The 56,269-nt window shown below is 72.6% G+C and carries 52 protein-coding genes and 1 pseudogene (2 of these 53 only partly in view); 16 read left to right on the top strand and 37 right to left on the bottom strand.

Annotation, left to right across the window (positions count from 1 at the left end):
- The 8 genes in view from AB0I21_RS24855 to AB0I21_RS24820 are tightly spaced (at most 15 nt apart) and all read right to left on the bottom strand, a layout consistent with a single transcriptional unit that may run on beyond the window.
- On the bottom strand, positions 1-422 hold the beginning of the coding sequence (locus tag AB0I21_RS24855) for an aromatase/cyclase (protein WP_360564537.1). The gene continues 487 nt to the left of window position 1, outside the view; the window shows 422 of its 909 coding nt (coding positions 1-422); its start codon is at positions 420-422; its stop codon lies off the left edge, out of view.
- Between the two features lie 15 nt (positions 423-437).
- The gene (locus tag AB0I21_RS24850; RefSeq protein ID WP_360564535.1) at positions 438-1,247 is read right to left on the bottom strand and encodes an SDR family NAD(P)-dependent oxidoreductase; all 810 of its coding nucleotides are present in this window, start codon (positions 1,245-1,247) and stop codon (positions 438-440) included.
- Positions 1,244-2,608 carry an acetyl-CoA carboxylase biotin carboxylase subunit gene (locus tag AB0I21_RS24845; RefSeq protein ID WP_360564534.1) on the bottom strand — a complete coding sequence of 455 codons (1,365 nt, stop codon included), beginning with the start codon at positions 2,606-2,608 and terminating at the stop codon, positions 1,244-1,246. The genes AB0I21_RS24850 and AB0I21_RS24845 overlap by 4 nt, the downstream gene beginning before the upstream one ends.
- A gap of 5 nt (positions 2,609-2,613) precedes the next feature.
- Complete coding sequence (locus AB0I21_RS24840; RefSeq protein WP_360564532.1) at positions 2,614-3,096, bottom strand: biotin/lipoyl-containing protein; 483 nt, start codon at positions 3,094-3,096, stop codon at positions 2,614-2,616.
- Positions 3,093-4,733 carry an acetyl-CoA carboxylase carboxyltransferase subunit alpha/beta gene (locus AB0I21_RS24835; RefSeq protein ID WP_360564530.1) on the bottom strand — a complete coding sequence of 547 codons (1,641 nt, stop codon included), beginning with the start codon at positions 4,731-4,733 and terminating at the stop codon, positions 3,093-3,095. Before AB0I21_RS24835 ends, AB0I21_RS24840 begins: the two co-directional genes overlap by 4 nt.
- Positions 4,730-4,993: an acyl carrier protein gene (locus tag AB0I21_RS24830; protein ID WP_344511068.1), complete on the bottom strand. Its 264-nt coding sequence runs from the start codon at positions 4,991-4,993 to the stop codon at positions 4,730-4,732. Before AB0I21_RS24830 ends, AB0I21_RS24835 begins: the two co-directional genes overlap by 4 nt.
- Complete coding sequence (locus AB0I21_RS24825; RefSeq protein ID WP_360564529.1) at positions 4,990-6,261, bottom strand: ketosynthase chain-length factor; 1,272 nt, start codon at positions 6,259-6,261, stop codon at positions 4,990-4,992. Before AB0I21_RS24825 ends, AB0I21_RS24830 begins: the two co-directional genes overlap by 4 nt.
- Entirely contained in the window at positions 6,258-7,499 is a 1,242-nt protein-coding gene (locus tag AB0I21_RS24820; RefSeq protein WP_360564527.1) for a beta-ketoacyl-[acyl-carrier-protein] synthase family protein, read from the bottom strand. Before AB0I21_RS24820 ends, AB0I21_RS24825 begins: the two co-directional genes overlap by 4 nt.
- Positions 7,500-7,687: 188 nt before the next feature.
- On the opposite strand from AB0I21_RS24820, the gene AB0I21_RS24815 reads away from it, so the two are divergent.
- From AB0I21_RS24815 to AB0I21_RS24805, 3 genes are all read left to right on the top strand, one after another.
- Positions 7,688-8,389, top strand: coding sequence for an SDR family NAD(P)-dependent oxidoreductase (locus tag AB0I21_RS24815; protein WP_360564526.1), 702 nt, complete (start codon positions 7,688-7,690; stop codon positions 8,387-8,389).
- Positions 8,390-8,521: 132 nt separating this feature from the next.
- Complete coding sequence (locus AB0I21_RS24810) at positions 8,522-9,136, top strand: TetR/AcrR family transcriptional regulator (RefSeq protein ID WP_360564524.1); 615 nt, start codon at positions 8,522-8,524, stop codon at positions 9,134-9,136.
- Between the two features lie 147 nt (positions 9,137-9,283).
- The gene (locus AB0I21_RS24805; protein ID WP_360564522.1) at positions 9,284-10,138 is read left to right on the top strand and encodes an AfsR/SARP family transcriptional regulator; all 855 of its coding nucleotides are present in this window, start codon (positions 9,284-9,286) and stop codon (positions 10,136-10,138) included.
- On the opposite strand, the gene AB0I21_RS24800 is transcribed toward AB0I21_RS24805, so the two are convergent.
- The 13 genes from AB0I21_RS24800 to AB0I21_RS24740 all read right to left on the bottom strand — a co-directional run bounded on the left by AB0I21_RS24800 (position 10,116) and on the right by AB0I21_RS24740 (position 29,763).
- A complete protein-coding gene (locus tag AB0I21_RS24800; RefSeq protein WP_360564521.1) occupies positions 10,116-11,738 on the bottom strand; it encodes an ABC transporter ATP-binding protein in 1,623 nt (540 codons plus the stop codon). The genes AB0I21_RS24805 and AB0I21_RS24800 overlap by 23 nt on opposite strands.
- Complete coding sequence (locus tag AB0I21_RS24795) at positions 11,735-12,568, bottom strand: ABC transporter permease (protein ID WP_360564519.1); 834 nt, start codon at positions 12,566-12,568, stop codon at positions 11,735-11,737. Before AB0I21_RS24795 ends, AB0I21_RS24800 begins: the two co-directional genes overlap by 4 nt.
- On the bottom strand, positions 12,565-13,509 hold the full coding sequence (locus tag AB0I21_RS24790) for an ABC transporter permease (RefSeq protein ID WP_360564517.1): 945 nt from the start codon (positions 13,507-13,509) through the stop codon (positions 12,565-12,567). The genes AB0I21_RS24795 and AB0I21_RS24790 overlap by 4 nt, the downstream gene beginning before the upstream one ends.
- On the bottom strand, positions 13,494-15,131 hold the full coding sequence (locus tag AB0I21_RS24785; protein ID WP_360564516.1) for an ABC transporter substrate-binding protein: 1,638 nt from the start codon (positions 15,129-15,131) through the stop codon (positions 13,494-13,496). Before AB0I21_RS24785 ends, AB0I21_RS24790 begins: the two co-directional genes overlap by 16 nt.
- 366 nt (positions 15,132-15,497) lie before the next feature.
- Positions 15,498-16,355 (bottom strand): metallophosphoesterase, encoded by an 858-nt coding sequence (locus tag AB0I21_RS24780; RefSeq protein WP_360564514.1) that lies wholly within the window; start codon positions 16,353-16,355, stop codon positions 15,498-15,500.
- A gap of 90 nt (positions 16,356-16,445) precedes the next feature.
- Positions 16,446-17,933 (bottom strand): family 43 glycosylhydrolase, encoded by a 1,488-nt coding sequence (locus AB0I21_RS24775; protein ID WP_360564512.1) that lies wholly within the window; start codon positions 17,931-17,933, stop codon positions 16,446-16,448.
- 10 nt (positions 17,934-17,943) lie between these two features.
- A complete protein-coding gene (locus AB0I21_RS24770; protein ID WP_360564511.1) occupies positions 17,944-20,400 on the bottom strand; it encodes a beta-L-arabinofuranosidase domain-containing protein in 2,457 nt (818 codons plus the stop codon).
- A gap of 74 nt (positions 20,401-20,474) precedes the next feature.
- Positions 20,475-21,257 (bottom strand): carbohydrate ABC transporter permease, encoded by a 783-nt coding sequence (locus AB0I21_RS24765; RefSeq protein ID WP_344511092.1) that lies wholly within the window; start codon positions 21,255-21,257, stop codon positions 20,475-20,477.
- Positions 21,258-21,269: 12 nt separating this feature from the next.
- Positions 21,270-22,196, bottom strand: a complete 927-nt coding sequence (locus AB0I21_RS24760) for a sugar ABC transporter permease (RefSeq protein WP_360564543.1) — start codon at positions 22,194-22,196, stop codon at positions 21,270-21,272.
- 98 nt (positions 22,197-22,294) lie between these two features.
- Positions 22,295-23,566: a sugar ABC transporter substrate-binding protein gene (locus AB0I21_RS24755; protein ID WP_360564509.1), complete on the bottom strand. Its 1,272-nt coding sequence runs from the start codon at positions 23,564-23,566 to the stop codon at positions 22,295-22,297.
- A gap of 38 nt (positions 23,567-23,604) precedes the next feature.
- Entirely contained in the window at positions 23,605-24,609 is a 1,005-nt protein-coding gene (locus AB0I21_RS24750; RefSeq protein ID WP_360564507.1) for a LacI family DNA-binding transcriptional regulator, read from the bottom strand.
- Positions 24,610-24,640: 31 nt separating this feature from the next.
- Complete coding sequence (locus AB0I21_RS24745) at positions 24,641-27,949, bottom strand: discoidin domain-containing protein (protein ID WP_360564505.1); 3,309 nt, start codon at positions 27,947-27,949, stop codon at positions 24,641-24,643.
- Between the two features lie 26 nt (positions 27,950-27,975).
- Positions 27,976-29,763, bottom strand: a complete 1,788-nt coding sequence (locus tag AB0I21_RS24740; RefSeq protein WP_360564504.1) for a beta-L-arabinofuranosidase domain-containing protein — start codon at positions 29,761-29,763, stop codon at positions 27,976-27,978.
- Positions 29,764-29,957: 194 nt separating this feature from the next.
- On the opposite strand from AB0I21_RS24740, the gene AB0I21_RS24735 reads away from it, so the two are divergent.
- Entirely contained in the window at positions 29,958-30,998 is a 1,041-nt protein-coding gene (locus tag AB0I21_RS24735) for a LacI family DNA-binding transcriptional regulator (protein WP_360564502.1), read from the top strand.
- Positions 30,999-31,044: 46 nt separating this feature from the next.
- Here AB0I21_RS24735 and AB0I21_RS24730 read toward each other — a convergent pair whose 3' ends face one another.
- Complete coding sequence (locus AB0I21_RS24730; RefSeq protein ID WP_360564501.1) at positions 31,045-31,413, bottom strand: GntR family transcriptional regulator; 369 nt, start codon at positions 31,411-31,413, stop codon at positions 31,045-31,047.
- Positions 31,410-32,186, bottom strand: a complete 777-nt coding sequence (locus AB0I21_RS24725; protein WP_360564499.1) for a hypothetical protein — start codon at positions 32,184-32,186, stop codon at positions 31,410-31,412. Before AB0I21_RS24725 ends, AB0I21_RS24730 begins: the two co-directional genes overlap by 4 nt.
- 231 nt (positions 32,187-32,417) lie before the next feature.
- Between AB0I21_RS24725 and AB0I21_RS24720 the strand changes: the two genes are divergently transcribed.
- From AB0I21_RS24720 to AB0I21_RS24705, 4 genes are read left to right on the top strand one after another with little or no spacing between them, the layout of a single operon-like run.
- Positions 32,418-33,701, top strand: coding sequence for a sugar ABC transporter substrate-binding protein (locus AB0I21_RS24720; protein WP_360564498.1), 1,284 nt, complete (start codon positions 32,418-32,420; stop codon positions 33,699-33,701).
- A 2-nt stretch (positions 33,702-33,703) separates the two neighbouring features.
- The gene (locus AB0I21_RS24715; protein ID WP_360564496.1) at positions 33,704-34,546 is read left to right on the top strand and encodes a sugar ABC transporter permease; all 843 of its coding nucleotides are present in this window, start codon (positions 33,704-33,706) and stop codon (positions 34,544-34,546) included.
- Positions 34,543-35,334: a carbohydrate ABC transporter permease gene (locus AB0I21_RS24710; protein ID WP_360564494.1), complete on the top strand. Its 792-nt coding sequence runs from the start codon at positions 34,543-34,545 to the stop codon at positions 35,332-35,334. Before AB0I21_RS24715 ends, AB0I21_RS24710 begins: the two co-directional genes overlap by 4 nt.
- Before the next feature lie 17 nt (positions 35,335-35,351).
- A complete protein-coding gene (locus AB0I21_RS24705) occupies positions 35,352-35,681 on the top strand; it encodes a hypothetical protein (RefSeq protein WP_360564492.1) in 330 nt (109 codons plus the stop codon).
- An 8-nt stretch (positions 35,682-35,689) separates the two neighbouring features.
- On the opposite strand, the gene AB0I21_RS24700 is transcribed toward AB0I21_RS24705, so the two are convergent.
- The 3 genes and pseudogenes from AB0I21_RS24700 to AB0I21_RS24690 form a co-directional block, all read right to left on the bottom strand.
- Positions 35,690-36,226: a hypothetical protein gene (locus AB0I21_RS24700; protein WP_360564549.1), complete on the bottom strand. Its 537-nt coding sequence runs from the start codon at positions 36,224-36,226 to the stop codon at positions 35,690-35,692.
- An 86-nt stretch (positions 36,227-36,312) separates the two neighbouring features.
- Entirely contained in the window at positions 36,313-37,275 is a 963-nt protein-coding gene (locus AB0I21_RS24695; protein ID WP_360564547.1) for a hypothetical protein, read from the bottom strand.
- Positions 37,276-37,573: 298 nt separating this feature from the next.
- A pseudogene (locus AB0I21_RS24690) lies at positions 37,574-37,888 on the bottom strand (Hsp70 family protein); the annotation flags it as partial.
- Here AB0I21_RS24690 and AB0I21_RS24685 point away from each other — a divergent pair.
- The gene (locus AB0I21_RS24685; RefSeq protein ID WP_360564545.1) at positions 37,827-38,108 is read left to right on the top strand and encodes a hypothetical protein; all 282 of its coding nucleotides are present in this window, start codon (positions 37,827-37,829) and stop codon (positions 38,106-38,108) included. The pseudogene AB0I21_RS24690 and the gene AB0I21_RS24685 overlap by 62 nt on opposite strands.
- A 149-nt stretch (positions 38,109-38,257) precedes the next feature.
- Here the strand turns inward: AB0I21_RS24685 and AB0I21_RS24680 are convergent, their stop codons facing one another.
- From AB0I21_RS24680 to AB0I21_RS24665, 4 genes are all read right to left on the bottom strand, one after another.
- Complete coding sequence (locus tag AB0I21_RS24680) at positions 38,258-39,598, bottom strand: ABC transporter substrate-binding protein (RefSeq protein ID WP_360564490.1); 1,341 nt, start codon at positions 39,596-39,598, stop codon at positions 38,258-38,260.
- 191 nt (positions 39,599-39,789) lie between these two features.
- The gene (locus AB0I21_RS24675; protein ID WP_360564489.1) at positions 39,790-40,425 is read right to left on the bottom strand and encodes an SRPBCC family protein; all 636 of its coding nucleotides are present in this window, start codon (positions 40,423-40,425) and stop codon (positions 39,790-39,792) included.
- Positions 40,422-40,769, bottom strand: coding sequence for a metalloregulator ArsR/SmtB family transcription factor (locus tag AB0I21_RS24670; protein ID WP_360564488.1), 348 nt, complete (start codon positions 40,767-40,769; stop codon positions 40,422-40,424). Before AB0I21_RS24670 ends, AB0I21_RS24675 begins: the two co-directional genes overlap by 4 nt.
- Positions 40,770-40,802: 33 nt before the next feature.
- A complete protein-coding gene (locus tag AB0I21_RS24665; protein ID WP_360564486.1) occupies positions 40,803-42,743 on the bottom strand; it encodes a glycogen debranching N-terminal domain-containing protein in 1,941 nt (646 codons plus the stop codon).
- A 122-nt stretch (positions 42,744-42,865) separates the two neighbouring features.
- Between AB0I21_RS24665 and AB0I21_RS24660 the strand changes: the two genes are divergently transcribed.
- The 4 genes from AB0I21_RS24660 to AB0I21_RS24645 are packed head-to-tail and all read left to right on the top strand — an operon-like array spanning position 42,866 to position 47,005.
- Positions 42,866-43,858, top strand: a complete 993-nt coding sequence (locus tag AB0I21_RS24660) for a LacI family DNA-binding transcriptional regulator (RefSeq protein WP_360564484.1) — start codon at positions 42,866-42,868, stop codon at positions 43,856-43,858.
- Positions 43,859-43,887: 29 nt separating this feature from the next.
- Positions 43,888-45,111, top strand: coding sequence for an extracellular solute-binding protein (locus AB0I21_RS24655; protein WP_360564482.1), 1,224 nt, complete (start codon positions 43,888-43,890; stop codon positions 45,109-45,111).
- 48 nt (positions 45,112-45,159) lie between these two features.
- Positions 45,160-46,167 carry a sugar ABC transporter permease gene (locus tag AB0I21_RS24650; RefSeq protein ID WP_360564481.1) on the top strand — a complete coding sequence of 336 codons (1,008 nt, stop codon included), beginning with the start codon at positions 45,160-45,162 and terminating at the stop codon, positions 46,165-46,167.
- A 1-nt stretch (position 46,168) separates the two neighbouring features.
- Positions 46,169-47,005 carry a carbohydrate ABC transporter permease gene (locus tag AB0I21_RS24645; RefSeq protein WP_360564479.1) on the top strand — a complete coding sequence of 279 codons (837 nt, stop codon included), beginning with the start codon at positions 46,169-46,171 and terminating at the stop codon, positions 47,003-47,005.
- 43 nt (positions 47,006-47,048) lie between these two features.
- Here AB0I21_RS24645 and pth2 read toward each other — a convergent pair whose 3' ends face one another.
- The 3 genes from pth2 to AB0I21_RS24630 are packed head-to-tail and all read right to left on the bottom strand — an operon-like array spanning position 47,049 to position 49,530.
- Positions 47,049-47,402 carry a peptidyl-tRNA hydrolase Pth2 gene (gene pth2, locus AB0I21_RS24640; RefSeq protein WP_360564477.1) on the bottom strand — a complete coding sequence of 118 codons (354 nt, stop codon included), beginning with the start codon at positions 47,400-47,402 and terminating at the stop codon, positions 47,049-47,051.
- A gap of 11 nt (positions 47,403-47,413) precedes the next feature.
- Positions 47,414-48,559, bottom strand: a complete 1,146-nt coding sequence (locus AB0I21_RS24635; RefSeq protein ID WP_360564476.1) for a glutamate--cysteine ligase — start codon at positions 48,557-48,559, stop codon at positions 47,414-47,416.
- Positions 48,559-49,530: a class I SAM-dependent methyltransferase gene (locus AB0I21_RS24630; RefSeq protein ID WP_360564474.1), complete on the bottom strand. Its 972-nt coding sequence runs from the start codon at positions 49,528-49,530 to the stop codon at positions 48,559-48,561. Before AB0I21_RS24630 ends, AB0I21_RS24635 begins: the two co-directional genes overlap by 1 nt.
- A gap of 44 nt (positions 49,531-49,574) precedes the next feature.
- On the opposite strand from AB0I21_RS24630, the gene AB0I21_RS24625 reads away from it, so the two are divergent.
- Positions 49,575-50,594, top strand: a complete 1,020-nt coding sequence (locus AB0I21_RS24625) for an iron-containing redox enzyme family protein (protein ID WP_360564472.1) — start codon at positions 49,575-49,577, stop codon at positions 50,592-50,594.
- 60 nt (positions 50,595-50,654) lie between these two features.
- Here AB0I21_RS24625 and AB0I21_RS24620 read toward each other — a convergent pair whose 3' ends face one another.
- On the bottom strand, positions 50,655-50,891 hold the full coding sequence (locus AB0I21_RS24620; protein ID WP_360564471.1) for a CDGSH iron-sulfur domain-containing protein: 237 nt from the start codon (positions 50,889-50,891) through the stop codon (positions 50,655-50,657).
- A 37-nt stretch (positions 50,892-50,928) separates the two neighbouring features.
- Positions 50,929-52,116, bottom strand: coding sequence for a hypothetical protein (locus AB0I21_RS24615; RefSeq protein ID WP_360564469.1), 1,188 nt, complete (start codon positions 52,114-52,116; stop codon positions 50,929-50,931).
- Between the two features lie 686 nt (positions 52,117-52,802).
- On the opposite strand from AB0I21_RS24615, the gene AB0I21_RS24610 reads away from it, so the two are divergent.
- Together AB0I21_RS24610 and AB0I21_RS24605 are read left to right on the top strand one after the other, a co-directional pair.
- Positions 52,803-53,003 (top strand): hypothetical protein, encoded by a 201-nt coding sequence (locus AB0I21_RS24610; protein ID WP_360564467.1) that lies wholly within the window; start codon positions 52,803-52,805, stop codon positions 53,001-53,003.
- Positions 53,004-53,105: 102 nt separating this feature from the next.
- Positions 53,106-54,314, top strand: a complete 1,209-nt coding sequence (locus AB0I21_RS24605; RefSeq protein WP_360564466.1) for a globin domain-containing protein — start codon at positions 53,106-53,108, stop codon at positions 54,312-54,314.
- A 27-nt stretch (positions 54,315-54,341) separates the two neighbouring features.
- Here AB0I21_RS24605 and AB0I21_RS24600 read toward each other — a convergent pair whose 3' ends face one another.
- Positions 54,342-55,088, bottom strand: coding sequence for an SDR family oxidoreductase (locus tag AB0I21_RS24600; RefSeq protein WP_360564465.1), 747 nt, complete (start codon positions 55,086-55,088; stop codon positions 54,342-54,344).
- Positions 55,089-55,097: 9 nt separating this feature from the next.
- Positions 55,098-56,269 carry the 3' portion of an HDOD domain-containing protein gene (locus tag AB0I21_RS24595; protein ID WP_360564463.1) on the bottom strand. The gene runs 94 nt beyond the window's last position, so 1,172 of the gene's 1,266 nt are visible here — the last part of the coding sequence; the start codon falls outside the window, past its right edge; its stop codon occupies positions 55,098-55,100.

Here is a 56,269-nt window from a genome sequence, read left to right as displayed (position 1 = left end):
CCGGCCTCCAGCGCGGCGAGCTCGGCGACGCTGTTGCGTTCGACCGCCTCGGCGATCCACGCCAGGCCCGACGGGTCGTCGTCGATCGCGCGGTAGGTGTGGGTGAGCACGACCCGGCTGTGCCCGTCGGCGGCTTCCTCGACGTGCCACTCGCCGCCCATCGACGCCACCGGCGGCGCCGACACCTCCTGCCGGAACGTGATCCTCCGGGCGACGGGGTCGAGGGTGCGCAGTGAGGTCCACGACTTCACCGCACCGTTCGCGGTCGCCCACAGCTGCAGCCGCTCCTCACCGTCGGACAGCGGGGTCGCCACGGCGTGCACGGTCGGCGGGAACAGCGCCGGCCATCCGGCCGCGTCGGCGAGCAGCGCGTACACCCGGTCCGGCGGCGCGGCGACCGTGATCTCATGGGAGACAGTCATCGTCGGTCCTCGTTCCTAGTAGTTGCCGAGCCCGCCGCAGACGTTGATCGCCTGGGCGGTGATGGGGTCCGCGGCCGGCGTGACGAGGTAGCCGACGAGCGCCGCGACCTCGTCAGGCGTCGAGTACCGCCCGAGCGGGATCTTCGCCTGGAACCGGTCCAGGACGTCGTCCTCGGTGGTCTGCCACGCGGCGGCGTAGCCGGCGCGGACGCGCTGCGCCATCGGCGTCTCGACGTAGCCGGGGCAGACGGCGTTGACGGTCACCCCGGTGCGGGCCAGCTCCAGGCCCAGGGCCTTGGTGAAGCCGATGACGCCGTGCTTGGAGGCGGAGTAGGGCGCGCCGAGCACGACGCCCTGCTTGCCACCGGTGGACGCGATGTTGATGATGCGGCCGCCGGGACGCCCCTCGAGCCCGCCGGCGGTGAGCGCCTCCCGGGTGACATGGAAGACGGCGGTGAGGTTGGTGGCGATGACGTCGTCCCACAGCTCGTCGGCGATGGCGGAGGTGATCCCGCCGCCGCTGCGGCCGGCGTTGTTGACGAGCACGTCGACGGGCCCGAAGCGTTGCACGGCGCCGGCGACGAGGGTGCGGATCTGGCCGGTGTCGCGGACGTCGGCGGCCTGCCCGTCGACGTCGAGGCCCTCGTCGCGCAGTTCCTTCACGGTGAGGGCGACGGCGTCGGCGTCGCGGGCGCACAGGTACACGCGATGGCCGGCTCCGCCGAGGGCACGGGCGACGGCCAGGCCGATCCCGCTGGTGGCCCCGGTGACCAGCGCATGCCGGGGCCCGGCGGGCGCCTTCGGCTTCGCCGCTGTCTCGGTCATGAATCCTCCTGAGTCTCGGGCTGGGACTGCAGCCGGGCGACGAGCCCGGTGTCGTGGGTGCCGGCGCGGAACGACGCGTCGGCGAGGACGTCGCGGAGAAAGCCGGCGGTGGTGTGCACGCCCGGCCCGTCGACCCGGAAGTCGGCGAGGGCCCGCCGGCCGCGCGCGATGGCGGTGTCCCGGTCGGGCGCCCACACGATGAGCTTGGCGAGCAGCGAGTCGTACGCCGACGGGACCCTGTAGCCGGGGTACGCGTGCGTGTCGACCCGCACGAACGGCCCGCCGGGCACGGTGAACGCGTCCAGGCGGCCGGGTGCGGGCGCGAAGTCGCGGGCCGGGTCCTCGGCGTTGACGCGGCACTCGATCGCGACGCCGCGGGGCGCGACGTCGGCCTGGGTGAGGCCGAGCGGCTCCCCCGCGGCGATCCGCAGCTGCTCGGCGACCAGGTCGAGGCCGGTGACCGCCTCGGTGACCGGGTGCTCCACCTGGATGCGGCAGTTCACCTCGAGGAAGAAGAAGTCCCCGGCGTCGTCGAGCAGGAACTCGAAGGTGCCGGCGCCGACGTAGCCGGCCGCGAGCGCGCCGCGGACGCTGGCCTCGCCCATGCGCGCGACGACGTCCCGCGGTACACCGGGCGCCGGCGTCTCCTCGATGAGCTTCTGGTGCCGGCGCTGCACGGAGCAGTCGCGCTCGCCGAGGTGCACCGCGTTGCCGTGGGCGTCGGCGAGGACCTGGATCTCGACGTGGCGGCCGTTGGGCAGGAACCGCTCGACGTAGACCCGGTCGTCGCCGAACAGTGCCTGCGCCTCGGCACGGGTGCGCAGGTAGGCGTCGGCGAGGTCGGCCGCGCACTGCACGACCCGCATGCCGCGCCCGCCGCCACCGGCCGCGGCCTTGATGATGACGGGGTAGCCGACACCGCCGGCGACGGCGGCGGCCCGCGTGACGTCGTCGACCGGCTCGCCCGGCAGCAGCGGCAGGCCCGCCGCCGCCATCAGCGCCCGTGCCGCGGTCTTGTCGCCGAGCGCGGCGATGACCTTCGGTGGCGGGCCGATGAACGTGAACCCCGCCGCCTCGCACGCCTCGGCGAACGACGGATCCTCGGACAGGAACCCGTATCCGGGGTGGATCGCGTCGGCGCCGACCCGTTCGGCGGCGGCGAGCACGGCGGCGTAGTCGAGGTAGCTGCGCCGCGCCGGCCCGGGCCCGATCTGGACGGTCTCGTCGGCGTACCGCACGACCGCCGACTCCCTGTCCACTGTGGAGTGCACGGCGGCGACGCGGATGCCGAGCTCCCGGCAGGTCCGGGCGACCCGCAGCGCGATCTCGCCGCGGTTGGCGACGAGGACGGTCCCGAACATCGCCGTCACCCGCCGTCGAGGGCGAAGAGCGGCTCGCCGTATTCGACCGGCGCACCGTCGGCGACGAGCTCCTCGGCGATCCGGCCGGCGCGCTCGGCGTGGACCGGGATCATCAGCTTCATCGCCTCCACGATGCCGATCTGCTGCCCCTCGGTGACGGTGTCGCCGACCGCGACGAACGGTGCGGCATCGGGCTCCGGCGCCCGGTAGAACACCCCCACCGCCGGCGAGGTCAATGCCGCTCTTGCCGGCGTTTGCGGCGTCGGTACGACGGAACCGACGCTGGGGTCCGCGGTCGGCACGGCGGCCGGGACGGGCGGCACGGCGCCGAACGAGATCTCCACCGCGACGTCACCGACGGACACCCGCACCAGCTCCGGTCGCGCCCCTGCCTCGTTGGCGAGCAGGAGGACGGTCCGCCGGACGGCGTCCAGCACCCCTGCCGCATCCGGCCCGGCGCCGTCCCGGGCCTCCGCCAGGGTCGTCACGCCGCGACCTGGTCGACCGGGGCGCCGAAGCGGCGGAAACGGGCGTGGCGGCCGACGATGAGCCGTGGCACGTTCAGCGGCAGGAGCGACCGCAGCTCGGTGACGAGCGCGGCCCGCAACAGCCGCGCCGCCTCCGCGTGGTCGGTGGCCGCGCCGCCGGGCGGCTCGGGCACGACGCCGTCGACGACGCCGAGGCGCATCAGGTCCGCCGCCCGCAGCCGCAGCGACCTGGCCGCCCGCGGCGCCTGCGCCGGGTCGTTCCACAGGATCGCCGCGCACCCCTCGGGGCTGATGACGGAGTAGACGCCGTTGGCCAGGACGAGCACCCGGTTCGCCAGGGCCAGGGCGAGCGCACCGCCGCTGCCGCCCTCGCCGGTGACGACGGCGACGACGGGCACGGGCAGGCCGGCCATGAGCCGCAGGTTCTCGGCGATCGCGACCGCCTGCCCCTGCTCCTCCGCCTCCGGACCCGGATACGCGCCGGGCGTGTCGACGAGCGTCACCACGGGCAGCCCGAGCTTGGCGGCGAGCCGCATCAGCCGGGCCGCCTTGCGGTAGCCGGCGGGCGTCGGCATGCCGTACCGGCTGCGGGACAGCTCCTTGGCGGTGTGCCCCTTCTGGTGGCCGATGACGACGACCGGGATCCCGTCGAGCCTCGCCAGCGCGCCGATGACGGCCGGGCACTCGCCGGAGATCCGGTCGCCGTGCAGCCGCACGACGTCGGTGAAGATGCGGTCGAGGTAGTCGGCGGTGCTGGGCCGGCCGATGTCCCGCGCCAGCCGCACCGTGTCCCACGCGTCGCGGTCCTCCAGGTGGTCGGCGTCGCGGATCACGACGTCGCCGGCGGGCACCGGATGCGGCGGCCCCTCGCGGCGGCTGCCGACGGCGACGATCCGGGCGATGGTGTCGCGCAGGGTCGCCCGCGGCCGGACGGCGTCGACGAGGCCGTGCTCGAGGAGGAACTCCGCGGTCTGGAAGTCGGCGGGCAGCCGCCGGCCGATGGTCTGCTCGATGACGCGCGGCCCGGCGAACCCGAGCCTGGCCCCCGGCTCGGCGATCGTGACGTCGCACAGCGAGGCGTAGGAGGCGGCGACGCCACCGTACGTGGGGTCGGTGATGAGTGCGACGGTCAGGATCCCGGCCTCGTCGAGCTGCCCGATCGCCTGGCTGGTCTTCGCCATCTGCATGAGCGCGACGGCGCCCTCCTGCATGCGGGCGCCGCCGGACGCGGGCACCAGCAGCAGCGGGCTGCGCTCGGCCAGGGCGGTCTCGGCGGCCCGGGTGACGAGCTCGCCGACGGCTGAGCCGAGGCTGCCGCCGAGGAACCGGAAGTCCATGACGGCCGCGACGACGGCGACACCGCCGATGGTGCCGCGCACGCAGACGACGGCCTCGGCGAGCCCGGACGCGGCGCGCGCCCGATCCACCTTGCCGCCATAGGAGGGGAACCGCAGCGGGTCGGCGTCGGACACCGGCGCGTCGAGCGTGTGCACGCTGCCCGGGTCCAGCAGCTGGGCGATCCGCTCGTGGGCGGTGAGCCGGTGGTGGTGCCCGCATTCGGGGCACACCCCGAGGTTGCGGGCGAGTTTCGGCTCGTACAGCGGGATCCGGCAACCGGCGCACAGGGCGAAACTCACCGCGCACCGGCCCGGGCCTGGTTGACGATGCCGACGAACTCGTCCGGGGTGCGGGCCTGCACGACGGTGTCGTCGGCGAGCCGCACCCGGTAGTCGCGCTCGACCCGCCCGGCGAGCTCCAGCAGCGCCAGGGAGTCGTAGCCGAGGTCCTCGAACGGCACGGCGCCGATGTCGCCGTCGAGCCCGCCGGTCTCGTCCTCGCCGGCGACCTCGCGCAGGAGCTCGCGGACCCCGTCGACGGTCAGTTCTCTGCTGCTCATGCTGCTGCTCCTTGTCGGTGCGCTGCGGTCGGGTGGTGCAGGACGACGGCCGCGTTGAAGCCGCCGTACCCGCGGGCGACGACGAGGGCCGTGCGCAGCCGCGCCGGGCGCGCCGACGTGACCAGGTCCAGGTCGTGGGCGAGGGCCGGGGCGTCGACGTTGACGGTCGGCGGGATGACGCCGTCGCGCAGGGCGAGGGCCGCGGTGGCCACGTCGAGCGCGGCGCCGCCGGAGGCGAGCCGGCCGGTCATCGTCTTCGGCGCGGTCACCGGGGTGCCGCGCGGGCCGAACACGGCGGCGAGCGCGTCGGCCTCGGCCCGGTCCAGGGCGGGCACCCCGGCCGCGTCGGCGAAGACGACGTCGACGTCCGCGGCGGCGGCACCGGCGTCCGCGAGCGCGATCTCGATGGCGCGGCGCAGCGTGCCGGGCCGCCCGCTGTCCTGCGGCGGGTCGAAGGTGGCGGCGTATCCGGCGACGACGGCCAGGGGTGCGGCGCCGCGGGTGGCCGCCGCGGCCGCGTCCTCGACGACGAGGATCGCGCCGCCCTCCCCCGGCACGTAGCCGGCCGCGTCGCGGTGGAACGGGCGGAACGCGGTCGCGGGGTCCTCACCGGTCGCGACCCGGCCGTTGGCGACCTGCGCGATCCAGCCCCACGGGCACAGCGCGCTGTCGACACCGCCGGACAGCACGACCGGGATCCCCTTGCGGATGTGCCGGCGGGCCTGCGCGAGCGCGTCGAGGCCGCCGGCCTGCTCGGTGACGAGGACGCCGCTGGGGCCGCGCAGGCCGTGCCGGATCGAGATCTGGCCGGTGTTCACCGCGTAGAACCAGGCGAACGACTGGTAGGCGCTGACGTGCTCGCCGCCGAGGCTCCACAGCTTCTCCAGCTCCCGCTGGCCGAACTCGAAGCCGCCGGAGGCGCTGGCGGTGACCACCCCGGCCGCGTACGCGGGCAGGGCGGCGGGGTCGAGTCCGGCGTCGGTGAGGGCGAGGTCGGCGGCGACGAGCGCGAGGCGGGTCATGTGGTCGGTCTGCGGCAGCAGCCGGCTCGGCAGGTGCCGGCGCGGCTCGAAGCCGCGGACCTCGCCGGCGAGCCGGGCCGGGTAGCGCTCCGGGTCGAAGCGGGTGATCCGGCCGATGCCGTTGCGCCCGTCGAGGGTCGCCCGCCAGTAGTCCTCGGTGCCGAACCCGTTCGGCGCCACCACCCCGATCCCCGTGATGACTGCGGCCGGCCGCGCGGCGACCGAGTCGTCAACCAGCGCGGTCACGGCCGCACCAGGACCATGGCGCTCTGGAAGCCGCCGAAGCCGCTGCCGACGGACAGGACCGTGTCGGTGCGCTGCTCCCGGGCGTGCAGCGGCACGTAGTCCAGGTCGCACTCGGGGTCGGGCTCGTGCAGGTTGGCGGTCGGCGGGATGACGCCGTGCTCGATCGCGAGGGCGCTCGCGGCGATCTCGATGGAGCCGATCGCGCCGAGCGAGTGCCCGACCATCGACTTGATCGAGCTGACCGGGGTGCGGTACGCGTGCGCGCCGAGGCTGAGCTTCGCCGCCGCGGTCTCGTGCCGGTCGTTCTGCTTGGTGCCGGAGCCGTGCGCGTTGAGGTAGTCCACGGCGGTCGGGTCGAGGCGGGCCTCGTCGAGCGCGACCCGGATCGCCTCGGCCATCTCGACCCCGTCGGGGCGCAGGCCGGTCATGTGGAAGGCGTTGGCGCGCCCGGCGAACCCGGCGATCTCCGCGTACACGCGGGCGCCGCGGGCCCGTGCGGCGGACAGCTCCTCCAAGACGAACACCGCCGAGCCCTCGCCGAGCACGAAGCCGTCGCGGCTGCGGTCGAACGGGCGCGACGCGTGCTCGGGGTCGTCGTTGCGGGCGGTGGTGGCCTTGATGGCGTCGAAGCAGGCGACCGTGATCGGGGAGATCGGTGCGTCGGTCGCGCCGCCGATGACGACGTCGGCGGAGCCCTCGCGGATCAGGTCGGCGGCGTGGCCGAGCGCGTCCAGGCCCGACGTGCAGCCGGTGGAGACGACCGCGGCGGGGCCCTCGGCGCCGGCCGCCCAGGCGACCTCCGCGGCCAGGGAGCTCGGCACCAGGTAGTCGTACAGGTGCGGCACCGCGTACCGGGGGTCGACGTGCCAGTGCCGGCCGGCGTCGCTGACCACGGCGTACTCGCGCTCGAGGCTGGTGGTCGCGCCGACGGCGCTGCCGATGACGGTCGCGGTCCGGCCGGGGTCGCGGGCGTCGAAGTCGAGACCGCTGTCGGTGAGCGCCTCGCGGGCCGCGACGACGGCGAACTGCGCCGCCCGGTCCATGCGGCGGATCTCCTGCTGGGTCAGTCCGGCGGCCACCGGGTCGAAGTCGCACTCGGCGGCGACCCGGGAGCGGAACGCCCCGGCGTCGAACGCGGTGATGGTCCGGGTCGCGGTCTGCCCGCTGGTGAGCAGCGCCCAGAACGCCTTGGTGCCGACCCCTCCGGGGGCGACCACGCCGATGCCGGTGATCGCCACCCGGCGCCGGTCTTGCGCCGCATGCGCCCCGCCATGTGCGGCGCCGGCTCCCGGGCGCCGGTCTCGCCTCGCATCTGCCATGCCGAGAACGTTGACAGCGGCCGATGGAGCGGCGACCACGACCGGCCTGGAGGCGGGCTCCAGGTGTTGTGTAGCACCCGTGGACGGGGGCTGCGGAGGCTGTCCGCATGAGTCTGGACGGGCGGGTGGCGGTGGTGACCGGGGGTACCCGGGGCATCGGCAGGACGATCGCGGCGGCGTTCGCGGCGCGGGGCGCCAAGGTGGTGGCCGCGGCGCGGTCCGCGGAGCCGCCGGACGAGCGGGTCGACGTGACGGACCCGGGCTCGGTCCGGGACCTCTTCGACCGGGTCGAGGCGCGGTTCGGCCGCGTCGACATCGTCGTGGCGAACGCCGGGGTGAGCCGCCCCGGGCCGGTCGCCGGGCAGGCGCCGGACGCGTTCGCGGACGTGCTCACCACGAACGTGGCCGGCACGTTCCACACCGTGCAGGCGGCCGTCCCGGCGCTGCGGCGGGCCGGCGGCGGCCGGATCCTGACGCTGTCGTCGGCGCTCGCCACCCGGGCGACTCCGGGGGCGGCGGCCTACAGCGCGTCGAAGGCGGCGATCGAGGCGCTCACCCGCACCGCGGCGGTGGAGCTGGCGCCGCACGGCATCACGGTGAACTGCCTGTCCCCGGGGATCATCGCGGAGGGCATGGGTGAGCAGCTCATCGGCAACGCGGCGGTGTGGGCGAGGTACGGGCCGCGGCTCGCCGCGGGGCGGCCGGGCACCGGCGAGGAGGTCGCGGCGGTCGCGGTGTTCCTGGCCGGCGCGGGCGCGGGCTACGTCAACGGCAGCGTCGTGGACGTGCACGGCGGTCTGGACTGGTAGCGGTATGGACTGTACCGTCTAGTATGATCGACGGGCAGCGACGGAGGGGTGATACGCGTGGCGGGTTCGAGCTCGACGATGACACCCTCCGAGGTCGCGCCCCGCGGACTGCCCGGCAAGCGCACCGCCATCATGCGGGCGGCGACCCGGATCTTCATCACCGCCGGCTATGAGCGGGCCAATCTCGACACGATCGCGGCCGAGGCGGGCGTGTCGAAGCAGACCATCTACAACCACTTCGGCGACAAGGAGCGGCTGTTCGTCGCGGTGGTCGACGAGGCGCGCACCGGCGCCGACCGTGACACCGAGCTCGACGAGTCGCTGCTGACCGACCCGGCCGCGCTGGAGCAGGACCTGCTGCGGCTCGGCCGGCAGTTCCTCGCCGCGACGCTCGACCCCGAGGTGTCAGCGCTGCGCCGGCTGATCATCGCCGAGGTCTCGCACCACCCGCAGCTGCACCGCTCCTGCGGCGCGGACGAGCCACAGTCGGGGCCGAAGCTGCTGGGCTGGCTGATTCAGCGGGTGGCCGTGCTGACCGCCCAGGGCGTGCTGAGCGCGGACCGTCCGGACCGCGCGGCGGCGCATTTCGTGTCCCAGCTCACCTATGAGGGACAGCAGCGGTCGAAATATGGCACGCTCGCGTTGGCGCCCTGGGAAATCGACGAGATCTGCGCCGACGCCACCGATCTTTTTCTCCGCGCGTATCGGGTTGCACCTGTTCAGGGGCGTTCTAAGAGTCGCCGATAGCGTCGGATTTCCTACCTTGACCGTAGTATTTACCTACGATACGCTTCAATGTAAGCGGTAATTCCGCAGCGACGACCGCGCCCAATCCCTGCAATGACGCAAGCGGCGAAGTCGGACCAAAATCCTATTAATCCGATAGGAGACGCAGTGAAACTGGGAGTTCTTGGCCCGCTCCTCCTGTGCGCCGACGGGGCGATTCAGGTGCCGACCGCACCGAAGCAGCGGCAACTGCTCGCGCTGCTGCTGCTCAACGCCAACCAGGTGGTGCCGGTGAGTCAGTGCATCGAGGAGCTGTGGGAGTACAACCCGCCGGCGAGCGCCGTGTCGACGCTGCACACCTACATCATGCAGCTGCGCCGCATCCTGCGGCTGGGCAACGAGCGGGACGCCACCTGCGCCGGCCGCCTCGTGACCCGCGACCGCGGCTACCTGTTCGTGTCGCGGCAGGGCGAGCTGGACGTCGACGCGTTCGAGGACCGGCTCCGCGACAGCCGGCAGGCGCTCAGCGACGGCGACGACCCGGCGGCCGCGGCGGCGCTGCGCGACGCGCTCGCCGTCTGGCGCGGCCCGGCGCTCGTGGACGTGCAGCCCGGCCCGGTGCTGCGCACGTGGCTGGCCAGCCTGGAGGAGAGCCGGCTGTCCACCATCGAGCGGCGCATCGAGGTCGACCTGCGCCTGGGCCGGCACCAGGAGCTGATCGGCGAGCTCAGCGCCCTGGTCGAGCGGCACCCCGTCCACGAGAACCTGCACGCGCACCTGATGCTGGCGCTGTACCGCTCCGGCCGCCAGGTGCACGCGTTAGAGGTCTTCACGCGGCTGCGGACGGTCCTGTCCGACGAACTGGGCCTGGAGCCGTCGCCGGCGCTGCGCCGCCTGCACCAGGCCGTGCTCTCCTTCGACCCGGCGCTCGACGCGCCGCCGGTGCACGTGCCGTCGCGCTTCTCCATCGACCTGGACCTCGGCCGGATCCGCCGCGTGCTCAGCGAGCCGTGCCGGGTGTGACGACCTCCAGCCGGGGCACCGCGTCCAGCAGCTGCCGGGTGTACGGATGCCGTGGCGCGGCGAACACGGTGTCGACCGGCCCGTGCTCGACGATCTCGCCGGCGCGCATGACGGCGACGTGGTCGCTGAGGTGGTGCACCACCCCGAGGTCGTGCGAGATGAACAGCATCGCCACCCCGAGCTCCGCCCGCAGGTCGGTGAGCAGGTCCAGGACCTGTGCCTGGATCGACACGTCGAGGGCGGACACGGGCTCGTCGCAGACCAGCAGCGCCGGCCCTGGCGCGAGGGCGCGGGCGATGGCGACCCGCTGCCGCTGCCCGCCGGACAGCTCGACCGGCCGCCGGTCGAGCACCGCGGCGCCGAGCCCGACCTGGTCCAGCAGTTGCAGGACGCGTCGGCGCCGGTCGCGCCGGGGATGGCCGATGACGCCGAGCGGCTCGGCGACGATGCGCTCGACCGGGTGCCGCGGGTCGAACGAGCTCAGCGGGTCCTGGAAGACGACGCCGATCCTGCGCCGCAGCGGCCGCCGGTCCCGCTCCCGCAGCGCGCTCCACGGACGCCCCTCGAGGAGCACCTCGCCGCCGTCCGGCGCCAGGAGCCCGAGCGCGACCCGGGCGACGGTGCTCTTGCCCGACCCCGACTCGCCGACGAGGCCGAGGATCTCGCCGGCGCGCAGGGTCGCCGACACGTCCCGCACGGCGTCCCGGGAGCCACCACCCGGCAGGCGGAACCGCTTCGTGACGCCGCGGAGCTCGAGGACGGGCTCCCCCGGTACCGACGCCGCCGACGCCACCCGAGCGGCCTGACCGCCGGAGAGCCTGGTGCCGCGGGGGTGCGCGCCGGGGACCGCGGCGAGCAGCTGGCGGGTGTAGGGGTGCCGCGGGTCGCCGAGCACCTGCGCCGTCGGGCCCGACTCGACGATCACGCCGTCACGCATCACCGCGGTGCGGTCCGCGAGACCGGCGACGACGGCGAGGTCGTGGCTGATCAGCAGCAGCGCGGTGCCGGTCGCCTTGCGCTCGGCGAGCAGGGCGAGGATCTGCGCCTGGACGGTGACGTCGAGCGCGGTGGTCGGCTCGTCGGCGACGAGCAGCGACGGCCCGGCCGCGATCGCCGAGGCGATGAGGGCCCGCTGCCGCAGCCCGCCGGACAGCTCGTGCGGGTGCTGCCGGGCGCGCTGCTCCGGCTCCGGCACGCCGACCTCGTGCAGCAGCTCCAGCACGCTTCCCCGGCGGTCCTTGACGTCCTGGCGCAGTGCCTCGGCGATCTCGGCGCCGACGGTGCGCAGCGGGTCGAGCGAGACGAGCGCGTCCTGCAGCACGAGACCGATCCCCCGGCCGCGGACCTCCCGCCAGCCGCGGGGCCCCAGATTCCGCAGGTCCCGCCCGGCGAATTCGAGCCGCCCGGCCTCGACGTGCGCGCCCGGTCCGGTGAGTCCGACGAGGGTGCGGGCGGTGACGCTCTTGCCCGATCCTGACTCGCCGACGACCGCCAGGCACTCCCCCGCCTCGACCTGGAACGACACGCCCCGCACGGCCCCGATCCGCTCGCGTCCACTGTGGAACGTCACCCGCAGGTCGTCCACTCGCAACAGTGTCATCGGAGCCCTTCGAATCGTCGTTGCCAGCGGCGGCCGAGGACGGTCACCGCGACGACCGTCACGGTGATGGCCAGGCCGGGGAAGACGCCCACCCACCAGGCGGTGGACAGGAAGTCACGGCCGTCGGCGAGCATCGCGCCCCATTCCGGGGTCGGCTGGCGCGGGCCGAGGCCGAGGAAGCTCAGCGACGAGCCGATGATGATCGCGCTGCCGGTGCCGAGCGTGGCCAGGACCAGCACCGGGCCGAGCGAGTTGGGCAGCACGTGCCGCCAGACGAGGCCGATCGGGCGGACGCCGACGGCGACGGCGCTGGTGACGTAGTCGGCGCGGCGCACCGACAGCGCCTGCCCGCGGATCATGCGCGCGTACCCCGGGACCGCCGCGAACGCGATCGCGACGAGCTCGCTGACCGGGCCGGGTCCGAGCACCGCGATGACCAGCAGGGCGAGCAGGATGCCGGGCAGCGCGAGCAGCACGTCGACGGCGCGCATGAGCACCTCGTCGACCAGCCGCCCGCCGAGCGCCGACAGCAGCCCGAGCAGCGTGCCGGCCACGACGGCCAGGGCGGTCGCGGCGACGCCGGTGACGAGCGAGATGCGGGCGCCGTGGACGATCCGCGCGTAGACGTCCCGGCCGAGCTGGTCGGTGCCGAGCCAGTGCGTGCCGTCCGGCGGCCGCAGCGCGATGAGCGGGTCGACCTCGTCGGGCCCCGCGGCCAGGCGGTCCGGCACGAGCACCGCGACGAGCAGCGCCGCGAGGATCACGCCGGCGGCGACGACGCCCGCCGCCGGCACCCTCGGGACGCGCCGGGTCGTGTCCACCATGGTCATGGCGTCGCCTCCCGCAGGCGCGGGTCGATGATCCGGTACAGGCCGTCGACGAGCGTGCTCACCACCACGAACACCACCGCGACGAACAGCACCATCGCGATGACGACCGGGAAGTCGCGGCTGCTGATGGCGGCGAGCGTGACCCGCCCGAGGCCCGGGCGGGCGAACACTGTCTCGACGAGCACGGCGCCGCCGAGCAGGTGCCCGACGAGCCAGCCCGACAGGGTCACCGCCGGGCTCAGCCCGTGCCGCAGCACGTGCCTTGCCCGCACGCCGAGCTCGCCGACGCCCCTGGCCCGCACCGACACCACGAACGGCTGCCGCAGCGCCCCCTCCATCCCGTCGCGCAGCACCTGGGTGAGGATCGCGCCGACGGGGACGGCGAGGGTGACGGCGGGCAGGATCAGCGCCGCCGGGCCCTGGTCGACGCCGACCGGGACCAGCCGCAGCCGGAACGCGAACACCGACAGCAGCAGCAGCCCGAGCCAGAAGCTCGGCGTGGACACCGCGACCAGCTCGACCGCCTGCGCGACGCCGCGGGCGACCCGCCACCGGCCGGCGGTGAGCGTGGCGACGAGCACCGCGCCCGCGAAGGCGAGGAGCGTCGCGGCGAGCGCCAGCTGCACGGTCGGCCACACCTGCTCGCCGATGATCGTCGACACCGGTTGCTGCAGCTGATACGAGCGGCCGAGGTCACCGCTCGCGAGCCGGGCCAGGTAGTGCCCGTACCGCGCCGGCAGCGGCAGGTCGAGGCCCATCTCGTGCCGGATCAGCGCCATCGTCTGCGGCGTGGCCGGCGCGCTGCCCACCAGGGCGCGCGCCGGGTCACCGGGGATGAGCTCCATCGCGAGGAAGGTGACGGTGGCGGCGCCGAGGAGCACGCCGAGCCCACCGGCGAGCCGGCGCAGCAGCCACCGCACCCTGCTCACTTCGTCAGCCACACGTCGTAGAGCAGCGGGAACGAGGCCGGGTCCGACCGCAGGCCGTGCACCTTCGTCGACGCCGCGAGCAGGTACGCGGGCACGTAGACGGGGAACGCGGCGGCGTGCTCCTGCACCCACAGCTGGGTGCGGCTGTAGGCGTCCTTGCGCTTGGCGTCGTCGGCGGTCGCGGCGGCGCCGTTCACGAGCGCGTCGACGGTCGCGTCGTTGACCCACGAGATGTTCTGGCCGGTGAGCGGCTTGCTGGTGGAGGCGAAGAAGATGCGCAGCAGGTCGGGGTCGGCGCGGGTCCAGCTCTCGTCGAAGATGTCGTACTGGGCCTTCGCGACCAGCCCGAACAGCTCGGCGGTCTGCACGCTGGTCCGCACGACCTCGATGCCGATCTTCTTCTGCGCCGCCTGCACCGCCTGGGCGAACGTGCCCCGCTGCTGGACGGCGGCCTGTTGCTGCGTGTACGGCCAGACCACGGCGAGCCGTTTGCCGTTCTTCGTGCGGTACCCGTCCGCGTCGCGGGTGGTCCAGCCGGCCTCGTCGAGGAGCTTGTTCGCGGCCGCCTCGTCGTACTTCGTCTTCTGCTCCAGCGACGGCTCGTAGTACTTCGTGTTGGGCGACAGGACGCCCCACGCCCGCTTGTACTGTCCGAAGTAGACGCTCTTGACCAGGGTGTCGACGTCGAGCGCCTGCTGGAACGCCTTGCGGACCTTCTCGTCGTCGAACGGCGCCCGCGACGTGTTCGGGTACAGCGTGTAGACGGCCCCCTGCGCGTCGGTGCGGACGAGTTGGAGCGCGGTGTTCGCCTGCACCGCCGCGACGTTGGGCACCGGCACGGCGCTGATCCCCTGGACCTCACCGCTGGTGAGCGTGCCGAGCCGGGTGGCGCTCTCGGACAGGAACCGGATGACGACCTTGTCCAGGTGCGCGGGCCCGGTGTGCTTCGCGTTCGGCGGCGCCGAGGTGTAGGTCGCGCTGCGCGTCAGCGTCACGTTCTGCTGCCGGGTGTGGCTGGTGAACACGAACGGCCCCGACCCGACGACGTGCTCGCACAGCGCCCCCGCGTAGTCGGTGAACGCCTTCGGCGACTGGATGCCGAGGTACGCGGTGCTCGCCGCCTGCAGGAACGGCTGGAACGGCGCGCTGAACCGCACCTCCGCGGTGTGCTCGTCGACGACGGTGGTGCCGGTGTACGGCCCGATCAGCGTGCTCGCATACTGCGACTTGGTCTCCTTGGCCACGATCCGGTCGAAGTTCGCCTTCACCGCCGCCGCGTCGAACTTCGTCCCGTCGTGGAACGTGACGTCGGTCCGCAGGTCGAACGTGTAGGTCTTGAGGTCGTCGGAGACCTTCCACGACTTCGCCAGCCACGGTTTGAAACTGCCGTCGGCGTCCTGCACCACGAGCGAGTCCACGACCCCGCGGGTGATGAACGCGGTGGCGTCGGCGAGACTGACGTGCGGGTCGAGGCAGCTGGGCTCGGAGTCGATCGCGTAGTTGAACGTCCCACCCGCGACCGGCGCCCCCTCCCCTGCGGCGCCCTCACCGGACGCGGGCGTGGACCCGCACCCGGCGACGGCTAAGAGACTGAGCGCGGTGGCGGCGGCCACCAGAGTACGGAGCTGTCGCATATCGGAAGGTCCTGTCGTCGATGCCAGCGGGGGACGCGATGTCGCCCAGCGTGATCGAACCGGGTAGATCTTCCGCACAGTTCCGCTACAGTCCGCGTGGAGCCTCACTGGAGGAGCCTCCCAGCCGCCGCGGTACCGCCGCTGCATCGACCACCGTCAAGCTCCGTGGCATGGACTTTCTCCGTCGTCTCGGCGCCTACCTCCTACGCGCCATCGTCGACCTCGGCCACGACATCAGCCCCGTCCCCCTCCCCCGAAGGGAAGACCTCGACGACGCACCGTGACCACCGCCCGTCCCGCTCCCCGGGGACCGGGACGACGCTTTCGTGACCGCGGCCGGGCGGCCACCTACGGCGTCGCTGGGCTTCAGATGCGATGGACCGGCCGGGCGCCGGGGTGCAGTCGCCGCAGGCCGTCGCGGGCGACCTCGGCGGCGCTGGCCGCCGGCCGGGCCAGATCCCATTCCAGGTACACCTTGTCGCCGTCGTAGCAGCCGAAGCTGCTGGAGACGCACAACAGCGGCTCGTGCTCGATCCAGTGCCCCTCCCGCACGATGTCGTGGCCGAACACCGCCACCTTGCACCCGTCGTGCAGGGCACGAAGGAACGCGAAGCCCCGCTCGGCGGGCGTGGTCCGGGCCCACAGCAGCGCCCCGAGCGGCCCGGTCGACGCCATGTCGGTCAGGGACACCGATTCGTACCCGGTCAGCGCCAGGTCGTCGAGGTCACGCGGCCCGGAGATCTGCGCGTGCGGCGCGGCGTGCGTGAAGGCGATGCCCGCGCCCGGCGCGACGGCCGCGAGCGGCCAGCCCGCCATCCACCGCCGGACCGGGGCGAACCCGCCCGGGGCGTACTGCCGCTCCAGATGGGCCGCCTCGTCGGGGTGGAACTTGGCCAGTGGTGGGCCGCCCAGATGCGCGTGCTCATGGTTGCCCAGCAGGAAGTGGACCTGTTGCGGGTAGGCCTCCCGGAGTTCACGGGCTTCGGCGAGCAGCCGCGGCGTCTGGTCGACATAGAAGTCGCCGAGATACTCCGGCCACGCCTGCGGGGCGATCGCCGGACCATGCACAAGATCGCCACAGAACACCAGGTGCGGCCGCGGCCCCGGAGTGTCCACGAGGGCCCTGAACCGGGCCACGATCGCATGGAAGTCCGCGAGGTTACCGTGCAGGTCGGTGACGGCAAGCAACCTGCCCACCGCCGGCAACGTCACCACCCGTGCCATCCGCCCACGATGGCACACCGACCACCCCCAGTCCACCGTCGGCGCGGGACGGGCGGGAGTTGGTCCCGCCCGTCCCGCGGGCGCGGGGGGTCAGGAGGCGGGTTCGCCTGAGGGGACGGGGAGTTGGGTGCCCAGGGCGACCGGGACGCCGAAGTTGGGGGTGCCGTCGGCGTTCCAGGTGAACTTCTGGGCGCGGGTGCTGCGGTTCATGTCGCAGCCGCCGCTGGTGGAGCTGTTGGCGTGGTAGACGATCCAGTCCTCGGTGCCGTCGGGGGACTTGAAGAAGCCGTTGTGGCCCGGGGCGTAGACCGAGTTGGCGTTGGAGCGCTGGAAGACCGGGTTCGGGGACTTCACCCACGACGACGAGTTGAGCGGGTCGCCGCCGTTCCAGGTGAGCATGCCGAGCTTGTAGTCGGGGGTGGAGCAGTGGCTGGCGGAGTAGATGATGAAGGTCTTGCCGCCGTGGGTGATGACCTCGGCGCCCTCGTTGACGGCGCCGCCGACCGTCTCCCAGCTGTAGGTCGGCGTGGAGAGGATGCGGCGGGTGCCGCTGGCCGTCCACGGGTTCGACAGCGGGCGGATGAACATCGGCTGCGAGCCGTTGTAGAACGTGCCGAGCAGGTAGAGCTGGCCGTTGAGCTGCAGGATGCTCGGGTCGAGCTCCCACGTGTTGTCAGCGGTCGGGTCGAGCAGGTCGGCCTTGAACGTGTACGGGCCCATGGGGTCGAGGCCCGCGCTTTCGAGGACGTGGATGCGCTGCGTGCCGAGGTTGTACGGCTCGGCGCCGGCGGTGTAGTAGAAGTACCAGCGCTGCCCGTTGGGGCCGTTCAGCAGGTGGAACTCGGGCGCCCACATGGTGCCGGCGCCGTTGGGGCGGGTGAGGTTGAAGATGACGGTCTCCGGCGCGGTGGCCAGGCCGCCGAGCGTGCGGCTCTTCCGCATCGTGATCGTGCGGTTCCACGTCGTGGACGCCAGGTAGTAGTAGCCGCTGTAGTACGTGAGCCACGGGTCCGGGCCCTGCGGGTCGAGCGGGTTGGTGAAGGTGCGCGTGGTCGTCGTGCCGCCGTTGTACGTCGGCAGCCGCCACACCTGAGTGGTGGCAGTGGAGCAGGTCAGCTGCACCAGACCGGCGGACGCCGGCGCGACGCACTTGCCGGACTGGACGCTGACGAGGTTGAACGTGTTCGTGGCGCCGGAGACGGTGACCGCCTGCAGCCGGAACTGCTGGTTGGTCTGGCCGTTGCAGGTGTACTGGATGATCGTCGCGTTGTCCGCGGTGGAGCGGCCGGTCACGTCGACGCAGGAGCCGGAGGTGAGCGTGTTGACGGTGTAGGTGCCGGTCGCGTTCGCCACCGGGACGAAGGTGAAGTTCTGGCTGGTGGCGCCGTTGCAGGCGGCCTGCACGAGCTGCAGGACGTTGGTGGGTGCGCCGCCGGGGACGTTGGCGCACTGCCCGCTGGACTGGTTGACGACGGTGCTGGCGAAGGTGACCGGCGCGGCGGCGGCCACGCCCGGCCAGTTGAGCACGGAGACGGTCGTCGCCGCGAGCACGGCGAGCACGACTGGTCGATGCAACATCAGAAACCTCTCAGGTTCCGTTGGCGGCGAAGCCGGCGACCTCGGCGGCGGTCAGCGCGCGGCTGTAGATGCGGAGACTGTCGACGGCGCCGTCGAGGTACGGGTCGGCGTACTGGGATCGGCCGACCCAGTTCTGCGTGGTGGCGCCGAGGCTCGACGGGCTGAGCGTCAGCCCGGTGTTGCGGGCCACCTCCGCGCCGTTGACGTACAGCACGCCGAGGTTGCCCTCGCGGGTGACGGCGACGTGCGTCCAGGCGCCGGCCGGCAGCGCGGACGGGGCGTCGATGCGCTGCTCGCCGCCGGCACCGGTGGCCGTGATCGCGAACCGCGCGGTCCCGGAGCCCGACCTGGCGACGAGGAACATGTTGACGCCCGTGCCGCTGCCGAAGTCGAAGACGCGGGCCCAGCTGGCGAGCGTGTCGACGCGGACCCACAGGGCGACAGCGAAGTTCGTGGCGCCGGCCAGGATCCCCGACGGCAGCGCCACGAATCCGTTGGTGCCGTTGAGGTTGACGGCGCTGCCGGTGCGGCCCGTCACGTAGGTGCCGTTGGTGACCGTGGCGGTGCGGCCGTTGCCGGTGGCGTCGGTGCCGTTGCCCTCGAACTGGTAGTGCGCGACGAACTGCGGCAGCGGCGGGTTGGTGTTGACCGACCAGTAGACGCTGTAGCGCTGGCCGTGCACCTTGTAGAACGGCTGGAGGGTGACCCCGCCGGCGGTGTACTGCAACGGGGTCGCCGTCGCGGTGAGCGTGGCCGGGTTGAGTACGGGTAGTGCGCTGAGATTGTTGGTGCCGAACAGCCCGCCGAGGACGATCGGACCGACCTTCACCGCCTGCACGCTGCTGTTGTCGTTGGCGGACTCGCGGGTCAGCGCCATCGGCAGGGTCACGTCGATGACGTCGCCGGAGGCCCAGGTACGGGCGATCGTGGCGAACGAGCCGGGTGCGGGCGCGGCCTGAGCGGCACCGTTCACCCGTACCGACGCCGAGGACGCCCACGACGGGATCCGGACCTTCACGGTGAACGTGCCGGACCCGGTAACTGTGAGCTTGGTCGAGCCGGCCTCCGGGAAGCCGGTCTCCTGCCGGATCGTGACGCCGCGCGCGGACCACGTCAGCACCGACGGGATGAACAGGTTCACGTACAGGGTGCTGGCGCCGTCGTGGAAGTAGATGCTGTCGCCGAACTTGGTGTTGCTCTCCATGCCCGTGCCGTGGCAGCAGACGAAACTGTTGTAGTCGTTGCTGTAGGTCTTGATCCCACCGGCGCGCAACGGCACGTAGTAGCACTGGAAGCCGTGCGCGGAGTTCGGGTCCTGCGAGGCGAGGATGTGGTTGTAGAGCGCCTTCTCGTAGTAGTCGAGGTAGTCCACCCGCGACGGGTCGGTGAAGAACAGCTGCCGGGTCAGCTTCAGCATGTTGTGCGAGTTGCAGCACTCGGCGGTCGTGTCGGACAGCTCGCTGGCGATGCGGTCGGGCGCCTTGAAGTATTCGCCGTTGGAGTTGCCGCCGATCGCGTACGTGTGCCGGCGGGTGACGATGTCCCAGAAGTTGACCGCGATCGTGCGGTAGCGAACGGTCCCGGTCGCGTGGTACTCCCGGATCGCGCCGATGATCTTCGGGATCTGCGTGTTGGCGTGGTAGTTGTTCAGGCTGTCGGTGCCCGCCGCGAGCGGGTCGAAGATCTCGGCGTGGTCGAACTGCTGCGCGGCGGCGAGGTGCGCGGCATCGCCGGTCAGCTGGTAGAGGTTGGTGAGGACCTCGTTCATCCCGCCGAACTCGGTGTCGAGCATGTTCTGCCGCTGGGTCAGGGTCAGCCGGTCGTTGCGGAACTTGACCCACGCCGCCATGCCGGTGAGCACGGTCAGCGCCTGCGCGTTGCCGGCGAGCTGGTGCATGTCCAGCAGGCCGGCCATGAGCTTGTGCAGGGTGTAGTAGGGCGCCCAGACGGACTGCCGCGCCTCGACCCGGTCGATGAAACTTTCCGGGAACGCGCTGAGGTAGCCGGTGTTGTAGCCGGCGGTGGCGGCGCGCGACTGGCACTGGGCGAGGACGGTGACGAGCTGGTCGCCCTTGGTCTTGAAGGCGGTGTTGCCGGTGCTCGCGTACGCCTGGGCGAGGGCGGACAGGATGTGGCCGGTGGAGTGCCCGCGCAGCTCGGTGGTCGGTGACTCCCAGCCGCCGCAGGGGGTGGCGGAGGAGGAGAGCCCGACGTTGAGGCGGAACGTGTGCAGCAGCCGGTCGTTGTCCAGGAACAGCAGGTAGGAGTGGATGCGCCCGGCCGCGGCGGTGAACGGGCTGGTCAGCAGCTGCACCGCGGTGAGCGGGAACGCGTAGGCGGAGACGCCGGTGTCCGGGCGGGCGGCGCCGGCCGCCTCGGAGAACAGGAGCGGGGCGACGGCGGTGGCGGCGCCGGCGACGGCGGTGGTCCGCAGCACGCTGCGGCGGGTCACCGGTGGTGAGGACATGGGTCCCTCCCGAGGGTATGGGGTGTCCGCGGACCGTCCGTCCGTGGACGGTCCGCCGTGGTGCCGAGGAAGCGCTAGCCGCGCAGCGCGCCCGACATGAAGCCCCGGACGTAACTGCGTTGCAGGACGAGGAAGAGCAGCAGGCAGGGCACCGCCATGAACGTCACGCCGGCCTCCAGGGCGGCGTAGTCGATGGCGCCGAACGAGGCGGTGCGCATGTTGACCACGGCGAGCATGACGGTGAACTTGTCCGTGGAGTTGAGCAGGATGAGCGGGGCGAAGAACTCGCTCCACGAGGTGAGGAACGCGAACAGCCCGACGGTGATCAGGCCCGGCCGCACCGCGTGCAGCATGATGCGGGTGAGCGCGCCGAAGCTGGTACACCCGTCGATGAGGGCGGACTCCTCCAGCTCCTTCGGGATCGCCTCGAACGCGTTGCGCATCATGAAGATCGAGAACGGCAGCTGGAACATGATCAGGACGAGGCTGAGCCCGAGCAGGGAGTCCTGCAGGCCGATCCACCCCAGCAGCACGTACAGGGCGATGAGGATGGTCGCGTAGGGCACCATCAGGATCGCGAGGGTGAGCAGGAACAGGGCGTTCTTGCCGGGGAACTGGAACCGGCCGAACGCGTAGCCGCCGAGGGTGGCGACCAGCAGCGTGCCGCCGACGGTCAGCGCCGACACGGTGACGCTGTTGACGATGTGCTCGAAGCGGATGCCGTTGTCCGAGGTGAACAGCCGGCTGTAGTTCTCCAGGCCGAAGCCGGACGGGGTGCGCACCGACGCCCAGGCGCTCCACAGCAGTGGGAACAGGAAGAGGACGGCGAGGGCGGCGGCACTGATCTTGCGCGGCATGAGCACGGGTCCCTACTGCGATCGGCGGCGCAGGACGCCGAGCTGGATGGCGTTGAACACGATGAGCACCCCGAGCAGCACGACCGAGATCGCCGCCGCCGAGCCGAGATCCAGCTCGATGAACGCCTCCCGGTAGATCACCATGACCAGCGACGTGGTGCTGTTGTCGGGGCCGCCGCGGGTGAGGATCCAGAACTGGTCGAAGGCGAGCAGCGAGCCGGTGATCATGAGCGTGAGCACCAGCGCGATCGTCGGGCGCATCAGGGGCACGGTGATCCGCCGGAAGATCTGCCAGCGGGTCGCGCCGTCCAGCCGGGCCGCCTCGTACACGTCCAGCGGGATCGCCTGCAGGCCGGTGAGCAGGATCAGCATGTTGAACCCGGCGAAGCGCCACAGCACGAGCACGACCGCGGAGCCGAGCGCGGAGTTGGGGCTGCCGCTGGTCCACGACACGTACCCGTCGACCAGCCCGACCGTCTCCAGGACCCGGTTGACGGGGCCGATCTCGTCGCTGAGCAGGCCGAGGAACAGCAGCGACGCGCTGGCGAAGCCGACCGCGGCGGGCAGGAAGAACGCGGTGCGCAGCAGCCCGACCCCGCGGCGGCGGTGCTGCACCATGAGCGCCAGGCCGAACGACAGCACGAACAGCAGGACCGTGACGACGACCGTGTACTTGAGGGTGAACCACACCGCGGTGCGCAGCAGGTCGTCGTCGGCGAGCCCGGCGTAGTTCTCCGGCGCGTTGATCGTGGGCGCGCCGAGCAGCGGCCAGTGGTGCAGCGACATCCACACGACCAGGCCGAGCGGCACGACGAAGAACATGCCCACCACGAACGCGGTCGGCGCGGCGTACAGGGCGCCGATCCACTGCTTGTTGCGTTTCCTTCGCGGCGGCGCCGACGGCAGGACCGTCGGTCGCGTTGGCGCCAGCAAGGTCATCATCTTCTCCGGTGCGACCGTGTTCGAGGGGTGTCTTGGTCCGAGGGGTGTGCCGGCGGGCCGCCCGCCCCTGCTCGCACAGGGGCGGGCGGATCGGCCTACTTCTTCAGTGAGGCGGTGAGGGCGGCGGCGCCGTCACCGAGCGACTTCTGCGCGTCGCCGAACAGGGCGCCGCGGAACGCGGTGTTCCACGGGCTCTGCGGGTCGTTGTAGGTGGCGTTGAAGTTCTTCGCGTACGGCGTCTTGCCCTTGCCCATCAGGTTGTTGATGGTCACGATCCGCGGGTCGGCCGAGGAGTACTTGTTCGAGGCCAGGTCGGTGCGGGTCGGCACGCCCTTACCCTTCGCGACGACCTCGACCTGCGCCTCGTCGCCGAGGGTCCAGGCGAGGAAGTCCCAGGCCGCCGCGGCGTGCTTGCTGGTGGCGCCGATGCCGATCGAGTCGCCGCCGACGAACGTCGACTCGCCCCCGTTGATGCCGCTGATCGGCGCAATGCCGACCTTGAAGGTGGCCTTCTCCTCGATGATGCCGAGCCACGCCGACGGCGCCGGGGCGATGCCGATCTTGCCGCTCTGCAGCGCGCCGAGCCAGGTCGGGCCGGCCTCGTCCTTCGACGCCGGCGCGGCGACGCCCTCGTCGTACAGCTTCCGGTAGAGCGCGAAGACCTCCGACATCTCCTTGGAGTCGATGGTCGAGGCGGTGCCCTCGGCGTTCATCACGTCGCCGCCGGCGGCCCACACCGACGGCCACAGGGTGAAGACGTTGCAGCCGCCGCAGTTGCCGCCGAAGTAGGTGCCGTTGATGTCCCCGCCGAGCTTGTCGATGGCGCGGGCGGCCGCGGCGAACTCGGTCAGCGACGCCGGCGGCTTCTCCGGGTCGAGGCCCGCCTTGGTGAACAGGTCCTTGTTGTACAGCATGACCGACATGTCGATCGTGTGCGGGACCGCGTAGTTCTTCTTGTTCCAGGTGCCGTTGCGCACGTGCGCCGGGGCGACCTTGTCCTTCATCGGCAGGGCGTTGAACTTGTCGGTGATGTCCAGCCACAGCCCCTGCGAGGCGTACTGCGGCGCGAACACCACGTCGGAGGCGAACAGGTCCGGCAGCGCCTTGGCCCCGGCGGCCGAGGCGAGCTTCGCCGGGTACTCCTCGTTCGGGTACGCGGTGACCTGCACCTGGTTCTTGTGGGTGGCGTTGTAGGCGGCGGCGTACGCCTTCGACACGGACTCGGTGGCGGCGCGGGTCCACAGGGTGAGCGTGGCACCGCTGTCCGCGGCCTCTCCGGTCGCCGCCGGGGAGTCAGCGGAGTCGCCGCAGGCGCCGAGCGCCAGCAGCAGGGTGGCGGCGACGGTGCCGCTCAGTAAACGCTTCAAGGTCGGTCCCTTCCTGGACACATTGTTTGTGAGCGCTATCAAAAAGCAAGAGCGGAGGTGCTTTCGCGCACGACGAGGTCGGGGGCCGACCGGTGCTGACCGGTCTGCCGCACGCCCGCCGCGATCTGGGTGACGAGCAGGTGCATGCTGCGCCTGCCGAGCTCGGCGAAGTCCTGCCGGACGGTGGTCAGGGGAGGCTGCAGGTAGGGCGCCTCCGGCATGTCGTCGAACCCGACGACGCTGACCTCGTCCGGCACCGCCCTGCCGGCCTGGTGCAAGGCGCGCAGCACGCCGATCGCCATCTGGTCGTTGCCGCAGAACACGGCCGTCACCGACGGGTCGGCGGCGAGCGCCCGGCCGGCGGCGTAGCCGGACCGGGCGCTCCAGTCGCCGGGCAGCGGGACGGGCACCGGCAGACCGGCGTCCTCCAGCGCTGCCTGCCAGCCGACGAGCCGTTCGCGGGCCTCGGGCCACTCGGGCGGGCCCGCGACATGGTGCACGGTGCGGTGACCGAGCGCGATCAGGTGCCGGGTCGCGAGCCCGGCACCCGCCGCGTTGTCGACGGCCACCATCGGCACCTCCGGCATCGCCGCCACGTCGATGCCCATGCCGACGATCGGCACGTGCGCGGGCACGTCGAGCAGCGAGCGGCCGAGCGCCGTCCAGGCCGCGGCGACCGGGGCGAGGGTGATGATCCCCTCGACCGCCTGTTCCCGCAGCCGGCGGATCGCTTCGGACACGGAGGGCACGTTCAGCTCCCTGGCGCTGGCGATACTGACGAAGTAGCCCGCTTCCCGGGCCGCGCGTTCGATGGCGTGGACCATGAACGACGGCCCGAACAGCGTGGTGTCGAAGGTGACCAGGCCGACGGTCTGCGACCGGTTCGTCGCCAGGGTCCTGGCCGCGACGTTGGGCTGGTAGTCCAGCGCCCGCATCGCGGCGAGGACCCTGGCTCGGGTCTCGGACCGCACACTCGGGTGGTCGTTGACCACCCGGGACACGGTCTGGTGTGACACCCCGGCGAGGTGGGCGACGTCCCGCATCGCCGGGGGCCTTCGAGCGGTGTGCATGTCGTTACGGACCGAATGCTTTGACTTCGAGGAGGCCGACCGAGGCCGTGCCGCTCTGCAGGAGCACCCGCAGCCTGGTCGTGCTCACCGCCGTGAACGTCACGTGGTTGTACTGGTTGATCCCGAGCGGGTAGCCCGAGGCTCCGGCGACGTCCACGTAGGCGGTGCCGTTCCAGTACTGCAACTTCCACGAGGCGGGCAGCCGCACCCCGCCGTTGTCGTCGAAGAAGTAGACGTCGGCGGAGTTGAGCGTCTGTGCGCTCGACCAGGTCAGCAGCCCCCACTGCTCGCCCGTGTTGGGCCAGGTGCCCCAGCGCGGGTTGACGGTGTCGTTGGAGCTCGGCGGGTCGATGCCGTCGTTGAGCGCGGCCACGCTCTCCCACGACGAGGTGTAGGACGCGCTCGGGGTGGCGCTCAGGGCGAGGTTGCCGCCCGTCGGCGGTGGCACGGTGCCGCCGCCCCGGTTGTACACCTTGACCTCGGTCAAGGCGGTCTTGAAGCCCGACGCGTGGGTCACCTGCACCCGCAGCCTAGTGGTGTTGACGGCGGTGAAGTTGACGACGTTGTAGTTCGCCCGTGGCGTGCCCGGCGTCTTCACCGGCGCGGCCACGTTCACCCACGCGCTGCCGTTGTAGTACTGGATCTGGTACGAGCTGGGCTGCCGGTACCGGTTGGTGGCCCGGTCGTTGCGGAACCACAGCCGCACCTCGTCGACCGTCCGCGCCTGGCCGAGGTTGAGCTCCAGCCAGTCGGTGGCGTTCGGCGAGCCGTAGGTGCCCCACGTCGGTTCGTTGATCGGGAACCCGTCGACCGCGTTGGCGCCGGCGGTGCCGCTCGCCGTGTAGGACGCGGAGGTGGCCACGCCCTGCGCGTAGTTCGGCAGGGTCGAGGTCAGGTCGACGCCGGCCTTGTTGAACATGTCGACCATCTGTGCGCTGGTCTGGCTCACCTGGGCCGGCGCCTGCAGGCCCGAGTACGCCGCGCTGAACTGCACGGTCGCGCCGCCGCCGGCCGGGAACGTGACCGCGCCGGTGCTCGGGTTCCACACCAGGCGGACCAGCTTGTCGACGGTCGCCACGCGGGTGCCGTTGACGAAGATGGAGTAGCCCTGCGGGATGCCGCTGTACTTGACGACGCCGTCGGCCGGGTCGTCCCAGACGACGCTGAGGTCGGCGTTGCGGTAGCGCAGGTTGTTGGCGGCGAAGTTGGGCCAGCCGATGTTGAGCGGGCTCAGTTCGACCTGGTTGTCGTTGCGGGGCCGCAGGCCCATCACGTCCTCGATGACGGTCCAGTTGCTGCTGCCGAGGATGTTGTGGTGGATCCAGGACCGGTAGTCGATGTTCTTCGTGCCGGCGTTCCAGTCGGCCCAGAACTCGTTCGCGTCCGGCCACTGGGTGTTGCCGCCGATGTACTGCGCCCAGGCGTTCCAGTACAGCAGCTTCTTGTAGTCCTCGGTGGACATCCACTGGTTGGGGTAGTTGCGCAGCACCGAGGAGTACAGGCGGAACTGCACCGTGGAGTTGATGGTGGAGAAGTTGTTGCTGCCCGGCTGGCCCGCCGCGGCGGCGGCCGCCTTGTCCTTCTGGTTGGCCGTGAAGAACGGGAAGACCGGGTACTCGGCGGGGTCGGCGAACAGGCGCAGCGCCTGCTTGTACTCGTCGGTGTTGGGCATCGCGCCGACCGAGTACGGGTAGTAGTTGTTGATCTCCTTCCACGGCACGAGCGCGTTGGTGGAGACGTGCCGGTGCTCGATGAGCTTGTTGGTCGAGTCCCACAGCGTCGACACGATGGCGTTGCGGATGCGATCGGCGATCGCCTGCATCTCGGCGGCCTTCGTGGTGTTGCCGATCGCCGTGTACGCCTGGACCGCGGCGAGCGCTCCACTGTAGACGTACGCGGACTCGGCCCGGTCCATGTTGCCGGAGCGCCAGTGGAACGACACGGCGTCGGCGTCGTTGCCGGTGAGCGCGCCCCAGTCGTACTCGATGAGGCCGTTGTTGTTGTGGTCGTAGTAGGACAGCTGGCCCTTCACGTCGCCCTCGGCGTACTTGGCGAGGTTGCCGGCGATCGCGGGCTGCCCGCCGTGGATCTGATAGCTGCGCCAGGCCGCCTCGGCGATGTACTGGGTGTAGCTGTTGGACCAGTTCTCCGGGTCGCCGGGGTTGTCCATGAAGCGGCCGCCCTTGGACGTCTGCCCGACCGACAGCCACGGCCCGTAGGAGAAGGCGGCGTTGCGCAGGTACTTGAGGTCGTCGATGTGCATCGGCTGGGTGAGCGCGATCGCGTTGTTGTAGCCCAGCGCGCCCTCGACCGAGACCGGGAACTGGAAGTCCTGCCCGGGGATGTCGACGTCGAGGTAGTTGAAGCGCATCAGCCACCAGCGGTAGTAGATGTTCTTCTTGATGGCCGGCTCGGGCACGTCGAGATACGGCACGTTCACGGCCCACCAGCGGTTGTAGTCCCGCACGTGGGTCGAGAAGGCGGTCGCCGCGCTGTAGCCCTTGTAGGCGTTGTACTCCGTGAGCGAGTCGGGGATCTCGTTGGCGACGAAGCCGAGCAGCACCTTGGTGGTGACGGTGGCGCCGGCCGCGATCGTCACCGACCGGTTGAGCCCGCCGCTGGTGGCGGTGAACCCGTCGGCGGACAGCCGCGGGTACAGGGTGGTGAGCGCGTTCTTCACGCCCACCTGGCCGGTCAGCTCGTTGCCGCTGCCGGACGTGGCGTAGGGCGAGGTGACCCGCAGCGCGATCGTCTGCGAGGCGGTGCCGGTGTTGGTGATCGCCAGGTTGTCGACGGCGACGTTGTTGTGGGTGATGAACTTCGTCTGGTTGATCCGCAGCGATCCGTTGGTGTGGACGCTCTTCCAGTGGCTGGGCGCCTGCCAGCGCTGCGACACCTGCTCGGTCCAGGTGCCGGTGCCGGCGGTGACGGTGAACGCGCCCTGCCCGTTGATGCTCTCCCAGTACGCGACGTCACCGCCGAAGCCGAGCGTCGCCGGCGTGTGCGTCTTCATGAACACGCCCCGGCCGCGGGTCATCAGCCAGGTGCCGGCGGGGTCGCTGCCGGGCCGCGCGAGCAGCCGGTCCATCCAGAAGTCCGTGCCGCCGCTCTCCGCGTCGAAGATGGCCTGCATGGTGTTGCCGGTGCTCATCGCGACCGGTGGTGCGGGCACGGCCGGCCCGTTGAACGTCGGGTAGCCGATCGTCTGTGCCGCGGACGCCGGGTTGGCGGCCAGCATCGCGGCACCGATCGAGCCGGTCAGGGCGGTCGTCAACGCGATTGCCAGCCTGAGTTTCCAGCGGGGGTGTGGCATCGCGTCACCTCCATTTCGGGTGGGGGTCAGGTGGTGGGCAGCCAGATCCGCATCGTGGAGGGCCCGCGCCGGGCCCAGCGGTGGTAGGGCACAAGGGTGACCACGATCGGATCGGAGCTTTCGGGTTGGTCTTCGCGGCCCTGATACGGCCAGCCGCGCTCAACGCGATGGAGCAGGCGCCCCTTGACGGCGGTGGCCTCGGGGGCGACGGACGTGTCGACCTGGAGGTCGTCGAGGGTGACGCCGTCCTCCTGGTCGACCGACTCGGCGCACATGACGACCGGGCCGACCTCGACGGCGGCACAGCCACGGGTCGCGTCGACCCGCTGGTCGGGGAACGTCCAGCGGGGTTTGACCGGCAGGTCCAGGCGGACCTGGTCGCCGTCGCGGGTCGGCGTGGCGCCGTCCGCCCAGGCCGGCACCCGCACGGTGACGGGCCGGTCGGCGGTGACGACGACGGTGCCGCCTTCTGGGTAGTCGGTGTCGACGGTGACCCGCTCCCCGACCGTCTCCGCGTCGACGGTCATCGGTGCGTAATGGTGCACCTGCACGCCCTTGTCGTCCTCCGTCACCAGGTAGGTGCCGAGCGAGGCGACGAGCCGGGCGACGTTGTTGAGGCAGCAGGAGACCTCGAACCACGGGGCGCGCGGCCCGCCGCCGAAGCGCAGCTGCTCCCGGTCCGGCGGCACAGCCTCCGTCGGGGTCCGCTGGTGCAGGGTGTTGGCGTAGAAGAAGGACTGCCCGTCGTCGGCGACCGCGGTGGCGATCACGTTGTGCAGGACCCGGTCGACGATGTCGCCGTAGCGCAGGTCGCCGGTCGCCAGGAGCAGCCGGTGCGCGAGCATCACGGTGGCGACGCCGGCGCACGTCTCGGAGTACGCGCGGTCCGGCGGCAGCACGAAGTCGTCGCCGTAGGACTCGTCGAGGTGCCGCGAGCCCATCCCGCCGGTGATGTAGGTACGCCGGGCGAGGGTCCGGTCGAACTGCCGCACCACGGCGCCGAGCAGCGCGTCGTCGCCGGTCTCCACGGCCACGTCGACGGCACCGGCGGCGAGATAGAGCGCGCGGACCGCGTGGCCGGCGAACGCCTCGCCGTCACGGACCGGCACGGCGTCCTGGAAGTACCGCCAGCCGAACTCGTGCTCGGGCAGGCTGCGGTACCCGCGGCGCTCGACGAACCGGGCCGCCTGGTCGAGATAGCCCTGCTCGCCCGTGACCCGGAACAGCTCCACGAGCGCGGTCTCGATCTCCGGGTGACCGCACAGCCCTTCGTCGCCGAAGGTCGCGCAGACGTGGTCCGCGACGCCGCGGGCCACCTCGAGCAGGCCGCCGGCCAGGCCGGTGCGGGCCGCGGCGACGCCGGCCTGGATGAGGTGCCCGGCGCAGTAGAGCTCGTGGCCGAAGTTCAGGTCGCTGTACCGCTCGGGCTGGCCGGGCCGGCCGAACGCGGTGTGCAGGTAGCCGTCGGGGGCCTGCGCGGCGGCGATCATGGCGGTGAGCTCGTCCAGCCGCGCCGAGTGGTCGGTGCCGCCGGGGCGGACGGACTCCCAGCACATCGCCTCGACGTGCTTGTAGATCTCGGAGTCGGAGAACTCCCGGCCGCGGCGGCGCTCGGTGCCCGTGCCCGTCGTGGCGAAGTTGCCGGTCCAGCCGAGCCGGTCGAGCCAGGTGCGGCAGTGCTCGATCGTGGCGGTGCCGTTCACCGCCTGGCGCTGCGCCCAGAACCCGCCGGTGATGCGTACCCGTCGCGGATCGACGGGCCGCAGTACCCCGCGGGACGGGAGCACCGGCCCTCCGCTGGCGTCCGACGTCACTGCGGTACCCACCTTTCTGTGTTACGAAAACCTTTTCGGAAGGATGGCAGCATGACATCGCCGTGTCAACGGTCGATTTTCTGCGCGCGGCGCTGCTGATCTGACCCGAATGTCGGTTTGTGACAGTTGTGACACGCAACTGAGCATGTGTATGCTCGCCGAAAAGTTTTCGGATGCTTTGAGAAGGGCCACTGGTGAGCAGGAAACGCGCGCAGGTCACCCTCACCGACGTCGCCAAGCTGGCCGGCGTCTCCGTCGCGACCGCCTCCAAGGCGCTCAACGCCCGCGACGAGGTGGCCCCGGCGACCCGGCGGCGGGTCCAGCAGGCCGCGGAGGAGCTGTCCTTCCAGCCCAACGTGCTCGCGCGCGGCCTGATCTCGGGCAACACCCGCACGATCGGCCTGCTCACCGACGAGCTGTCGGCCGCCCGCTTCGCGATCCCGGTCCTGCTCGGCGCCGAGAACGCCCTCGGCAACGAGCAGATGAGCGTCCTGCTCTGCGACGCCCGCGGCGACGCCATCCGCCGCCAGCACTACATCCGCACGCTGCTCGCCCGGCAGGTCGACGGGTTCATCATCCTCGGCGACGCCAACGACCTGCGCCCGTCACTGACCCGCAGCATCCCCGTGCCGGTCGTCTACGCGTACTGCGAGTCCGACGACCCCGCGGACCTGTCCGTCGTCGCCGACGACGCCGGCGGCGCCCACCTCGCCGCCGAACACCTCGTCTCGCTGGGCCGCCGCCGCATCGCCCACATCACCGGCGACCACGGCTACCGCGCCGCCCGCGACCGCGCCCTGGCCTTCGCCTCGGGCCTCTCGTCGGCAGGCCTCTCCCTGGTCGGCGAGCCGCTCTTCGGCCAGTGGTCGCAGCGCTGGGGCCGGCACGCCACGTCACGGCTGCTCGCCTCGCACCCCGACATCGACGCCATCTTCTGCGGCAACGACCAGATCGCCTCCGGCGTCACCGAGGCCCTGCGCGACCTGGGCCGCACCTGCCCCGACGACGTGGCCGTGGTCGGCTACGACAACTGGGAGGTCTTCGCCACCGAGTGCCGCCCGCCACTGACCACGGTCGACCTCAACCTCGAGCAGCTCGGCGCCACCGCCGTCCGCCACCTCTTCGCCGCCCTCGACGGCGACCACCACTCGGGCGTCGTCCGCCAGCCCGGCCGCCTCGTCGTCCGCGAATCCACCGGCGTCGCCCCGATCCAACCACCGGCGCGCCCGGCGTGACCGGGCAGCGGATCCGGTCGCGGGGACGGCCGGATCCGCGATCTGATCACGAGGCGGGGCGGGTCGCGGTGAGGGCGGCGCGGGCGATGGCGAGCGCCTCGTCCAGGTCGAGACCGAGGCTGGCGATCACGGCGGCGTAGTCGGCGGCCGCGTGGCGGGCGCGCTCGCGGCTGGCCTCGCCCGCCGCCGAGACGAACGAGCCCGCCCGGCCGCGGGTCTCGATGAGACCCGCCTCCTCCAGCTCGCGGTAGGCCCGGGCGACGGTGTTGGCGGCCAGCCCCAGGTCGGTCGCCAGGCTGCGGATCGTCGGCAGGCGGAAGCCGACCGGCAGCGTGTGGTCCTGGATCTGCCGGGCGAGCTGGACGCGCAGCTGCTCGAAGGGCGGAACCGCCGAGGCGGCGTCGATGACGATCATCGGACGATCATCGCTTGCCGGGCGGTGGCCAGGCTCGCCGGTGTCCGGGCGTGGATCAGCGCCAGCGCGGCGACGCCGAGGACGACGGCGCCGAACGCCGCGACGTTCCACCAGACCGGGGCGAAGCCGCACAGCAGGACCACCGGGAGCGTCCACAGCACGCTCGGGCTGGTGGACTCCCTGGCGTCCTCGATCCGCATGATGACGTCGACCGTCAGCGACGTCTCGTCCTCCGCCACCACGGGGCTGGTCAGCAGCTGCCGCAGCTGCACGGCGGTCCCGGCGGCGACGCCGAGCACGGCCACGAGCAGGATCACCGCACCCTGGCGGACCAGCGGATCGGAGACGGTCAGCGCGCTGAGCCCGAGGGCGACGGCCACGCCGAGCGTGGCCAGGCCGAAGGCGGCGTGCGCCGGGCCGAGCACCACCCGCCAGCCGGGCTTCACCGCGTGGGCGGCCCGGCGCGGCAGCGTCGCTCCCGCCCGCCGGTCGGCCGCGGCCAGCCGGCGCGCGATGAGCAGCCGGGCGACCAGCAGCCCGGCGGTCGCCGCGGCGAGCACGAGCAGCACCAGCCGGTGCGACCAGCTGTCGTTGAGGCTGGCGGCCTGCGCGAGCGACGCAACGATGATGAGCGCGGCCAGCACCAGTGCGTCGGCGATGCGCGCCTGCCGCCGGGCGGCCAGCCGCGCGCCCAGCAGGTCGGTGACCGGAGCGTCCGGCAGCCCTTTGCCGTCCAGCCAGGCGCGTGCCGACCGCTCGTCCGACGAGGTCATGACCCCTCCCAAACCTGTAGCAACCTTTGTATCACCATAGTGAGACATGGTTTGCTACAAAGTCAAGCTCGCCCCGGCCGGGCGCCGCCGGGCCGGTCCGGCGACGGGGAACGCGCAGATTACCGCTCACATCGCCGCAACCCCAGTACGGCATCAACAATTAACGTCCGGACGGTGGTGTTGACAATGTTCATGTGATCGCTAACATTCCGCGAGGAGCGGAGGCGATCAATGGGCTTACGCAAGGCCGGGATGCTGGCGCTCGTCGCCGTGTTCGCGCTCGCCGCATGCCAGCGCGCCTACCACGGGCCGGCGCCGGCGGGGACCGCGGCCACCGACGACGGGACCGTGCTGACGATGTGGACGCGCTCGCTCACCGGGGCGTTCAGCCGGGCCCTCATCGACCAGTACAACCGCAGCCACCGCAACAAGGTCAAGCTCACGGTCATGCCGGGGGACTCCTACCAGCAGCGGGTCGGTGCGGCCGCCGGCACCCGCCAGCTGCCGGACCTGCTCGCCGTCGACGTGGTGTACGCGCCGAACTACGCCGCCCAGGGCGTGTTCGCCGACATCACGGCGCGGGTCGCCACGCTGCCGTTCCGGGAGGACCTCGCGCCGTCGCACATGCGGGCCGTCCGGCACGCCGGCCGCACCTACGGCGTGCCGCACGACATCGACCTGGCCGCGTTGTTCTACAACAAGGACCTGTTCATCCGGGCCGGGCTCGACGGCGACCGGCCGCCGGCCAGCCTGCGGGAGCTGCGCGAGTTCGCCACGAAGGTCAACGGGCTCGGCGGCGGCGTGCACGGGTTCAACTTCGGCGGCGCGTGCCCGGACTGCATGTTCGCCACGGCGTGGCCGATGATCTGGGCGTCCGGGTCGAAGGTCCTCAACGAGGACGGCACCGCCGCGATGCTCAACAGCGCCGACGCGACGCGGGTCTTCCAGTTCTACCGCGGCATGTACGCCGACGGACTCGTCCCCCGGTCGGCGAAGAACGAGAGCGGCCCGTCGTGGACGCAGGCGTTCAGCGAGGGGCTGATCGGCATCCAGCCGATGGGCGCCACCGCCCTGCGCAACATCGAGGAGGCGTCGCGGCTCCAGGTCGGCGTCGCCGCGATCCCGGGCCTCGAAGGCGGCGCGTCGTCGTTCATCGGCGGGGACGTGCTCGGCATCGGCTCCAACAGCCGCCACGCGGACCAGGCGTGGGACTTCATCGCCTGGACGCTGTCGGAGCAGGCGCAGGTCGACGTCGTGGCGAAGAACCGCTACGTGCCCGTCCGCAGCGACCTCGACAACAACGTCCACGCCCAGCAGGACCCGCGGCTGGTGACGTTCACGGCGATCGCGCGGAAGGGCCAGACACCGTACGCCGTCGCGTTCGGCAAGACGTTCAACGACCCCAACGGCCCGTGGATCGAAGCGGTCGCCGACGCGGTGTTCGGCCCCGGTGACGTCGGCGCCGCCCTCGACCGGCACAACGGAAGCATCACCGCATCGCTGGAAGAGGGCTGACCATGCGGCGCACCGGAGGTCTCCTCTACGCCATGCCGATGGCGCTGCTGGTGGCGGTGCTGTTCGTCGGACCGCTCGGCCTGATGGCGTGGATGTCGCTCAACCACTGGCCGCTGCTGGGCGATTCGGCCCCGAACGGCGTGGCGAACTACGAGGCGCTGCGCGAGCCCCTGTTCACCCGGGCGATCGTCTTCAGCATCAAGTACACCCTGGTCGCGACCGTGCTCGTCGGGCTGATGGCGTTCGGGCTCGCCCTGCTCGTGCAGCGCCCCGGGCCGGCCGTGACCGTGTTCCGGACCGTGTTCTTCCTGCCCGCCGCGGTCGGGCTGGCCTCAGCGAGCCTGCTGTTCTACGGCATGTTCAACCACGACGCGTCGCCACTCAACGCGTTCGCCGCGCTGTTCGGCAGCGACGGCGTCGACTGGCTCGGCGACGGCGACAACGCGCTCTACTCGACCGCGGTCATGATCACGTGGAAGTTCGCGGGCTACTACATGGTCATCATCATGGCCGGACTGCAGTCGATCAATCCGCTCCTGTACGAGGCGGCGACCATCGAGGGCGCGACCCGCTGGCAGATGATGCGACGGATCACGCTGCCGCTGCTGCGCCCCACCATGACCCTCGTCCTCGTGCTGCTGGTGACCAGCTCGCTGCTCGCGTTCGACCAGTTCTTCATCCTCACCGGCGGCCGCCACGGCACGGCGACCGTCGTCATCGGCATCTACCGCGAGGCGTTCACGTCCCAGGACCTCGGCCGCGCCGCCGCCATCTCCGTGGGCATCCTCGCCGTCCTCTACGCCGTCAACGGCGCACAGGTCCGATTCCTCAGGAGCGCCCGATGAAGGCCCGCATCACCACCTGCGCCGCGCTCGCCGTGCTGTTCCTGACCCCGATGCTGTGGGCGCTCTGGGCGTCGGTGCACGGCCGCACCGGCACCGGGCAGCTGGGGCTCGACAACTACCGGCGGCTGCTGGTGTACGGCAGCGGCCTGCCCGTCTACATGCGCAACACCGCGTTCGTCGCCCTCGTGACCGTCGCCGTCACCGTGGTCGCCACGACCCTGGGCGGCTACGCGATCGCCCGCTTCTCGTTCCGCGGCCGGAACCTGCTCTTCATGGCCACCCTGACCATCCTCATGGTGCCGCACAGCACGATCCTGATCCCGCTGTACATCATGCTCGACTGGCTCGGCCTGCAGAACTCGCTGGTCGGCCTCGCGCTCGTGCTGGCTATGTTCCAGCTGCCGTTCGGGCTGTTCATGATGCGCAACTCGTTTGAGGCGCTGCCCGTCGAGCTCGACGAGGCGGCCCTCATCGACGGCTGCGGCCCGGCCGGCGTCCTGCGCCACGTCCTGCTCCGCGGCGTCGTCCCCGGCATCGTGACGGTCGCGTTGTTCTCGTTCCTCGCCTCGTGGAACGAGTTCGTCGCCCCGCTCATCTTCATCACCGACGACGAGAAGTTCACGCTGCCGGTCGCCCTGTTCAACCTGCAGTCCGGCAGCCTCGGTGCCGTCGACCACGGCACCCTGCTCTCCGGCGTCGTCACCGCCGCGGTGCCGTGCGTGCTCCTGTTCCTGTTGCTGCAGCGGTACTACGTGCGCGGCTTCGTCAAGGGTGCCCTGAAGGGCTGATCGGGTACCGTGGCCCGGTGACCCCGCAGGACCGCTTCGACGCGCTCGCCGACGAGCTCAGCACCGAGCCGGGCGTCACCCTCCCCGGCGCGACCGGCGGCACCGGCTTCGGCGCCGCCGCCCTGCGCGTCAACAACAAGATCTTCGCCATGCTGGTCCAGGACCGCCTCGTCCTGAAGCTCCCCAGACCCCGCGTCGACGCCCTCGTGTCCGCCGGCCAGGGCGACCGCTGGGACGCCAACAAGGGCAGGCCGATGCGCGAGTGGCTCACCGTCTCCGCCACCACCGGCGAGCCCTGGGAGTCCCTCGCCCGCGAGGCCCTCACCTTCGTCGCCGCCGGCCGCTGAGCCCGGGGTCAGCCGGTCCGGTCGGGGGCGGACCTGGCCAGGAGCAGGCCGGTCGTGAGGGTGGCGAGGACGGCGAGGCCGAGCAGGATGCCGGGGGTGTCGTCGATCGTGCGGTACACGGTGATGAACTGGTCGCCGAGGGTGCCGGCGGCGACGCCGAGGAGGGCGCCGGCGGTGACCATGCCGCCCTTCCAGACGACCGTGGCGGGGATCGCGACGAACACCAGGAGCATCAGCCACTGCTCGCCGCGGTCCAGGCGGTTGTACGGCACGGCGGACGTGGTCCACATGATCAGTAGCAGGCACGCGGCGGCGACGGCGGGGTGCGGCCAGGACAGGCGGGTCGGCACGGAGCGGATCAGCACGGCGGCGAGCACCAGCGTCGCAGCGCCGAGCAGGACCAGGCCGACGCCGTTGGTCCAGCTCAACGCTTCGGCGGTCGGGCCGGCGAGCACGCTGACCGGGCCGGCTGAGGCGCCGACGAAGTACGCGGCCGCGCCGGCGCTGCGCCTGGCGACGAGCAGCAGCGCCCCGCCGATCAGCACGACCGTGCCCGCGGCGACGGAGAATACCGAGGCGTTGATGTTCGGGGCGGCCTGATAGGACCACCGCTCCAGCTGGTCCCACAGGATCAGCGCGAACCCGGCCGCGGCGAGGCCGGCGGCGACGAGCGCCGCGGTGGCCGGGCCCTTCGCCAGCCCGGCGGCCGGGCGGCGCCGCGGTCGGCGCGCAGCAGCACCAGCAGCAGGACGGCCGCCGCCAGGAGCAGCAGCGCCGGCGCCACCCACTGGGTCTCCAGGCCCTGGTCGCGGTCGCCGAGGTCGGCGCCGAGCAGCCACACCAGCGCGCCGCCGATCCACGCGCCGACGGTCCAGCCCGCCCACGGCCTGGCGCCGGCCGCCGCGTAGATCAGCAGCGTGCCGAGGCCGACCGCGAGACCGATCCGGAACACCTGGCCCGACGCGATGACCTCGTAGCGGCCGGTGCTCAGCCACAGCAGCGCGGCGGGCGGCGTCCAGAACGCGACGGCGGCGAGCCCGAGCGGCAGCAGCCGTGGCGCGGTGCGGGCGCGCAGCGCCGCCTGGCCGACCAGCCACACCACGGCGAGCAGCGCGACGAGTTGCGCCGACAGCGCCGGGAGCATCAGCGAGAATTCGTCGGTCCAGTCGAAGTACCGCGAAACCAGGGCGATGTCCCCGATGACCGGGAGCAGGGCCCACGGCGCGAACCCGGCGGCGACGCCGAGCACCGGTCGCGCGTGTGCCGAGCGGGCGGCCAGCCACCCGCCGAGGACGACCAGCACGCCGAGCGCGGCGTAGTCGAAGACCGGCTCCAACCCGTTTCCGGAGACGACCGCGGACGGCCCGCTGTCCAGCAGCATGACCAGGTGCCGCAGCAGCGCCGTGCCCGCCACCGCGATCCCCAGCCCACGGACGGCGGCGACGCGACCCGGTGCCCCTGACGCGGGTGTCGGCGCGTCGGCGACGGGTGCCGCGGGCGGCGCGGTGAACAGCGGCGCCGGCACCGGCCACCCGCTGCTCTCCGGCGCCGGCGCGGCACCGCCCGGCGCAGCGGCCACGGGGGGCGCGCTCACGGGGGCCGCGCTGCCGGGCACCGCACTGACCGGAGCCGCGCTCACCAGGGTGGTGCTGGCCGGCGCCGCGCTCACGGGACCGGCGTCGCCGGGCACGGCACTCACGGGAGCGGCGGCGAACTGGCCGGCGACAGACGGGTCCGGAGCCGCACCCACAGCCGGCGACACCGAAGCGCCACCCACAGCCGGCGACACCGAAGCGCCACCCACGGCCGGCGACACCGGAGCGCCACCCGCCGTAGGTGGCGCCGAAGTACGCCACGACCGCGTTGTCGATGTCCAGGCCGCCGGCGTCGCGCAGGCCCTCCTCGGCGAGGACGGTGAACCCGTCGTCGGTGCGGCCGACGACCGACGCGTCGAAGGTGCCGGCGCCGAAGTCGTACACCACCACGCAGCGCCCGACGGGCACGGTCTGCGCGAGGGTGTCGACGAAGTACGCTGCGGCGGCGACCGGCTCGGCGACCAGGGCCGGCTCCGCCAGCCCGGCGATGCGGGCGGCCTCCTGCAGCACGGACCTGCGCCGCGGTCCCCACGAGGCCGGGTAGGTCAGCGTGACCTCGCCGACCGGCGCGCCGGCGACCCGCTCCGCCTCGGTGCCGACCCGGCGCAGCACGGCCCCGATCAGCTCGGTGACGGGCAGCTCGGCGGTGCCGAGCAGGACCGACCCGTCGTCGATGCGCAGCTTCGGGTTGGGCTCGAAGCTGTCCGGGTGCGCCCGGCCGGCGTGGATCGCGTCGCGGCCGATGAGGAACGCGGGGTCGGGCGCGCGCCAGTCGACGCAGACCGCCGAGGGCAGGATCGGCGTCTCGCCGAACAGCAGGGGCCGGACCTGACCGTCCGGTTGCCCGAGGACGGCGACGGTGCTCGACGTGCCGAAGTCGATGCCGAGCCGGACCCGATCTGCGCGCATGCGGACAACGTGACGGCCGGGCCACTGACGGTCACCGTACGTTCGGCCGCACCTGTCCGGGCCGGACCGCGGTCATCTGTTCAGGGCGCCGGCCGTGCCGATCTTCTGCGCGTAGAGGGCCGTCACGATGAGGGCCGTCTCGTCGTAGCCGAGGATGAGCACGGCGTCGGGGGCGGCGGACCGGACACGGGCGGCCAGGCCGGCGAAGTCCTGGCTGGTGCCCGGGTAGGTCACGAGCTGGACGGCGTCCTCGGGCACGCCGGCGGTGACCAGGTTCGCCTTCACGTTCTTCTGCAGGCCGAGGCCGTAGGCGTCCTCGCGGGCCAGGATCATCACCTTGTGGGGGCCGTCGCGCATGATGACGTCGGTGAGGGCACGGGCCTGCAGGGTGTCGGCCGGGGCGGTGCGGAAGAACAGGCCGTTGTCCGCGACGGCGCTCAGCTCGTCCGATGTGGACGACGGGGAGATGAGGATCCGGCCGGCCGCGGCGATCTTCGGGATGACGGCCTTCGTCACGCTGGAGGACGACGCGCCGATGATGACCTGCACGCCCAGGCCGACGAAACGGTCCACGGTGGCGGCGGCGACGGTGGCGTCCGTGCCGTCGTCGCCGTCGACCCACTCGACCGGCTGCCCCAGCACGCCGCCGGCGGCGTTGATGTCCATGACGGCGAGCTTGGCGGCGGCGAAGCGGGGCGGGCTGCGGAACGCGAGCCGGCCGGTGTGCGGCATGAGCCCGCCGACCTTCAGCGGGGCCGGCTTCTTCGCGCCCGCCCCGAAGTTCGGGTAGGCGGTGAACGGCGGGGCGGGGGTGGTGGAGGCGAGCGACTCGTCGCCGGCGCCGATGTACTCGGTCATGTTGGCGTTGATGGTGTTGTCCCGGCCGAAGTGCAGGGTGCCGTACGAGGCCGAGGAGGGCTCGCCGCTGTCGCTGAGGCCGCTGCGGCGCATCGACACGCCGCGGTAGGCGAAGTCCTTGCCGGCCTTGGCCAGCGCCAGGCAGGCGGCGGCGGAGTCGCAGGTCGTGCCGGAGGTCGAGGCGCCCACGACGTACTTCGCGACGGTCAGCGGCTGCGTGGTGCGGGCCGACTCGGCGGCGAGGGCGGCGAGCACGACCGCGTCGTAGGCCTCGGCGGCGTACCCGTAGTCGACCAGCGTCGGGTCGACCCCGCGCAGCCGCTCCTGGAACGACTCGGGCAGCGCGAGCAGCGGGGTGGTGCCGACCATCCCGGAAAGAATCCCGGGATTTCCGGCGAGCTTTTCCTTGAGGGAGTTCGTCATGTTCGCGTCGGACCCGTAGAGCTTCACGACGAGTGGCCGGCCCGCGTCGGCAGCGGGGGTCGTGCCGCAGCCCGCCGCGAGGGCGACCACCCCGGCCAATGCCACGACCGTCCGGGTCGTCCTGGATCCCACGACATCTGCCTCTCGTCCGCCTACGGGCCCCGCAGACCATAAGCAGTTCGCGGCGCCCGCCCGAGCGCAGGAAACGGACCTTGAGGAAAACTTGCGTCAGGCGGGCGTCGCGTTACCAGAGAGTGGCCAGTGATATTACTAAACGTCAATATGAAATCCCCATGACGATTTCGCTACGCGGATACCCGCGCTCAGGGAGCGAACTGCTGCACGCCGAACGCGACCGCCGCGGCGATGTCGTCGTCGCTGGTGCCCCAGGCGGCCTGGATCGCCGCGCCCCAGGCGTGGCAGGCGCGGGTCCCGAACTCCTTCGCCTCGGGCGAGCCCTCCCAGGTGGCGGGGTCCACCTCGACGCCGCGCAGGTGCAGGTCGAGGCCGAGCAGCGCGAGGTCCCAGCCGCCACCGACGCCGATCGTGCCGCCGGGGCCGTACTGGCGGACGAGCTCGTCCACGACGTCCGCGGGCGAGGAGTGCTCCAGCTCCAGCACGGTGCCGCCGTCGGGACCGGGCGCGAGCCGCAGCTCGACCTCGGTGTCCATGCCGCCGCCGAAGGACCAGGTCACCGCGAGCAGCCGTGGCTCCTCGCACTGCACGATCCGGCCGCCGGCGTTGTTCGTGATCTGGAACGTGCCGCCCAGGCGCAGGTCGCCGTCGACCTCCCCGAGCCACCGGCCGAGCCGCCCGGGATCGGTGCAGGCGTCCCACACGTCCGCGACGTCGGCGTCGTACGTGCGGCGCAGCAACAGCGAACGCCCCTCGCCGGTGCTGACCGGGTGGTTGCCGACCTCGCGGTGGACGGCGTTGATCTGGTTGACGATGTCGATCACGACGAAGGCCTTTCTGTTGAGGATCGCGAGCGCTTGCCCCGGGCGAGCTCGGTGCCGAGCGCGTCCAGGCGCTGCGCCCAGAAGCCACGGAACCGCTCCAGCCAGGCGTCGACCTCGCGCAACGGCGCGGCGTCGACGGCGTACAGGCGCCGGGTGCCGTCGGCCCGGACGGTCGCGAACCCCGACTCGCGCAGCACCTTCAGGTGCTGCGACACCGCCGGCTGCGAGATGCCGAACTCGGCCCGCACGGTCTCGCTGACCGCGCCGGCAGGCTGCTCCCCGTCGGCGAGCAGCTCCAGGATCCGGCGCCGCACGGGGTCGCCGAGCACATCGAACGCATGCACGGCACGTACAATGTCATCTTCGGCTTATATAAGTCAAGCCTTAAACGGATCGCTGTGAACCGTCGCTTCACCTGCCGCGGTGACGCTCACGTCGAGCGAACCGCCGGCGATCCGCAGGCCGCGCACCTGGTAGGCGCCGACCGGGGACGGGGACAGGGGGTCGAGCGTCAACCGGCCCGAGGGGGCGTCGACGTCGAGGCCGAGCAGGGCGGTCACCAGCGCGGGACCGGCGGCGGCGGCCCAGGCCTGGGGGCGGCAGGAGGCCGGGTACGGCGTCGGCGCGTCGTCGCCGCCGAAGAGCTCCGGCAACCGGGCGTCGAAGCGTTCGCCGGCGGCGAGCAGGGCGCGGATCACCTCGGCCGCCTCGGCGCGGTGGCCGTCGCGGACCAGGCCGAGCAGGGCGATCGCGGTGTCGTGCGGCCACACCGAGCCGAGATGGTAGGACAGGAAGTTGTACCCGCCCGAGGAGGGCGCGATGGTCCTGATGCCGAACGGTGAGCGCAGCTCGGCGAGGCGGCCGGCGACCCGGGCGCTCTCCTCCGCCGAGAGCAGACCGGTGCCGAGCAGGTGGCCGATGTTGGACGTGAGGCTGTCGACCTGCGCGCCGTCGCCGTCGAGGGCGACCGCGGGGTAGCCGCCGGGGCACCAGAACGCCGCCCGGAACCGCGTCGCGAGCGCCGAGGCCCGGTCGCGCCAGTGCGCGGCGCCGTCGCGGCCGAACGACTCCAGGAGCCAGGCACCGTCCAGGAAGGCCCGGTAGGCGTACGCCTGCACCTCGGCGAGCGCGAGCGGCCCGCGCGCGATGCGCCCGTCGGCGTGCTGGATGCCGTCGCCGGAGTCCTTCCAGCCGTGGTTGGCCAGGCCCTTCGTGCTGGACCGGTAGGCGATGAAGCCGTCGTGCCCGGCCAGCCACATCAGCGCCCGCTCGACGTGCGGCAGCAGCGGCTCGACCTCGGCGGCCGGCAGCCCCCAGCGGTAGGCGTCGGCCGCGGTGCTGACGAAGAGCGCGGTGGCGTCGACGGTGCCGTAGTAGACCGGCGGAAGCCAGTGGGCGGCGTCGACGGGGCGGACCTCGTGCAGGATCTTGCCGGGCTCCTCGTCGGTGTCCGGATCGTGCTTCGTGCCCTGGCGGCGGGCAAGGGCGCGCAGCGTGCCGGCGGCGACGCCGGTGCCGAGCGGGAGGGCCAGCCGGGCCGCCCACAGCGAGTCGCGGCCGAAGAGGGTGAGGTACCAGGGACTGCCGGCGGTGTAGTAGTCGTCGTCGCCGTCGGCGTGCCGCAGCGCCGCGAGGTCCTCGACGCTCGCGCGCACCAGCGCGTCGAGGCGCCGGTCGTCGGCGGCGACCCGCAGCCCGGCCGGTGCGGCGGAGCGGGTGATCGGCGTGGCGTCGGCGCGGGTGAAGCGCACCGTGGCGGTCCAGCTCGCCCGTGGCTCGATCGTGACCAGCCAGCGCATCGGCCCGGCACCCGGCGGCTGGTCCGGCGGCGGGTCCGCCGTCACGGCGACGCGCATCCCGCCGGCGTCGGCCGCGTCGGTACCGACGCCGACAGCCTCCACTGTGGACACTGACGGGTGCCCGTCCTTCACGGCACCCATGGTGGCGAAGTCGGTGCCGGCGGCGACCTCGATCTCCACGGCCAGGGTGGCGTGGGACAGGTTGGTCAGCGTGAGCGTCTCGGTGCCACCGCGGGGCGACGTGTGGCGGTCGCGCACGAGCGTGACGGTCGGGTCGGGGCCGTCGTCGCCGAGGCCGGGCAGCACCGCGGCGAACCGGGCCGACGCCGCACCCGTCCGGGTGACCTGGACCGGGACGGGCTCGGCGCCGTCGACGGTGACGACCAGCCTCGACAGGACCCGGCGGTCGTCGACGTACAGGCCGTCGGCACCGCCCCGGAGCTGGCCCGATGGGCCGGAGAGCCACGTGGCCGGGGCGGCGACACACGTCACGTGCTCGTGGAGGTAGGGCTGCCCCATATCGCTCCTCTTGACAAGCCGTTGGCGGGGTGAGAATGTCCGAACACCCATGTTGAACGTTCAAACGGGCATCCCGCAAGACCCGATTTGAACGTTCAACACCATCTCCCGTGGGAGGTCCCGTGCATCCGCCGACCGTCGAGGACGTCGCACGAGCCGCCGGCGTCTCCCGGCAGACCGTGTCCAACGTGCTCAACGCGCCGCAGCGGGTGCGGCCCGAGACCCGGCAGCGGGTCGAGGCGGCGATCGAGCAGCTCGGCTACCGGCCCAACCGGGTCGCGCAGTCGCTGCGGGCCGCCACCTCACGCATGATCGGCTACCGGATCGAGCCGATGCACCCGCACGCGCTGGGCAGCATGCACGACCGGCTGCTGCACGCGCTCGCCGAGGCCGGCCGGGCCGCCGACCACCATCTGCTGCTGTTCACCGCCGACGACCCCGGCGACGAGGTCGCCAACGTCGACGCGCTGCACCGCGCCGGCGCGATCGACGGCGTCGTGCTCTACGGCATCCAGTCCGCCGACCCGCGCCCGGCGGGCCTGCGGCACCTGCGGATCCCGTTCGCCGCGTTCGGCCGTACCGGCGCCGACGACGCCCACCCGTGGGTCGACATCGACAACACCGCCGGCACGGCCGCCGCCGTCGAGCACCTCGTGACCCGCGGGCACCGGCGCATCGCGTTCCTCGGCTACCCGGAGGGCGTCGCGGTCGGCGACCGGCGCGCCGACGGGTGGCGCACCGCCCTCGACAAGCACGGCCTGCTCGACGGCTCCCGCCACCTCGACCTGCGCGGCGAGGACTCCCTCGCCAACGGCGCGCGCCTCGCGGAGGCACTGCTGGACCACCACACCCCACCGACCGCCGTCGTCGCCGCCACCGACACGCTCGCCGCGGGCGTGCTGCGCACCGTGCGGCAACGGCACGCCCGGCTCGCCGTCGTCGGCTTCGACGACACCCCGACCGCCGGCGCGCTCGACCTGTCCAGCGTCCGGCAGCCGATCGAGGCCGTCGGACACGCGATGATCCGTGCCCTGCTGGGCCCCGGCGGCAACGAACCCGCCGGGCAACTGCTGGCACCCGAGCTGATCGTCCGGGCCTCCAGCGCTCTGCCCTGAGTTTCCCCGACCCCCCTGGGAGCGACATCATGTTACGAACACCCCGCCTCCTGACCGCTCTGATCGCCACCGTCCTGCTGGTCGCCGCGTGCGGTGACGACGGCAGCGGCACCGGCACCGAAGGCAGCGCCACCGGCGCGAAGCTGACGATGTACGCGTTCTCCTCCTCCCCCGCCGAGGACGCCGTGCTGCGCAAGGCCGTCGAGGACTACAACAAGCAGGGCCGCAACACCGTCGAGCTGAAGGTGCTGCCCGAGTACGACACCGCCCTCACCACCGCGCTCGCCGGCGGCGAACCGCCGGACGTCTTCTACGTCAACGACAACAAGCTGCCCGACTTCGGCAAGAACGGCGTCCTGGAGCCGATCGGCGACAAGGTCGACAACCCCGGCGACTTCTACGAGACGCTCAAGCAGTCCTTCACGTACAAGGGCACCTACTACTGCGCGCCGAAGGACTTCTCCACGCTGCAGCTGGTCTACAACACCGCCGACTTCACCGCCGCCGGCCTGAAGCCGCCCACGACCTGGGACGAGCTGACCGCGACGGCGAAGGCGCTCACCAAGCCGGGCCACCCGGGTCTGGTGCTCGCGCCGGAGTTCTACCGCTGGGGCGCGTTCATGGCCCAGGCGGGCGCCTGGCCGACGAACGACGACGTCACCAAGATGACGATGGACACGCCGGAGATGCGCACCGCGCTGCAGTACGTCACCGACAACCACAAGGCGGGCTGGTTCGGCACCCCGGCGTCGGTCGGCGCGGGCTGGGGCGGCGAGGCGTTCGGCAAGGCCGCCACGTCGATGACGATCGAGGGCAACTGGATCGTCGGGGCGATGAAGAACGACTTCCCCAACGTCAAGTACGCGGTCGCCGAGCTGCCCGCCGGCCCGAAGGGCAAGGGCACGATGTCGTTCTCCGTCTGCTACGGCGTGGCGAAGGCGGCGAAGAACAAAGCCGCCGCGCTCGACTTCGTCAAGTTCCTCACCTCGCCGGACGAGCAGTTCGCGGTGACCAAGGAGTTCCCGGTCATGCCGTCGCGCAAGTCCCTGGCGGACAAGTGGCTGGCGGACAAGCCGGAGCTGAAGGCGTTCGTCGCCGGCGGCGACTACGCGAAGAAGTCGGTGTTCGTGCCGGGCTTCAGCACCGCGATCGACACGTTCAACGACGGCATCCAGGGCCTCGCCAAGGGCAACAAGCAGGTCGGCGACGTGGTCACCAGCACGCAGAAGGCCGGGACCGACATCCTCGGCTGACGTCACGGAGAGGGGCCGCCCCGGCGGCCCCTCCACTGAGGAGTCCGCATGTCACGCATTCACGGCCGGCAGGGGCTGGCCGGCTGGCTCTTCGTGTCGCCCGCGCTGATCGGGCTCGGCGCGTTCATGGTCGCGCCGATCCTCCTCGCGCTGTGGGTCAGCTTCCGCGACTGGAGCGGCCTCACCCCGCTCGGCGCCTCCGACCCCGCCGGCGCCGCCAACTACCAGGACCTGCTGACCGATCCCGGGATCGTCCGCGGCGACTTCGCCAAGAGCCTGCGCAACAACCTGTACTACGTGCTGGGCGTCGTCCCCGCGCAGACGGCGCTGGCGTTCCTCCTCGCGCTCGTCGTCAACGCCCGGCTGCTCAAGGGCCGCACGTTCTTCCGCACCGCGTTCTACTTCCCGTCGGTGACCAGCTCGATCGCGGTCGCGTTCATCTTCATCTTCCTGTTCAGCCCGACCGGCGTGGTCAACACGGTGCTGTCGGCGGTGCTGCCGGGCAAGGTCGACCTGGTGTGGCTCGACGACTCCGACGGGCTGCTGCACCTGCTGCTGGGTGCGGCCGGCGTCGACCGCCCGCCGGGCGCGCTGCGCGGCGAGTTCATGGACCTGTCCTGGTGGGACTGGCTCGCCGGGCCCAGCGTCGCGCTCAGCTCGGTGATGATCCTCGCGACCTGGACCACGACCGGCACGTTCATGCTGATGTTCCTCGCCGGGCTGCAGAACGTCCCGGAGGAGCTCGAGGAGGCCGCCGCCATCGACGGCGCCTCCGCCCGGCAGCGCTTCTTCCGGATCACGCTGCCGCTGCTGAAGCCGACGCTGTTCCTCGTGCTGACCCTCGGCGTGATCGGCACCTGGCAGGTGTTCGACCAGGTCTACGCGATGACGTCCGGCGGGCCGCAGAAGACCACGCTCACCCCCGCGTACCTCATCTACCGCGAAGGCTTCCAGAACAGCGCGATGGGCCGGGCCGCGGCGATCGCGTTCATCGTGCTCGTCATCATCCTGGTGTTCACCGGCGTGCAGCGGCTCGTGCTGCGGAAGGAGCGCTGACATGCCGTTCTCGTTACGCCGTGTGCTGCGATACGCGCTGCTGCTCGGCTTCGCCGTCGTGTTCATCTACCCGTTCGTGCTGTCGCTGGGCACGTCGTTCAAGTCCCGGCCCGAGGTCGCCACCCATCCGGTGTCGCCGTGGCCGCGCTCCTTCGACCTGCGGGCGTGGTCGGACGTGCTCGTGCACAGCGACTTCCCGCTGTGGACCTTCAACTCGATCCTCGTCACGGTCGCCGCGACCCTCGGGCGGGTCTTCATCGACTCCCTCGCCGGCTACGCCCTGGCCCGGCTGCACTTCCGCGGCCGCGGCGTCCTCTTCGCCGGGATCATCGCGGTGCTCGCGGTGCCTCCGATCGTGCTGACCGTGCCGCGGTTCCTGGTGCTGAAGGAGCTGAGCCTGCTCAACTCGTACACCGGCCTCATCCTGCCGCTCGCGGTCGACGCCATGGGGATCTTCCTGATGCGGCAGTTCTTCGCCGAGCTGCCCAAGGAGCTGGAGGAGGCGGCCCGCATCGACGGCGCCTCGATCTTCCAGGCCTACTGGCACGTGGTGCTGCCGCTGGCGCGGCCCGCGCTGCTGACGCTGACGATCCTGTCCTTCCAAGGGGTGTGGAACGAGTTCCTGATGCCGCTCATCGTGGTGCGGGCCAGCCCGTCGCACTGGACGCTGCCCTTCGGCCTGTCGACGCTGGGCCGCGGCGGCGCGGGCGGGCAGAGCTTCGACTACCCGGTGATGATGGCTGGCTCGATCCTCACCATCATCCCGGTGGCGATCGTGTTCATCGTCTTCCAGCGGTACTTCGTCCGCAGCGTCGCCAGCAGCGGCGTCAAGGGCTGAAGGCCCCGCTACCGCCAGGGCGTCGTTGGTCCACAGTGGACCGTCACAGCAGGCTCAGCGCCGCCGTCACCGGGTCGACGTCGGCCGGGACGGCGGGGCCGATGGCGCAGCAGGTGGCCGTGCCCGCGGCCACCTGCGTGCGTCCCGCGTCGTGGATGACCTGCACCGGCAGGCCCGCCTCGACGGCGTGCCCGCACAGCTCGGCGAGCTCCGCCGCCCCGGCGACCTTCAGCACCACCTTCGGCTGTCCCGCCTGCAGCCACGCCTCGAACACCGCCCCGTGCGGCCCCTGCAGCACCGCGGACACCGCCGCGTGCGCGACCTGCGCCGCGATCTTGCCCCGGCCCATGCCGAGGTCGGTGCGCACGACAAGGACCATCTTCGGTTCGGTCTTCACGACCAGCGATGTTAATGCGTGGTCAGGTCCGCCAGCAGGCGCATGGCCCCGGGCAGGTCGCCGGCGCCGCGCTGCCGGTCGGCGCCGGTCCCCTCCTCGCGGAGCCGGGCCAGCTCCTTGGCGACGACGCCGTCGTCGCCGTGCCGGCGCAGCGCCGGGCCGGTGACGTCGGCGAGCAGGTCGACCAGGTCCCAGGCCGGCACCGCGCGGCGGCCGTGCAGGTCCATGAGGGTGCCGCCGAGGCCCTGGTGCGCGGCGTTCCAGTGCGCGGCCCGCAGCAGGTGCTCCGGCGGGCTGACCGCCGGGCGGCCGGCGGCGACGTCGTCCAGGACGGTGGCGACGAGCCCGCGGACGAGCCCGGCGACGAGGACCGTGTCACCGGCGGTCGGGCACACGTCGCCGACGCGGATCTCGACGGTCGGGTAGCGCCTCGACGGTCGCACCCACCACAGCACCATCGAGTCGTCGAGCATGACGCCGCTGCCGACCAGCTCCGCGACGGTGCGATCGTAGTGGGCCACGGACGTCAGGAACGGCGCCGGCCCGAGGCTCGGCCAGCGGTCCAGCTGGATGCTGCGCCAGCTCGCGTGGCACGTGTCCGCCCCGGCGTGGAACGGCGAGTTCGCGGTCAGCGCCTGCACCACCGGCAGCCACGGCCGCAGGTGGTTGCAGACCTGCACGGCGACCTCCCGGTCCGGCACGCCGACGTGCACGTGGCAGCCGCACAACGCCGGGTCGTGCGCGATCGGCCCGTAGTGCCGGGCGATCGCCCGGAAGCGGGGCGTGTCCTCCACGGTGAGGTCGGGCTCGGCGACCGGGGTGGCGGCGACGGCGACGAGCCGCGCCCCCGCCGACTGCGCGGCGAGCGCGGCCACGGCCCGGTTGGCGGTGAGCCGCCGGCGCAGCTCGGACAGGCTCGTGCAGACCGGCGTCACCATCTCCATCATGCTGCGCCGGAACTCGACCCTGGTCTGCTCCCGGGCCGGTTCGGGCAGGCAGGCGCGGGCGTCGTCGGCGACGGGGGCGTTGCGCCACGTGACGGGGTCCAGCAGGAGGAACTCCTCCTCGACCCCCACGGTCAGGGTCTGCCCGGCCAGGGCGCCGGCGGTCTCGGCGACGTTCGCGGCGGTGCTCGGCGCGGTGGCGGTCGGCGGCATCAGCGGCACCTCTCGGCGATGAGGACGCACACGGCGATGCGTTCGGCGTGCGCGTAGGACGGGTCGTCGAGGTTCTCTCCGTACACGTCGGGATCGACCTCGCGGTAGCGCCACGCGAAGCCGGTGCCGGCGAGCCGGGTCGCGGCCTCGGCGAGCAGCGGGTCGTGACCGTCGACGATGCCGGTGCCGCTGAAGAGCACCAGCGACCCGCCGGGCGCGAGGCGGTGCAGCGCGGTGTCGAGCACGGCGAGCGGCAGGTCGTGCCCGTGTTCGCCGCCGCCGTCACGGTACCGCCGGCGCTGCGGGTCGATCATGAACGGCGGGTTGGAGACGATGAGGTCGAACTGCCCGCCGACCCCGGACAGCAGGTCGCTGTGCACCGGCGTGACCCGCACGCCGGCGAGGCCCGCGTTGACGGCCGTGAACCGCAGCGCGACCGGGTTGACGTCGACGCCGAGGACCTCCGCGTCCGGCGCGTGACGGGCGACGGTGACGGCGATCGCGCCGCTGCCGGTGCCGATGTCCACGGCCCGCCGCGGCGGGCCCGGCAGGCTCCGCAGGTGCGCGGTGACGGCGTCGCAGGTGCGCAGCGTGTCCGGGCCGAAGAAGACGGCGTCCGGCTCGGCCGGCGGGAACGCGGCGTGGAAGAACAGGCCGCCGTCGAGCGTGGAGCAGCGGATCCGGCTGCGCCACGTGTCGCCGTCGCGGTCCAGGACGCCGGCCTCGTCGAGCAGCGTGACGAGGTCGTCGGGCAGCACGCCGGGGCCGAACGGGCGGCTCCAGCCGAGCACGTCGCGCAGCGTCCGGGCGCGGGCGTTCGCCGGCCGCCGGTTGACCCGCTCGTGGGTGGCCGCCGTGACGGGGACGAACCGGTACCCCGTCTCCTTGATGGCCTCGCCGAGGCGGCGCAGGGCGGCGTCAGCGTAGACGGGCGCTTCGGTGGCCGCGGTCATGCCGAGCCTTTTCCCCACAAAGTTCCTGCTTAACCAGCCCGTCCTGAGGGAAGACGATGACCATGCGCCTGCCCCGACCGCGAGGACCGGTCTCCGACACGCTCGTCGCCATGCTCGCCGGCCCCCCGCGCGACCTGCCGGGCGGCACCTGGCGGGAGCTGGCGGCGGGCACCGACGCGTGCACCGACGAGGACCTGCAGCTGAGCCTGCACATCTGTTACGAGCTGCACTACCGCGGCTTCGACGGCGTCGACGAGCGGTGGGAGTGGCAGCCGTCGCTGCTGGCGTTGCGGCAGGCCGGCGAGGAGCGGTTCGAGGACGCGTTGCGCACGGCGGTGCCCGTGCCGGCGCCGGCGGCGCCGCACGAGGTCCCGCACGCGCTCACGGCGCTCGTCGACGCCGACGACGCCCCGTCGCTGTCGAAGTTCCTGAAGGGTCGCGCGACGCTGGAGCAGTTCCGCGAGTTCGTGCGGCACCGCTCGATCTACCACCTGCGGGAGGCCGACCCGCACACCTGGGCGATCCCGCGGCTGGCCGGCCGGCCCAAGGCCGCGCTGGTGGAGATCCAGGCCGACGAGTACGGCGGCGGCCGCGCCGACCGCATGCACGCTGAGCTCTTCCGCGCCACGATGCGGGAGCTCGACCTGGACGACACCTACGGCGCCCATCTCGACGTGGTCCCGGCCGTCACGCTCGCGACCAACAACCTCATGTCGCTGTTCGGCCTGCACCGCCGCCTGCGCGGGGCGATCGTCGGCCACCTCGCCGCCCTCGAGATGACGTCGTCGCTGCCGAACCGCCGCTACGGCGACGGCCTGCGCCGCCTCGGCGGCAACGCGACCGCGACCCGCTTCTACGACGAGCACGTCGAGGCCGACGCCGTCCACGAGCAGGTCGCCGCCCACGACCTGTGCGGCGGCTTCTGCGCGCAGCACCCGTCGCAGGCGGGGCAGGTGCTGTTCGGCGCGGCGTGCGCGCTCGCCCTGGACGGCCGCTTCGCCGCCCACGTCCTGGACGCGTGGACCGCCGGGCACTCGTCGCTGCGACCGGTGCTGGCACCGGCCGCAGCGCTGGGCGGCTGACGCCCACGACTTCTTCGAGTGGTCCTTCGAGCAGCCAGCGCCGTGAAGCCTGGGAGCGGGTCAGTCGCCGCCGGCGAGGGGCCGGTCGCCGGTCGGGGCGCTCGCGGCCTGGAAGCCGATCACCTTGTGGGTGCCGTCGCAGAACGGCTTGATCGCCGAACGTCCGCACCGGCACAGCGCCACGGTGGCCCGCCCGGGGTCGACGACCTCGCCGTCCTGCGTGAGGAGCGTGAACTCGCCGCGCACGAGCAGCGGCCCGTCCTCGCAGACCGTGACAGAGGCAACCGGCTCTCCCATGCCACTGGATTGCCCCTCTCGCAATGGAGGCAAACGGTCAGCGGTCGCTCGCCACCAGGGCGGCCAGGCGGCGGGCGGACTCGGCCAGGCGGCTGCGGCCGGGCCGGGCCGCGAGGGCGGGCAGCTCCGGCAGGTCCAGACGGGCGCCGCCCGGGCGGGCGTCGGCGGCCAGGGTCAGCAGGTCGGCGAGGCCCGGGCGCGGGGCGGCGGCGAGCAGCGCTGGCAGGGCCGCCGACGTCGCCTGCCACACGGCGGTGTGCGCGCCGGCCTTGAACGCCTCGGCGAGCGGCTGGACGGTGCGCTGCAGCACGATCCGTTCGTCGCTCGACAGGGCGCCGATCTCCGCGCCGGTCGTGGTGCTGTCCCAGCCGGGCCGGGCGGCGAGGGTGATGAGCGCGTCGGCCGCGGCGAGCCGCATCTCCTGCCGCGACGAGCCGAACAGGTACGCGAGGACCAGCGACATCGCCGGGCCGGGCGGGCCGTCGGCGGCGGCGAGCCCCTCGAGGACCGTGGTGCCGGGGCTGCCGTGCGGGGTGACGAGGTACGGCTGGATGTGCGCGGCCGCCACCTCCCGGTGCGACGGCGTGACCATCGGCCACAGGGCCAGGCGCGGCTGGTGGTGGACGGCGGCGACGCGCTGTGTCGCGGTGCGCGGGTCGGCGACGTCGGCGGGCAGCCCCGCCGCGTCCAGCATCGCGATCCGGCGGCCGGAGTGGTACGCCTGGCCCGGCACCTCCTCGACCCAGGTCCGCGGTTCGGCCGCGGCCGTGCGGAGGTGGTCCGCGAACCGGCGGCCCGCGGGCGAGGCGAGCCCCGCGGCGCCCTCGACGACCGTGGCGTCGACGGCCCGCGGCAGCCGCAGCAGCGCCTGGGTCAGGTCGGCCGGGCCGGGCTGCCAGCCGTCGCGTTCGGCCTGGCGCAGCAGCGACAGGACCCGGTCGGGGTCGACGTGCCCCGCGACCGTGGCCGGCGTGGCGAGCAGCGCGGGCGGCGGGTCGGCGGCCAGTCGCGCGGCGAGCTCGACGGACCGGCGCTCGACGAACGTGCCGAGCGTGGTGACGTACAGGTGGGCGAACGGGCTCTCGTACGGTGGCGGCGCCGTCAACCCGGTCGCGGCGGCGATCAGGTCGGCCCACGTGCCCGCCCACTGCGGCATGACGGCGGCGAGGACCCGGGCGGCGGCGGCCCGGTCGCCGCGGGCGGCGCGCAGCAGCCCGTCGAGCACGAGCTCGTGCCGGACCGGGTCCTCGTCGCCGTGGCGCAGGGTGGTGGCGAGCTCCCCGGCGAGGGCGCCGAGTTCCAGCGGCGCCGGGAACGCCGCCGGCAGCGCCGCGACGAGGACCGGGACGGGCGGCGGCGGGGGTGCCTCGGTGCCGAGCCGCTGGCAGCGCGTGCGCCGCGACCTCGGCGAGCCCGCGCAGCCACCGGGCCGGCAGCGGCACCCGCTTCTCGACGATCCTGCCGTCGAGGGTGCCGACGGCGAGCTCGTCGGCGCCGACGGACAGCCGCAGCGGGTCCTGCCCGCCGACCCGGGTCAGCGCCTGGTAGAGCGGCGGGTTCACGTCGACGTTGGTGGTGCCGCGCCCGACCGGCGCGTCCTGCAGCTCGGCGGGGTCGAGGTCGAGCCGCCCGTACACGCCGCCGCACGTCGACAGCGCCTCGAACCGCAGCCGCTCGCCGTCGCCGGTGACCACCGGGTCGCGGCCGCGGCCGGTGCGGGCCGGACGGAAGTCGGCGCCGGCGATGTCGGCGAGGGCGAGCAGGCCGCCGGCGACGACCCGCGGCGTGCGGACGAACCCGTTTCATCCCTCCGGGTGAGCGCCGGTGTGACGCCCGCGGAGAACGCTTGTCGGGTGGGCGGTGCTTCCATCCACGCTCCGAGCCGACATCGGAGGCGCGATGACAACCGCGATGACAGCTCTGTACAGCGAGCCGACGTTCCTGCACGGGCTCAAACTCGTCGTCCTGGCCGAACTCGAGATCGCCGGACGCCCGGAGCAGTCCGCCGGCGTGCCGCTCGACGAGCTCCTGTTCGAACGGGTGGACGCCGACCGCTACGAGCTCGGCCTGCACGGCCTCCTCGACGCGGTCGTCGCACTCGAGCGGAAGTGACCACACCAGCTGGTCGGCGGGATTCCGTCAGACCCCGCGCCGAGGCGGCGGCTGCCGGCGCTGAGCGGGTTTGGCCCTCCGCGAACCGGTGAGAACGCAGCGGTGTTGTCGAACCAGGCCCGGCCGGTCGTCAAGGCCACGCTCCCCGTCGTCGGCCAGCACATCGAGGAGATCGCGGACCGCTTCTACGCCCACATGTTCGCCGCCCGGCCGGAGCTTGAGGACGGGCTGTTCAACCGTGGCAACCAGGCGGAGGGATCGCAGCCCAAGGCCCTGGCGGGGTCGGTGGTGGTGTTCGCCTCGACGCTGCTGGACGATCCGCTGCGGCCGCCGGGCCGGCTGCTGACGCGCATCTCGCACAAGCACGCGTCGCTGGGCATCCGGCCCGAGCAGTACGGCATCGTGCACGAGCACCTGATGTGGGCGATCGGCGACGTCCTCGGCGCCGCCGTCACCCCGGACGTGGCGGCGGCCTGGGACGAGGTGTACTGGCTGATGGCCTACGCCCTGATCAACCAGGAGCGCGGCCTGTACAGCGCCCGCGGTGTCACCCCCGAACGGGTGTGGCGGCAGTGGCGGGTCGCCGGCAAGTACCGCGAGACCGGCGACGTCATGGGCTTCGTGATGCGCCGCACCGACGACCGGCCCGTCAGGACGTCGCTGCCCGGGCAGTACGTGAGCGTCAACCTCCGCATGCCCGACGGTGTGCGCCAGCCGCGCCAGTACAGCCTGACCCGCGCCGACGACGGCGAGCACCGCTACTTCGCGGTCAAGCGGGTTCACGGCGGCGGCAAGCCCGACGGCGAGGTGTCCAACCTCCTGCACGACGGCGTCCAGGTCGGCGACGAGATCGCCATGAGCGTCCCCTACGGCGACGTGGTCCTGGACGACTCCGGCCGGCCGGTCGTCTTCGCCAGCGCCGGCATCGGCATCACCCCGATGGCCGGCATGCTCTCCCACCTCGTCGCCGCCGGCTCCCGCCTGCACGTCACCCTGCTGCACGCCGACACCGACGAGGGGTCCTTCCCGCTGCGCCGGCAGATCGTCGGAGACCTGTCCCGCCTGCCCTCGTCGGTCCTGCACGTGTGGTACGAGCAGGGCCCGCACACCGACCTGCCGGGCGCGGGCGTCTCGGCCGGCATGATGGACGTCTCGCGGATCCCGCTGCCCGACGGCGCCGTCTTCTACCTGTGCGGCCCGCTGCCGTTCCTGCAGAGCGTGCGCAGCCAGCTGATCGACCGCGGCGTGCCGGCCCGCGACGTCCAGTACGAGATGTTCGGCCCCGATTTGTGGCAGGCCGACACCGAGTGACCTCGTCCCGTGGCGGCCGCGCGATCGTCAGCCGATGGTGTGGCCGCCGTTGACGGTCAGGCGGTCGCCGGTGATGAAGGCGCCCTCGTCCGACAGCAGGAAGCGCACCGCGCCGGCGACGTCGGACGGGTGGCCGATGCGGCGCAGCGGGACCTCGGCGGCGTACGAGTCCAGCGCCGTGGAGGGCACGTCGGCGTGGCGTTCGACGGGGATCCAGCCGGGGGCGACGACGTTGACGGTGATGCCGTGCGGGCCGAGCTCGCGGGCCCAGGTGCGGGCCAGGCCGACCTGGGCCGCCTTCGCCGCCACGTACGCGGACCAGCCGGGCAGGGCCCGGTCGACCATGTCGGAGCCGACCAGCACGACCCGGCCGCGGCCGGCGGCACGCATCGCGGGCAGGGCGGCCCGGACGAGCAGGGTCGGGCTCTTGACGAAGAACAGCAGCTGCCCGAGGTGGTCGTCCCAGGTGAGGTCCTCGACGGGGACCGGGGGCTGCGGGCCGGTGGCGTTGGCGACGACGGCGGTGACCGGGCCGAGCCGGGCGGTGACGTCCGCCATGAGCGCGGCGACGGAGGACTCGTCGGTGACGTCGGCCTCGAAGGCCTCGGCGGTGCCGCCGGCCGCGCGGATGTCCGCGACGACCGCCGCGGCGGGTGCGGCGCCGTGCCGGTAGTTGACCGCGACGGCCCAGCCGCCGGCCGCGAGTGTCCGGGCGATCGTCGCGCCCAGGCCGCGGGACGCGCCGGTCACCAGTACCACACCCGCTGCCGCCACGGCGTGAACCTACACGTCGGCGGTCAGCTCGGCGAGGGTGGCGTTGGTGGAGCGCACGGCCGACAGGTAGGCCATGGCCATGTCCTCGGTGCCGGTCGTCTGGGTGGGCAGGCTGCCGGCCGGGGGCATCTCCGCGGACGGGGTCATGTACGCGCGGGCCGTGGCGAGCACGTCGCCGAGCGGGCCGCGGCCGGTGGTGAGGGCGTCGACGAGGACCGGGTCCAGCGGCAGCCCGTGCACCATGCGGTCGGCGGGCTCGTCGTAGAGGTCGGCGAGCGCCGAGAGCAGCCCGCCGATGTACGCGACGTCGCCGGGCACCCCCGCGGTGCCGGCCAGGAACTGGCTGAACCGGGCCCGGACGAGGACGTCGCTGAGCTGCTCGGGGTCGGCCTCGGTGAGGTCGGCGACGAGCATGAGGGTCACCCACTGCCGGATCCGGTCGAGGCCGAGCACGACGACGGTGTCGCGGACCGACGACACGGTCCGGTTGAGTCCGAGCGCGGCGGAGTTGGTGGCGCGCAGCAGCCGCAGCGTGAGCGCCGCGTCCTCGGCGACGAGCGCGGCGATCTCGTCGATGTCGGCGTCCTCGGCGGTGAGCGCCTGCAGCATCCGCAGCCGGGTCAGCCGCGCCGGGGCGAGCGTGACGGTCGAGTTGATGTGCGGGCGGCCCAGGATGTTGCCCTGGAAGAGCTCGAACCCGAGCGTGAACGCCAGGCGCAGCGCGTCGGGGGTCTCCAGGCGCTCGGCGACCAGCCGCAGGTGCCCGAAGCGGCGGCACTCGGCGACGGCGGCGCGGACCTCGGGCTCCGACGCGTGCAGCATGTCGATCTTCACGTAGGTGGCGAGGGGCAGCAGCGGCTCGTGGCCGCCGCCGGGCACGAAGTCGTCGAGGGCGACGGTGTACCCCTGCTCGACGAGCGCGGTGACGCCGTCGACGACCTCGTCGTCGACGGTGGTGGACTCCAGGATCTCCAGGACGGCCTGGCTGCCGTCGAACGGCAGCGGCAGGCGGCCGGTGAGGAAGTCGCGGGTCAGGTTGACGAAGCACAGCCGGTCGCCGGTCAGCTCCCTGATCCCGAACTCGGTGAACGCCGCGACCAGCACGCGGGCGGTGGCGACGGAGTCGCTGCGGTCGGCGCCCGTCGCCGTCGTCCGGGCCCGGAACAGCAGCTCGCCGGCGA

This window comes from Dactylosporangium sp. NPDC050588, from assembly GCF_040654975.1.
GTDB lineage: Bacteria > Actinomycetota > Actinomycetes > Mycobacteriales > Micromonosporaceae > Dactylosporangium > Dactylosporangium maewongense.
This window is presented reverse-complemented; position numbering and strand designations above follow the sequence as displayed.

What these genes read in the sequence shown, in the direction of transcription:
- AB0I21_RS24795 (WP_360564519.1), bottom strand. Translation starts at nt 12,568, where the DNA reads ATGACCATGGTGGACACGACCCGGCGCGTCCCGAGGGTGCCGGCGGCG.
- AB0I21_RS24620 (WP_360564471.1), bottom strand. Translation starts at nt 50,891, where the DNA reads ATGGGAGAGCCGGTTGCCTCTGTCACGGTCTGCGAGGACGGGCCGCTG.
- AB0I21_RS24725 (WP_360564499.1), bottom strand. Translation starts at nt 32,186, where the DNA reads ATGACCTCGTCGGACGAGCGGTCGGCACGCGCCTGGCTGGACGGCAAA.
- AB0I21_RS24780 (WP_360564514.1), bottom strand. Translation starts at nt 16,355, where the DNA reads ATGGCACGGGTGGTGACGTTGCCGGCGGTGGGCAGGTTGCTTGCCGTC.
- AB0I21_RS24785 (WP_360564516.1), bottom strand. Translation starts at nt 15,131, where the DNA reads ATGCGACAGCTCCGTACTCTGGTGGCCGCCGCCACCGCGCTCAGTCTC.
- AB0I21_RS24715 (WP_360564496.1), top strand. Translation starts at nt 33,704, where the DNA reads ATGCGGCGCACCGGAGGTCTCCTCTACGCCATGCCGATGGCGCTGCTG.
- AB0I21_RS24750 (WP_360564507.1), bottom strand. Translation starts at nt 24,609, where the DNA reads ATGCGGGACGTCGCCCACCTCGCCGGGGTGTCACACCAGACCGTGTCC.
- AB0I21_RS24720 (WP_360564498.1), top strand. Translation starts at nt 32,418, where the DNA reads ATGGGCTTACGCAAGGCCGGGATGCTGGCGCTCGTCGCCGTGTTCGCG.
- AB0I21_RS24665 (WP_360564486.1), bottom strand. Translation starts at nt 42,743, where the DNA reads ATGGGGCAGCCCTACCTCCACGAGCACGTGACGTGTGTCGCCGCCCCG.
- AB0I21_RS24650 (WP_360564481.1), top strand. Translation starts at nt 45,160, where the DNA reads ATGTCACGCATTCACGGCCGGCAGGGGCTGGCCGGCTGGCTCTTCGTG.
- AB0I21_RS24635 (WP_360564476.1), bottom strand. Translation starts at nt 48,559, where the DNA reads ATGCCGCCGACCGCCACCGCGCCGAGCACCGCCGCGAACGTCGCCGAG.
- AB0I21_RS24610 (WP_360564467.1), top strand. Translation starts at nt 52,803, where the DNA reads ATGACAGCTCTGTACAGCGAGCCGACGTTCCTGCACGGGCTCAAACTC.
- AB0I21_RS24845 (WP_360564534.1), bottom strand. Translation starts at nt 2,608, where the DNA reads ATGTTCGGGACCGTCCTCGTCGCCAACCGCGGCGAGATCGCGCTGCGG.
- AB0I21_RS24815 (WP_360564526.1), top strand. Translation starts at nt 7,688, where the DNA reads ATGAGTCTGGACGGGCGGGTGGCGGTGGTGACCGGGGGTACCCGGGGC.
- AB0I21_RS24765 (WP_344511092.1), bottom strand. Translation starts at nt 21,257, where the DNA reads ATGCCGCGCAAGATCAGTGCCGCCGCCCTCGCCGTCCTCTTCCTGTTC.
- AB0I21_RS24645 (WP_360564479.1), top strand. Translation starts at nt 46,169, where the DNA reads ATGCCGTTCTCGTTACGCCGTGTGCTGCGATACGCGCTGCTGCTCGGC.
- AB0I21_RS24745 (WP_360564505.1), bottom strand. Translation starts at nt 27,949, where the DNA reads ATGCCACACCCCCGCTGGAAACTCAGGCTGGCAATCGCGTTGACGACC.
- AB0I21_RS24760 (WP_360564543.1), bottom strand. Translation starts at nt 22,196, where the DNA reads ATGACCTTGCTGGCGCCAACGCGACCGACGGTCCTGCCGTCGGCGCCG.
- AB0I21_RS24810 (WP_360564524.1), top strand. Translation starts at nt 8,522, where the DNA reads ATGCGGGCGGCGACCCGGATCTTCATCACCGCCGGCTATGAGCGGGCC.
- AB0I21_RS24625 (WP_360564472.1), top strand. Translation starts at nt 49,575, where the DNA reads ATGCGCCTGCCCCGACCGCGAGGACCGGTCTCCGACACGCTCGTCGCC.
- AB0I21_RS24775 (WP_360564512.1), bottom strand. Translation starts at nt 17,933, where the DNA reads ATGTTGCATCGACCAGTCGTGCTCGCCGTGCTCGCGGCGACGACCGTC.
- AB0I21_RS24830 (WP_344511068.1), bottom strand. Translation starts at nt 4,993, where the DNA reads ATGAGCAGCAGAGAACTGACCGTCGACGGGGTCCGCGAGCTCCTGCGC.
- AB0I21_RS24800 (WP_360564521.1), bottom strand. Translation starts at nt 11,738, where the DNA reads ATGACACTGTTGCGAGTGGACGACCTGCGGGTGACGTTCCACAGTGGA.
- AB0I21_RS24730 (WP_360564501.1), bottom strand. Translation starts at nt 31,413, where the DNA reads ATGATCGTCATCGACGCCGCCTCGGCGGTTCCGCCCTTCGAGCAGCTG.
- AB0I21_RS24770 (WP_360564511.1), bottom strand. Translation starts at nt 20,400, where the DNA reads ATGTCCTCACCACCGGTGACCCGCCGCAGCGTGCTGCGGACCACCGCC.
- AB0I21_RS24850 (WP_360564535.1), bottom strand. Translation starts at nt 1,247, where the DNA reads ATGACCGAGACAGCGGCGAAGCCGAAGGCGCCCGCCGGGCCCCGGCAT.
- AB0I21_RS24655 (WP_360564482.1), top strand. Translation starts at nt 43,888, where the DNA reads ATGTTACGAACACCCCGCCTCCTGACCGCTCTGATCGCCACCGTCCTG.
- AB0I21_RS24710 (WP_360564494.1), top strand. Translation starts at nt 34,543, where the DNA reads ATGAAGGCCCGCATCACCACCTGCGCCGCGCTCGCCGTGCTGTTCCTG.